This is a genomic window from Streptomyces sp. NPDC090442 (genome assembly GCF_044769405.1).
Classification (GTDB): domain Bacteria; phylum Actinomycetota; class Actinomycetes; order Streptomycetales; family Streptomycetaceae; genus Streptomyces.
On the sequence record NZ_JBIVXW010000069.1, the window covers coordinates 1 to 49,463 of the forward strand.

Below are 49,463 nucleotides of genomic sequence, written 5' to 3' on the forward strand. Positions count from 1 at the left end.
CGAGCCTGATGAGTCATCACAACCCAGACAACTCATAGAAACCACTCCATGTCCCCAACCGTGAGCAAGATCATCAATCGTGGGGCGACCCGTAAGGTCTCAGCGGGACTGTGAGGTGACCCGATCGATGTCGGATTGACGTTGATCGTTACGGTTGCCGGTTGTGATAGAACCGCTTCCTGAGTTTCCGTACCATCCCGATCCGATAGCCACCGGCTCGGTCGTGTCTTCTGACGTGGCCTGTGTCTGCTGCGGGCGCGTTCGCGGGTACATCTACACGTGTGCCGTCTACTCCGTTGCGGATCTGGACGACCGTTTGTGCCCCTGGTGCATCGCCGATGGCAGCGCCGCCGAGCGCTACGACGCTTCCTTCGTGGAAGGTGGCCTGGGGGACGACGTGCCCGTCGAGATCTTCTCGGCGGTTGACAAACACACTCCGAGCTTCGCCTCGTGGCAGGCAACGCAGTGGTTCTTCCACTGCGGGGACGGTGCCATGTTCCTGGGCCCGGCCGGAGCCGCGGAACTCGCGCCCTTCCCGGACGCGCTGGAAATGTTGAGGCGCGAGCTCAGCGAATGGGAATGGCCTACGGACCAGGTCGAGCACTATCTCAGCTCGCTGGACAAGAATGGCCAGCCGACCGCCTACCTCTTCCGTTGCCGGGTGTGTGCGACCCACCTCGCCTACTCGGACTTCACTTAGGGTGCGTTGCGAACGTGCTGGTCGCGTTGTCGGAGGCAGGACGGGAGGGTGTTAGCGTCCGGGCACATGGACGACAGCGTGTACGTGGGCAACGCCGGCCAGGATGCGGCACTGGACCGAGGCTGGCTGCTCGGGCACTTCAAGGATGCAGGCGACCCTCGCCACAGCGACGCCGTAGAGATCAAGTGGGGCATTCACCCGCGGGGTGACACGCGGGCGCAGTGGGTGCGTGGCGAGCAGCGCACGGCCCTTCTGGTCCTCATCAGTGGCCGCTTCCGCGTCGAACTTCCCGGCCGCAGCGTTGTGCTTGAGCGCCAGGGCGACTACGTCGTGTGGGGCAAGGGCGTGGACCATTCCTGGGTCGCGGAAGAGGAATCGGTGGTGCTGACCGTGCGATGGCCGTCTGTCTCCGGGTACGCAGTACCGCGAGAGAAGGAACAGACGGCCTCAGCCAAGTGAGTTCGGGAGTTTTAGTCACTCCCATTCGTCATCTCCTTGGTCAGCACTTGAGGGCGCGCTCTCAAGCTCTCATACGCCGGGTCGCCGATTCCGTTACAGAGTCTCCTGCGGCCCGGCTCTCCGTCTCTGGACAGTGGCTGAAAGGCATTCTTCGCAAGATCGGTTGTCAGTGCTCTGTGTCATCGTCGCCACCTGCGAGCCGGGGCAACTCTCCGAAGCTCGTGCCGAGATGGACGACAAGGCCGAGGGGGCGCGCATGGCTGGTGACGGCTTCGACGTAGACACTGACCAACTCAAATCCGCAGCACCGACGTTCCACCGAGAGTCCGCCGCCCTGGAACGAGCGACAACCAAACTCAGGCAAGCGCTCGACGAACTGGGGGAGCCATGGGGTGGTGACGAACAGGGCAAGAAGTTCGAGCACGTCTACGCGCCGCACCGAGCACAGATCGAGAAGGCGGCCGCGGCCCTGACGAAGGGGCTGTCGAGCATCACCAAGGCCATGAACGACATGGCGGCCAACCACGAGGAGGCCGAGCGGTCGGCCAAGTCTGGTTTCCAGGGCGGTAAGTGATGGGTGCTGGCGACAAGGCCAAGGAGATCGTTCAGGACTTAACCGGGATGTGGTGGCCGGAGGGCGACGAGGACGAACTCCGGGAAGCCGCCCGCGCCTGGCGCGCCTATGCCGACGAGGTTGAGGACTGCACGGCGGTCTGCCACAAGAAGGCCCAGGACGTCATCGACAACAACAAGGGCAAGTCGATTGAGGCGTTTGGGGAGTTCTGGCGTAAGTACCACGGGGGCGGCAAGGGCTACCTCGACGACGTCGCCTCCGCCGCGCGGGACATGGCCAAGGCGCTGGACAAGTTCGCCGACCAGATCGCCGCGGCGAAGAAGAAGATCGAGCACGAACTGGAGATCGCCGGCGCGGTCCTGGTGGCCGGCACTGCCTTGGCTGTCTTCACCGGAGGCATCAGCGAGGTTGCCGCCGCAGGGGCCACGGCGACGCTTGAGGCAGCCGCTGCCGCAGCGGGCGTTGCTGTCTCCGCCACCATTACCGAGATCGCGGGCACCGTCCTGGCGACTGCCGCTATCGGTGGCATCGAGGCCATCACCGTGGACGTCGTTGTTGCCCAGGGTGGCCGGAACCTGCTCGGCGACCAGCACGGCATCAACCTCGCGGAGGTCAAGGACTCCGCTGTCGCCGGCGTGCTTTTGGGTGGTGCTGTCGGCGGAGCCGCACGTGGCATGAAAGCCGTCGCGGAGGCCGACGGTGTCAAGAACGCCGTGGGGAACATACGGCCGGGCGGCTTCGGCAACCTGAACACCCCACTGCCCAACCTCTTTGGCCCGCGCACGGCGATGGCCGCTGAAGGACCCGCCGGTCCCACGGGCCAGCCCCTAATGCGCGGGGCTGAGCATGCTGGAGGGCGCGGCCGGGCTCCCCAAAAGCCGATTCCGCCGTACTGCAAGCCCCTTGATCATCTCGGCCGCGCAACGGGCGTGGAGACGAGGATTACCCAGGACATGCTCGACACCGGCACCAAGCCATCTCGACGGGTACGTCCACCGGGGTGGGAAGGCGAAGCGGCCGACCACACACGCGGGCACCTCCTGGCTCGTTCCCTTGGCGGAGATGGCAGATCAGATGCCAACATCGCGATCATGTACGACCGGGCCAACAACGAGGCCATGAAGGACATCGAGTTGCAGATCTACGACACCGTGAAGAACAAGGGGCCCGTGGACTACTCCGCTACCCCCATCTACGCCCATCCAGACGACCTCATCGCCGCCGGTATCCACATCAAGGCGACGGGCGCCGGGCTGCACATCGACCAGACGATCATCAACAAGTAAGGGTGAAGCGTGTCCGACCTGGAACTCTTGGCGGCCTTTCCTGCCTACGGCGAGGCAGGCCCCGTGCTCAACGACTGGGAAGCCGCGGAGAAGGCCCTTGGTGTCGCCTTCCCCGAACAGTTCAAACGCTTCCTGGACGCCTTCGGCGGCACGAAGTTCGACGACTTCCTCCGCGTCTACCGCGCCGGGGCCGAGAACCCGAACGTGGATCTGATCCAACGCACTTTGGTAGCACGCGAAACGCTGGCGAAGACGGGAGCAGAGATCGCGGAACTGCTGACCGAGCGTGGATCGAGGCCGGCCGAACTCGTGCGGTGGGGCGGTACAGACAACGCGGACATGTGCCTTCTGATCCCGCACGAGGACCCGGAGCAGTGGAGCGTGCTCACCGTCATCGGGCGCGGCCGAGAGTACGACCTGTACGACGGGCCGGTGGAGAGCTATCTGCTACAGGTCCTGCGGCGCGACTTCATCAGCGAGGTGTTCCCGGAGGACTTCCCCGACGACGAACCCAGCTACGAACGCAACCCCTGGATCTAGCCATCAGATGAAGACCCCGACGCTGACAAGGACGGAAACACCTGCCGACGGTTCTTCTAGACTAGACGCCGTTTCTTTTGGGTCGTGGGGCCTAGGACGATGGTCCTGCGCACTGCCCGATGCGCTTCGTCGCAAGGTGCTGGTCGGATAGCGGGTAACTGGAGCGGTCGCCAGCTACGCCTGAACCGTGGAACATCGTTGCTCGGAGTGGCCGTGTTCCCCGTGGCGCGATCCTGCGGCACCGTGGACGGGTTCGAGCAACGTGCACGCAGCAGGGCCCGTCCCCACTTCTCCTGGGGGCGGGCCCTGCCATCAACTCAAAGGTCAGGCCGTGTAACGGCCTTCACGGACGTCGCTGATGAACGCGGAGTACGCGGCCGGCTGGAACTTCAGCGCCGGGCCCGCGGGGTTCTTGCTGTCCCGCACCGGGACGATGCCCTGGATGTTGTGCGCGACCTCAATGCAGTCGCCATTAGCTCCACTATGTGACGACTTGAACCAGTCTGCGCCGGGTAGCTCGACCGCACTGGGGCTGGGTGGGAGATTCGTGTTCACGATCTGCGTTCCTCCATTACTTTCTTGATCAGCTCTCGTGAGCGGTCTTCGGGAAGGGCGGCAGCGATGATCCGTTCCCAGGCGTTCTCAAACGCCTGCACGTCGCTGTCCTCCTCGATGAACGAGCTTCCACGGATGTCCTCGACCTGCACAATCGACGGATAGGGCTTTTCGAAGTCGAGCAGGCTGAACAAACCGAGTAGGCCCGGATGGGATGCGGCACGTATGGGCATCACCTGGATGGTGATGGTGGGGCGCTGGCTGAGCTCAAGAAGGCGCTCCAACTGCTCGTACATCGCCTCTGGGTTCTCGCGAAACTCATGGTGCAGAACGGATTCGTTGATCACTGTCCAGAAGTCCAACGGTCGCTCTGCTTTGGTCAGAACGGCCTGCCGCGCTGTTCTGACGTCGACGCGTGCTTCGACCAGCTCCGGCACGAGGGTTCCTGTTGCCCTGATGATCTCGCGTGCGTAGTTCCTGGGCTGGAGTAGCCCGGGGATCAGGTTGGGCGCGTAGTAGCGAATGCGGGTCGCTTCCGTCTCCACGCTGATGTGGTCCATGTAGGTGGTGAGGATCGCGTCGCCGAAACCGGCCCACCAGCCCTTCTTGGCAGCGTTCTTGGCCAGGTTGGCGAGGGCCAGTATGAACGCCTCATCTGTGACGCCGCACTTTCGCAGGTATGGCTCGACGTCCTTCGCAGGAATGTGCGCCCTCGCGTTCTCGATCTTCGAGAGCTTGTGATGGGGCCAGTTCATGCTGGCGGCAGCAGCCTGCTGAGTCAGGCCGGCATCCTCACGACACCGCTCCAGCATCCTGCCGAGCTGCCTCCGTCGGAGCGTCGGCTTCGCCCTCTGATTCGGCATCATCTTGCCCTTCTACAGCGCTGGTTGAACACCCGAGGTGCGCGGCTGTACCTATCAGGTTGCATTGTGCCCCCTTCAGGTTGCACACGTCGACGTGCATCGGGTTTCGCACGTGCTCTTTTGGGTGCACATGTTGCGCACCCGATGCGCACATGGGCATGCTGGCGACGGGCAGTGACGCGAGGTCATCTTGCGATCACCGTTGGCAGAGGTGGCTGCCTAAATGCCTTCGTGTGCCTGTGTGTTGAGTGGCTTGCCAGGTTCACGGCGGCGTGGCCGTGCCATTGACGAGCGGCGTGGGTGGCACGCGACGTCTTTCCTACCGGCTTGCTGGAGGCGACCGTGAGCAACAGCATCAACTCGAAACCGCGGCCAACGCGGACCACACGACGCCGGGCCATGGGCATCAGGGCTCGCGACGAGCGCCGGGCGTTAGCCGCCGTCCGCGACAAATCCCGTCAGGGCTACGGCGATCCGGCCGACTGGTCCAACGACGAGCTGTACGTCGGCGTAGGTGATGCGTGGTGAGCAGCCTGGCGAAGCCACGGTTCAAACGCACCCACGTGCCTGGATCTACCGAGCGGGTGGAGAGCGACAACGAGCACAATTGTCGTTCGGGGCCACGTGTTTCCGTAGATGAGGCATGGCGGATGCGGAGCTTACGCGGCTCCTACAACCAGCACGTCAAAGAACTCTTCCCCCGCGGGCACGATCGACTCGTCTCCTACGTCATCCGCCCGGCCGGGTCTGACGCTTCGACCGTGCAGTCGCAGTTGCGTGAGCTGGCAGAGGCTCACGGCCGCCACGTCGCATACGACCGCACGGACCTCGCGACGGGCGACCTGGCCTACCGCGAAGGCTTCCAAGACGTCGCCGGCTTGGTCTACAAGGGCTGGGCAGACGGCCTCCTCGTGCCCGACCAGGCCACGCTGACGCTCAACTTCGAGGTCTACGAGCAGGTCGTGCGCTGGTTCGGCGAGCGCAACGCGTATCTGTTCCTCCTAAATCCCGAGGGCGCGGAGTGAACGGCCCCCACCCCCACGTCCGGCTCGACGAGTGCGCCGCCCACCGGCGGCGCACTGTCGCCCAGGTCCTCTACGTCGCCGCCCTGGCCACCCTGGTGGCTGCCTTGGCGGCCGGCATCTCCACGCACTGAAAGGCATCCCCGATGTTCTTGCGCGTCATCCCCGGCCTGGCCCCCGACGGCGAGGTCCTGGACCAGGCCGCCGAACCGCAGCCCGACCGGCCCGAGTTGCCCGAGGCCGTCGTCAGCTACCTGCGAGCGGTCGACGCCGGCCTCGAACCGGAGCCGGCGGCGTGAGCACGGCCCCGATGCTGGTCGACGAGGCGCGCAGCGCGGCGTACTGGGACCGGCACTACTGGCACGGCGGCCGTTCGTTGCACCTGGGCAGCCAGGAGCGGCAACTGCTGCGCATCTACTCCCAGGTCGAACCCGGCCAGTTCGCTGTCGACGTGGGATGCGGACGCGGCTCCCTCGCAGCCGTGATGAACGCCTGGGGCCTGAACGTCCTCGGCCTAGACATGTCGGAGGTCGCCATCGAGGCGGCGCGCGGCACGTTCCAGGAGTACCCGCACCTGCGCTTTGACCAGATGGACATCACCGCGGACTCCGTGCACCCCATGCTGCGGCCCGGCGCGGTGGACCTGATCACCTGCCGCTTGACGCTGCCCTACCTGGACCGGCCGCGCTTCTTCGGCGACGCCCGTCGCTGGCTCAAGCCTGGCACCGGAACATTGGTCGTCACCACTGGCGTCGAGGAGTTGGCGCCGCCGGTAACCGTTCACCGCAGCCTCACGCTGGCCGAAGTCAACGCGCTCGGCGACGACCACTGGCAGCACGTAACACGCTATCCGATCACCGTGGGCGGCTCCGTGCAGTGCGTCGTTCTGCGCGGCCCGATCCGCTGACCCGCCACTGGCTTCGGCAGACGCCGCTCACGCGCCGGCGGACCACCGCGGGTCCGCCAAACCTAACCACCCGTGTGAGGGGGACTGTTGACCGCGATCGGTTGCGCTGGCTCACGTAGTTCAACGCACTGTTGCTATGGCGTAGTTGCTGGAGCCTTGTATGAAGGAAATCGCTCCGCGCCTGACGGTGACGTGAGTAGCGTCCCTGACGGCGCCGCCGCCTTCGGCCCAGCCGTCGCTCGGGCTCGGCGCCGCTGACTACTTCGCGCCACCACTACACTCCGCAAGCGCATGAATACCAGCCGTTCCTCTAGTTTAGGGAGCCTCATGCCCGACACTCAGCAGCTCCGCCAGACAATGGTTGATCAGCTCCGCGAGCTCGACGCGATCCGTACCAGCCAGGTAGAACAAGCCTTCCTCGCCGTCCCCCGTGAACGATTCGCTCCCGGAGAACCACTGGAAAAGGTATATGGAGCCGAGACGGCGGTAATCACCAAGCGTGATGAGCACGGTAACGCCGTCAGCTCCGTCTCCGCCCCTCGCATCCAGGCGTTCATGTTGGAGCAGGCCCAGCCGCGGCCCGGAGACCGCTGTCTGGAGATCGGCTCGGGCGGCTACAACGCCGCTCTGCTGCGCGAGATGGTGGGTCCCACCGGGCTCGTGGCCACCCTCGATATCGACAGGGACGTCACCGATCGCGCCCGCCGTTGCCTGGAGGCAGCCGGGTACAGCGACGTCGAAGTCCTGAGCCAGGACGGCGAGTTCGGAGCCCCGGAGCTCGCTCCGTTCGACCTGATTATGGTCACCGTGGGGGCCTGGGATATCGCGCCGGCGTGGATCAGCCAGCTCTCTGAGGGCGGACGACTCGTCGTCCCGATCCGCGTGCGCGGACTGACTCGTTCCATCGTCTTCGAGCGTCAGGGGGATCACCTGCGCAGCCTCTCGTCGGAGGTCTGCGGCTTCGTGAAGATGCAGGGAGCCGGGGCGCACGAGGAGTCCTTGGTGTTGCTCCGGGGCAAGGAAGCCGCGTTGCGGTTCGATGAGCAACTGCCGGCGGGAATGGAGTCGTTGGCTGGCGTGCTTGAGCAGGCGCCCGTCGAATCCTGGTCCGACGTGACTGTCGGCCAGGCGGAGCCGTTCGACTCGCTGTACCTGTGGCTCGCCAGCGTACTCACGGGGTTTTGCCTGGTGTCCGTTGATCCGTCCCTGGACAGCGGCGTGGTTACCCCTGCGAACAAGATGGCGTGCCCGGCCTTGGTCGATGGCGGCTCCTTCGCCTACCTGACCCTGCGCAAGGTCAGTGACGCCCCGAAGGCGTTCGCTTTCGGGGCCAAGGGGCACGGTCCGGACGCTGACACGCTCGTGAAGCAGATCGTTCACGAGGTCACGGCGTGGGATCAGTCGCACCGCGGCGGCCCCGAGCCCGTGTTCACCGCGTACCCGGCCGGCACGCCGGATGACCAGATGCCCGCAGGGCTCGTCGTCGACAAGCGGCACGCCCGCATCACAGTCTCCTGGCCCTGACACGCACAAGGGCCAGGTAACCGTAAAGCACCACCGATGAAAGGGGAATGGAACATGAGTCAGACCATGGAAAGCGCCGCCCCGGTAGACGGCTCGGACTTCGAGTTGGACGTGACCATCGTGGAGAGCGGCAACGTCTTCTCGGCGCTGACCCGCAGCACCGACGACAACTGCGGCAGCTCGTGCTCCGGCAGCGCCTGCGCCAGCGGCGGCGGCAACGTCTAACAGGTAGCGATCCTGCGAAGCCCCGGAGGGCGGTCTCCGCACCGCCCTCCGGGCCACCCTCGTCGATACTGGAGCAGGAGGTCTCTCCGGCGATGTACCAGCACGTGGATGCCGCGCTGTTACGGGTTTCCCTGCATGCGGGACAGTCAGAGGCCCAGCCCTGGCCTGACTTGACGGGTACCACGGATGAGCATGTCCGTCAGTGGCTCGGTTGGTTGGAGAAGATCCTTGCCGACACTACGATTGCGGAAGCCATAGCGGCAGCAAGCCCTGTTCTCCTCTCCGAGGCCAGGTCCTTGTGTGGCGGGGACCAGAGGCAGGCACGCCGCGTGCGGCGGGTGCGTCGGGTTGTCCTGTCCGTCCTGCGGTACGTCCTGCGGGCCGAAGGTCGAGCTACCCCCTTCGGCTTGTTCGCCGGCGTCGCACCCGTGCGCTTCAGCCCGCACACCGCCGTCCGCATCGGCCATCGACATCAGGCGGCGCTCAGGGCGGACGCGGGCTGGCTCGATGGGGTCGTCCGGGGCCTGGAGGCGATACCAGAACTCCTGGACCAGTTACCGGTGATCGCCAACGATCTGTGCGTCGTCCAGGACGGCCGCCTGACCGTACCGTGGCAGCCGAACACCACACCGGCGGGTGGCAATCCGATCGTGGCGTCCATTCGCCTCACCAAGCCGATACAGGCGGCCCTGCAGGCCGCCGCTTCTCCCGTACCGCTGGGGCGGATAGCCCGTTCGCTCGGCGAGACCCTTCCTGCGGCCTCGGCCAAGTCCATTGCCACGTTGCTGTCCGGGCTCGTTGAGTGCCGTGTCCTGCTCACAGCGCTCCGCCCGCCGATGACCGTGCTCGATCCGCTGGCCCACGTCCTTGAGATCGCTTCGCAGGCGGGTGCGGATGAGCTTCCGTCAGCGTCCGCGCTGATGCACGAACTGCGGGTCATCCGCGATGACTTGCGCTGCGGGCTCCAGACTCCTGCTGACCTGAGTAGTCGGATGACGGCGGTGTCCTCCGTCAGCGGGCCGCCGTTCATGACGGACCTGAAGGTCGATGCCACGTTGAGCCTTTCGCCTCAGGTGGCACACGAGGCCGCCGCGGCTGCGGCAGCGCTCACTCGCCTGACCCCAAACCCCGTCGGGCACCCGGCGTGGTTGGACTACCACGGCCGCTACCTCGACCGCTACGGCGTCGGCGCGGTGGTACCTGTCTTGGAGATCACCAACCCAGACATCGGTCTCGGGTTCCCCGCTCGCTTTCGCGACTCGGCGCTGAAGGTTCACGCCCGGCGACTGACCGCACGGGACGCCCGCCTTCTCGCACTCGCCCAAACCGCCGCCGTGGAAGGAGAGTTGGAGGTCGCCCTGAGCAATACGGCCGTGGACGAACTCTCAGATGGGGTAGAGCTTGCTGCGGTCCAGCCGCACGGTGAGCTGATCTTTCACCTCCAGGCCCTCTCCGCAAAGGACATAGATCGCGGCGAGTTCACCCTTGCTGTCACTGGCGCGCCCCGCACGGCAGGCACCACCACGGGCCGGTTCCTCCACCTCCTTGCCCCGTCCGACCGCGACCGCATGACCGCTGCCTACGCCGGCCTTCCCACGTTGCACGGCGGAGCCATCGACGTGCAGGTGTCTGGGCCGCCCCTGTTCACCAGAGTGGGGAACGTTGCCCGTGCTCCCGCCGTGCTGCCCCGAACCCTTCACATTGCCGAACACCCCCTACCAGACGGGGACATGGTGAAGCTGAACGACCTCGCGGTGTGCGGCGACAACACCCGTCTGTGGCTGATCTCGCTGACCGATGGTCGACACGTGGAGCCGCGGGTGATGAACGCGGTGGAGTTCCGCAACAACACCCAGCCGGTGATCCGGTTCCTGTGCGAGATCACCAACGCCTTCACCCCCACGTTCACCGCCTTCGACTGGGGCGCGGCCGGACGGCTTCCGTTCCTCCCCGGTATCCGCTACAGGCGGACCCTCCTGTCCCCCGCGCGCTGGCGATTACCCGCCACGGCCCTCCCCGGTCCTACAGCCACCTTCGAGGAGTGGGAGAAGGCGGTCCGGGACTGGTTAGGGAAGTTCCGGGTCCCCAACCTCCTCCACCTCACGGAGCGTGATCTACGGATCCGCCTCGATCTCGCGGAGCCAAGTCACCTGGCCCTGCTGCGAGATCACCTCAACCAGCACGAGAACGCAGTCCTCAGCCAAGCTCCCAGCCCACAGGATCACGGATGGATCGACGGGCGTGCCCACGAGATCGCCCTCCCCTTCGCCGCCGAACACCCCGCCCCGGCAGCCACGCGGCCTCGACCTTCGGCTCCGCCACCCAGGTGCAGTCCGCCCCGGCTGCCCGGCGTTTCCCCGTGGCTGTACGCCAAGCTCTACGGGAATCCCGACCGGCAGGACACCGTCCTCACCCAAGCCCTGCCTGATCTCCTCACCGCCCTAGGCGACGCCGCAGCGTGCCAGTTCCTGCGATTCGAAGACCCTGATCACCATCTGCGTATCCGGCTGCGTCTGCCCGGCCCAGACGCCTTCGGCCCCGCGGCCCGCGCACTCGGCACGTGGGCCACCCAGCTACACGAGCGGGGCCTGGCCACCCGCCTTCAACTCGACACCTACCAGCCCGAGACCAACCGGTACGGGACCGGTGCCGCCTTGGACGCCGCCGAGGAAGTCTTCGCCACCGACTCCCAGGCCGCCATCGTCGAAATCAGGCACGCCACCGAACGGCGCCTCCACCGGCACGCGGTGACGGCCGTGAGCATGACGCGCATCGCCGCCACGTTCCTCGGCGACACCGACACCGCCATGCGGTGGCTGACTGACACCATCCCCGCCAGGTCAACCAGTCCCGTGCCCCGCGAGGTCCACCGCCAAGCGGTCTCCCTCAGCAACACACCTGACAGCCAAGGTACTTCTGACTCGTGGATGGCACGGGACGTGGCCCTAGCTGCCTATCGCGGCCACCTCGCCTCCAGCGATCTCGACTCCAGCCAGGTCCTCCTGTCCCTGCTGCACCTGCACTACCTCCGGACCTGCGGCATCGACCCCGAGGGCGAGCGAGCCTGCCATCGCCTGACCCGCGCAATCGCGCTCGCACACACCCAACGGAGCCGCACATGACCAGTACGATCAGCCAGACGTCACTGGCCAAAGGCACCGCGGGCACCGCCCTGCTGCACATCGAACGCGCCGCCGCCGGCCTCGGCCCATGGGACACCGCCCACACCTGGCTGACCCGCAGCACCGAAGGCGTCCTCAACACCTCACCGACCACCGGCTTGTTCTACGGAGCCGCAGCCACTGCCTTCGCCATCCACCTCGCCGCCACCCACACCGGCCGGTACCAACGCACCCTCGAAACCCTCCACAGCGCCATCACCGCGACCACCAGACGCAGGCTGGACACGGCTCACGCAAGGATCGACCGAGGCGAGCTCCCGGACTTCTTCGAGTACGACCTGATCTACGGCCTCACCGGGCTCGGTACGTACTTCCTGCGCGCCGATCCGCACGGCGAGACAACCACGCGCATCCTGACCTACCTCGCCCGGCTCACTGAACCTCTCCCTGACGGCACACCAGGCTGGTGGACCAGCCTGGCCCCCTCCGGCCAGCCCTCCCCGGACTACCCGGGCGGACACGCCAACTTCGGCATCGCCCACGGCATCACCGGCCCCCTCGCATTCCTCGCCCTGGCACGGCGCGCCGGAATCACCGTTCCCGATCATCTGGCCGCCATCGCACGAATCTGCACATGGCTGGACACGTGGCGACAGGACAGCGACCACGGTCCCTGGTGGCCCGAAGCCATCACCCCGCCCGAGACCGCAACCGGTGCAATCCGACAGCAACAGCCGCTGCGTCCGTCCTGGTGCTACGGCACCCCCGGCATCGCCCGCGCCCAGCAACTCGCCGCCCAAGCCACCAAAGACCTGCCCCGGCAGCGCATGGCCGAGACCGCTCTGCTCGCCTGTCTCACCGTCCCCGAACAGCGCTCCCAGCTCACCGATCACACGCTGTGCCACGGCACGGCCGGCCTGTTCCAGACCGCATGGCGAGCCGCTGCCGACGGCACTTCCCCAGCGTTCGGCAAGCAACTCGCCACGATCGGAGCCCAGTTGCCCGACGTCACCCCGCCAGATAACGCTCCAGGGCTCCTTGAAGGATCCGCGGGCATCGCCCTAGCCCGGCATACCGCCACTACCGGCCCAGTCACTGACTGGGACTCCTGCCTCCTCATCAACTAGCCCCAAAGCGAGTCGCGATGACCACCAGCTTGGATACGCCCTGGCTCCAGACCCACATCAAGTTCCCTGACTGGCAAGCCGCCGAACAACTGGCCATCAGCCATCTTCGGCCCCATCTCGCCACCGCCAAACACCTCACCGGCTGGCACTTCATCCGCAAAGGGCAATGGTGGCGGCTGCGCTACCACCAGCATCCAGACGCCACGACGGAAGCCGACACCATCCTGGCACAAGTCCCCGGCATCCAGTGGCAGCACGGCATCATCTACGAACCCGAGACCCACGCCTTCGGCGGCCCCGTCGCCATGGACATCGCACACAGTCTGTTCCACGCCGACAGCCGCCAGATCCTCGACCACCTCGCTCGCACCCGCCACCACCGCGACGACCGCCGCGAAATGGCTCTCCTGCTGATGACCGCGCTCATGCGCGGCGCGGCCCAAGACTGGTACGAGCAGGGCGACGTCTGGGCGAAGATCACAACCGACCGGCCCACCACACCGAGCCAGCTCGGCCGTCTCGACGCCGTCAAAGTCACCCTGAAACCTTTCCTGACGGTGGACACCGGACCGGACGCCACCTTGGTGACCACCGGTCGCCTCGCCAACGCTGCGCCTTGGCTCGACGCCTTCGCCACGGCCGGGCGGCAACTCCACCAGTCCGCGCAAAACGGCCACCTCAGCAGAGGACTGCGGGCGGTCCTCGCCCATCACGCCCTGTTCCACTTCAACCGCCTCGGCATACCGCACGCCGCCCAGGCCCTCCTGGCGCTCGGCGCCAAAGAGGTCGTCTTCGAGGAGAAGTAGACATGCTCGCCGTACGTTCTGCTCTCGGCCGGTTCCCGCTCGTCCGTCGATTCCGCCCACCATGCCCGCCGCTGCCCGAGCGGATCGCCGAACTGCACCACCTCTCCGAACTCGCCACCCAACAGGGCGATATCCGCAAAGGCTCAGCCGTCTACAACCTCGCCGCCCTGATCGCCGTCGACAGCGGATTGCCGCACCTAGCGCGCGAGCTGTGCTGGCAGCACGCCAACCTCTACCTCCAGCACCAACCTCTACCCGGTCAATGGGCGTGCTTCGCCCTCGAACCTCTCGTCAACCTCGCCCAGATCCACAACCGGCTGGGCCACGGCGAGCGGGCCTTCCAACTCCTGACCAACCTCCATCGCGCCACCACCTCTGCAAGCGATACGACCCTGGACGGCACGCCACTTTCCGTGGCCGCACTCGCCCGAACTCTCCAAGACCAACGACAACTCCGCGAGTGGGCAAACGGCGTCTACCGACAAGATGGCGCCCGTGCACTTGTCGCCGCCGACCAGTGGAGCGCAGCCAACGCCCACCTTCAACAGGGCAACTGCACCAGCTCACGCATGTTCGAGGCCCGGCAGATCGCCGTCATCGCACTCATCACCTCCGGCGAAACAGCACAGGCACTGACAATGCTCCGCGCCACCGAGCCTGGCGAGCCCTGGGAACAGGCAGTAACCGCCTGCCTGGAGGCCCTGTGCGACGCCTGGAGCGTTACTCCCGCACTCGACATCTACCAGCGCCTCGAACTGGCCAAGGAGCACGTGGTCTTCCACACCCGACTCGGTCTGGCATTGATCGACACGGCGACCCGCGCAGACCACGGATTCCCAGAACACCACGCCACCACGCTGATCGAGCACGTACTCAACGCTGGGGACGGTTACGCAGCTCGCGACCTCCTCAACCACCCAGCATGCTCAGAATTCCTCGACGCCCACAGGCTCCAGAAGCTCTGCGTCACGGTAGCGGCATGCGCTCTTAGCCAAGGCCAGAGCGCCGAGCAGTTGAGGGAGCGCTTGGCTACCGCCTTGGCAGCTAGCGCTGCCGTGATCCACCGGACGCTTTCCTGATCCAGTCCGAGCACGCGTAGGCGCCGAAACTCATTCGCCACAGGCGTTTCAGGCATCGGTGTTTCGGACACTTCGCACCGCTCAACATCGGCCTCGGTGCGACGCCCATCCGTTCGACCCCTTGCTGCCGTTGATGGCAAGCGCGTCCGAAATCGAGCGCGTTCGATTCTCCGCAGGCGTCGTTAGACCGTGCACTGCCGAGCCCCCCCCTCAGACGCAGCACCGCCCCAAGGAGGGATGTGGCTGATCTCGACCAACATCTCGACAGCCAACGCCGAGATGCCGCCCGCTCCATCCTTACGGGATCCACTACAGCGGCGAAGTCCGAGTCAATCCGCTCGGCAGCGTCTGGTTCACGTACATGTGCGCCCGCCGGACCTGTTCAGCCTCAGCTCCGACAGGCAGCAGGAGCGGCGATTCCAACCACCCAGGAGAGGTGGATTGCTGACCATGTGTCACCATCCAAACTGCCAGGAATGCCTCCGTGCCGACCACTCCAAAGGGCACCCGACTCCCGAGCCGCCCGCACCGGAGCCTCCCGTGCCTGCTGTCGCAATTTTCCTCATGGGCGTTGCCGTCGCGCTGCTCATCTGCGGGTGGGCTGGTCTGCTATCACTCATCCACAACGCCTTCAGCTGACGTCCCACCGCAGCCTGCCCGGTTATGTCGCCGGCCGCCAGGAAGCCGAGGCTTGCCCGCTGCCTACAGGCACTGATTGCCCAACGGATACGACTCGGTGCTCTCGCTGCCTAACATGACCTGTGCCAGTGGCACCTTGACAGCGGCCAAGATCATTTCCCCGTGTACGGCCAGCGATTCCCCGCTCGCGGTCCCCAACGGCGGCCAGTTGCACTCCCCGGGGACAGAGGGCCGGTCACACGCCGTTATGGCGACGCAGCTTCCCGCCTCTCCCTGCGGCCAACGTTAAGGTGGGTGCGGTGGAGCTCTGTGAGGTTCGTCAGGGAAATCGGGATGCGTTTGGGCGAGCTGGCGCGCAGCATTGCGGGATGCCGGATTTGCTGTGGGATGACGTCAGGAACTTCTTCGATCCTGACCTGATGGGGGCTCTGCCGGATGTGTGCGTGCCGGACGCCTCGGTCGCCGACTGGGAGGCCGTGTTCGACCTGATCCGGTCGAGCGGATGGCCGTGGGAGTACTTGGAGGGCGGCGTCGTCGGGCCGCTGCCGTCGGCCGCGGAGGTGTTGTCGCGACCCGCCGATGCGGATGCTGTCGATCTGCGGGTCTGGCCGGTCCCGGATGTGCTGGCGATCTTCCGTCCGATGTCCGCCGACGAGATCGACTTCGACGTCGACCTTCGCGAACTGCAGGGCCAAGCCGGAGTGGACACCCTGTGCGAGTTCCTGGGGGCGATCGGCCGGCGGCTGGACAAGCCGGTGGTCATGACCGGCGAGGGCGACTATGGGAATCCGGTGCTCGGGTTCGACCCCGCGGCCGACCGTGTGGTGTTGCTGGCGGACCCTCAGCTGATCGAGCTGGCCGGTGGCGCAGTAGGCAGCGCCGGCGCAGATGAATGACGCACGGCAGGAACCACCAAGCCGATCCTTAGTCACCCACAGTGATAGTTTTCGCGGCCAGTTGACTCCCCATCAGGTGGCCGCAGACGGGGAGATCCAACTGGCTGCCAACAGCACCTGTAACAGATCGGGCGCTGCTGACGTTCCTCGCTGTGAAATGGGGTTGATCTTGCGTCGCCCCCACCAGCGACACAGCGCGGAGGACACGGTGACGACGGCTACAGCTCCCCACTCACCGGCAGCAGGTCGGACCCACTGGCAAGAAGCCCTGTTCCAAACACTGCCCGCCCCGCCACTGCCCGCCGCGCCGCTGCCCACCTCGCCGCTGCCCGCGCCTGAATCAGAGGCTCCGGCAGAGGAACCAGAGACAGTGACAGCGCCGCCGGTTCTGGCGAACGAACCCGATTCGCTTGCCCAGAACTTGTCACACATATGGGTCGTGGCTGCTGAGATCGAGGTAGAGCCCCGCATCGCCAGCATCGCCGACTTCCGCGGGTCCTTCAGGACGCTCGATGGGCAGCGCGTTGAGGCGCTGGAGGTGTATTGCCGGGGCTGCCGTCGGCCGTACGACGAGGTGAAGGGCCAGGACTGCGAGGAGAAGGTCGATAACCGCCATCTCATCGGCGGGGACCAATCCACGCGGAAGAAGCGCAAGCTGCCGCCGCCCCCGAAGGGTTCCCAGATTCTCCCTGGCGAGAGGATCCAACGACGAGGCATCCACGCCTACATGGCTGGCGTCAGCCGCCCACGATGAATCACCCACTCTGGCCACCTGGGGAGGAGGCGACACTAACTGTGGCCCGTGCCCATGGTGCGGGTTGTGAGTACATCGCCTGAGACACCCACGCCGCGAAGCATCGCGCGCGAGGCCGCCGGACTACTGCTCGTTGCTGCCGGCGTCCTCTCCGTGCTCGTCACCCTGGGAGCGATCCATCCGCTGTTGTGCACCGCCGCAGCAGCGGGCGGTACCGCCGCCGCGTTCGGCTGCCTGTCACCGCCGACAAGCCGGACTTCACGCGTCGCCGCGAGCCTGGTCAGCCTGGTCGTGGCGGCGGCCACGATCGGCAGTGCCTTCTTCTATTACCCCCCGTTGGGTTGGCTGGAGGTCGGTGCAGGTATCACGGCGACGGGCGTGTGGCTGGCCAGTGAGGGGTCCTGATGCCGCGCCAGTTCCTGCCCGGTCTCCGTCGTCTCCTCACGCCCCAATCGGCCTTGCTTGAGGCGAAGTCGGCCGGGCCGATGGGGAGCAGCTACGTTTCGATGACGCACGCAGGCACCACGACAGTGTGGGGCGCCGAAAATCGCGCAGCTGGTTGGGATCTCGACCGCGTCATCCAAGAGGGCTACGAACGCAGCATCTGGACATTCAAGGCCGTCGAGACAATCTCCAAGCACCCAGGCGCCCTCAACATCGAGATCGGCCGTGGGGGCGACGAGAGACAGTTCGCAGAAACCCTCACCGATCACCCCCTCTTGCACGTCCTGAACGTCCAGGCCAACCCACTGGAACGCGCAGCAGTCTTCAAGAAGCGACTCTCAGCGCAGCTCCTACTCTCCAAGCAGGGGGCATTTGTCGAGGTCACGCGCTCACGCGCGGGCACCATCACGCGACTCGATCTACTCCCGCCCTCCCGAGTAAACCCAATTCCCGACCCGCATGGCGATTACCTCTCCCATTTCGAATTCACCACCTACGACGGCCGCATCCGCGAACTGGACCCCAACCGCATCGTCTGGCTTAGAGACCCCCACCCGACCGATCCCTACTGCGGTATCACCCCGCTTGAGGCCGCGGGCCTCAGCGTCGACCTGGACGTGAAGGCCCGTACCTACAACATCGCCTACATCGACAACGATGCGCGCCCCTCGGGAATCATCGGCATCGACGTCGACGGACTCGATCAGCGCGAGATCGACAGGATTCAGCAACGCCTCGCCCCCGGGGCACAGCACGCCGGCGAAACCGTCGTCGTCGGGTCCGGGCCTGGTGGCCTCAACTACGTGGACACCAGCACGAGACCGCGCGACATGAACTACCAGACGCTATCCCAGACCGCCAAGATCGAAGTGCTGGCAGCTTTCGGCGTTCCTGAGAGCGTCATCGGCAATGCCTCAGAACGCACATACGCCAACGCCGATCGCGAGGAGTGGAACTTCTGGCAGCACACAGAACTGCCGCATCTCGCCTTGATCGCCAGCGCCTTCGACCTGGATTTGGAAGACGACTGGTCTCTCCGGTTCAACACCTCGCCGGTGGCGGCTCTGGAATATCCGCGTCGTACACGCCGTGAGGAAGCCCGCGCGGAGTGGAATGCCGGGCTGATCACCGTGGATGAGTATCGAGAGATTGCCGGTCGACTACCTTTCAATACGCCTCAGTCGCGGGCCTTGTGGATCAGCCCGCAGAAGGCCCCCATTCCCGCAACCGACCAGGACGCCGCAGCTCTCGGCATGGCACAAGGCTCGCCAGCAGAGGCCACGCCTGGCACACAGGTCGCAGGCCAGCCGTCCCTCAACGCTCGGCACGATTCCTCAAGTGATACTGCCGTGGCTGCTGTTGAGGGGGCGCGCCGTCACAGTCCAGCATCGAGCGCCGAGGATGTCGTCACCGAAGCACGCAGCCAGATGCACGACGGCTATCAACTCGCTGGTGCGGCCGCGGCCGCCGTTGACGAAGCCCGTGCCGACCACCAGGCGCTACCCGCTGAAGGGCCTGCGGTAGATGCTGTCGATGAGGCCCGCCGTATCGAGACCAAAACGCTCCCTAGGGTCATGGAGTTCACTGTCGGGGGCACGGCCTTCGATCGGGCCCATGCCGCCATCGGGGCCGCCCTAGGTGCCCTGTTCGCCCGGCAGGAGGGTGTCATCACTGCCCGGCTGCGATCGCCGAAGACACGCAAGGGAACGCGATTCTGGACTGCTGATGGTCCGTCCGATACTCGGGGTGGCAACGATCCGATGGACATGGAGAGGGTCGTCGGGGCGGAGAAGTGGCAGGACGAGGTGATCGCCACTCTCACGCCGATCCTCACGCGCATCGCTCGCACGACAGCGAAGGATGCTGCGGACGCTCTCGGAAGCAGCGTGAACAGCGGGGCCTCGGCGGGCATCGGGGCCGCCGTGCTCACCGCGGCGACGGTCGCCGCGGATGCGATGCGCGCGTTCCACCGCGCCCTGGAAGTGGCTCTCGACGATGGTCAACGTTCAGACGCCAACCTGAGCGAACTGATCAACATTGTCGAAGAAAGACTGGGCGAGGGATCGACACGCATCATCGACATCACTGCCGAGTCCGCAGCCACCGCCACCGTCAACGGTGCCGCGGACGCTGTCGCGGCCGCCAACGAGCACAGCATTGAGCGAACCTGGCAGACGCGACTCGACGACCGGGTCCGCCCTGCCCATGCCGCCGTGGATGGGCAAACGCTACCCGTGAACGAGCCGTTCGAGATGGAGGGTTGGCCCGTGCTATTCCCAGGGGATCCGCTGGCCCCCCTCGCCCTCACCGCCAACTGCCGGTGCCGCCTGCGATATCGAGCGGCACTCAGGTAGAGAGATTGGTGTCCCCCGGGGGGAATTCGCAGTCAGGTCAAAGGTGTTGCCGGTGCAGGTTCAGGATCGAGCCGGGCAGCACCAAGTCATTCGTCGCCTGTCGGTGTCCTGTTTCATAAGCCAGTCGCTTCCGCCATATCGAGACCGGAATGCCTGCGCGGGCAACTTGAAGCACCGCTCGCGGGGACCGAATTTGTACGCCACGCCAGGACTCTGACCAGAAGCGCACAACACCTGTTAGGCCGCGACGTTAACCACCTGCGGTGTGCATGGTCCGCCGCATGCCGAACCACTCCGTCAATGCCTTCTCCGACTTTGAGACCAAGCGCGCTCGCCGCCCCTGGCGGGAGGAACTGCACCCTCGTGACTCGAAGGGCCGTTTCATTGAGACGGGTGGGGTGGCACGGCTGTGGGGCGGCGGCTTGGCCCGCATTATCCGAGCTCTGTCCCAGACACAGGTCCAGGTATCCGACTTGGACGGGGAGAACCGACGGCCCATTCAGACATCCCGGCTGACGATGGTGGCCCGGCCGGACGGCAGCGCTCCCACCAAGAGCCGGGAGAAGGTCCAGGCGGAGGAGACACACCGGGACGCCGATCCGCGGCGCGGCAACGGCGTTGATCATGACGACCACGGCGACCCGAACACCTCCGATAGCCCGCACGACAAGGACGACCAGGGCCACCCGATCGGGGCAGGCTCCGAACACGAGCCGCGCGACGAGAAGCCGGCTCGGAAGCCGCCGCGGTTCACGAGCGTCGCCGCCGCCCGCAATCACCTGGAGTCGGGGCCCAAGGACCCGCGGTGGGCACGGCCCCCTCGTACGCACAACGGCGTGCACCTTCGCGGCGCCTCCCAGCAGGAACGAGCTCAGGTCCGCCTCGATACCTACTCAGCGACGTCGGGCATGGACTTCGCCCGGACTTCCCAGCTCTCCAACGGCGGGAACTTCCTGGTCACTCGGCACGGCAATGGCAAGTGGGACGTGTACCACGTCGGGTCCGGCACGATCATGACCCACCAGGCTGGCTTCCGCTCCAAGCCCAACGCCCTGCACTTCGCTAACAAGTTGGAGAACGCCCGCGACCGCCGCGACGGCCCCATCGACTGGGAGGCCCCGTACGTCGCCGACCGGCTGGACATGGCCGAAGGCCGGGACGGAATTGACGCCGCCATCGCCCGCGGCCGCGAGCACGAGGAGCACGACAGCGGCGGCGAGCAGCATCAGGACCAGGCCGAGTCGACGCACGCCCCAGTTGTTGACCAGCCGATGCTCGGCGATGGCCAGGAACAAAGCCCTGCGGAGCAGGAGCAGTCCCGGGACGGGCAGGACGAGCTGGCCGCCGGCGAGCTGCCGGAGGGCGTCACCGCTCGGGAGGGTGACGGTACTCGCCTGTTCACCGTCGCCCAGGTGCTCGACCACTGGCGCAACAACCCCGATGTGCCCCGTGTCCGCGAGACGCACTCCGAACGGGCTCAGCGTGAGTCGGTCGCCGGCCAGCGCGCTGACCTCGTCTCCGACCCACAGGTCATCGACGGATTCCTGATCGGCAAGATGGAGGTACGCGACAGGGAACGCTGGACGGTCTTTCACGCCGGTACCTCCGTGCCGATCGCGATCCTCCCCTCTGACAAGGGCAAGCGGGATGCTGTCGCGCGAGTGCACGCCTTCCGCGACTACCGCGACGGCAACGGCAGTCCCTTCGACTGGCGCAGCGACGGCATCGGGGAACGTCTGTCCTCCCCTGCTGGAAAGCGCATGCGGGAGATCACGTCGGGCCGCGCCAGCCAGGATCCGGGCCGCCACGAGAACGACGTCCCGGGCGACACCACCGAACTCGCCAGCTTCCCCGGCTACCGCATGGCCCGCGGCGAAGACGGCATCAACGTGTACGGGCCGGACGGCAAGCGCATCGCCACTGGCGAGTCCGTCTTCGACCGCAACACTCGCCGGTCCGTGTACGTCGGGGACATGGGCGACCGGCACGTCAGCGGCCGCACAGAAGCTGACTTCGCCACCAACGCCGCCCGCCAACACGTCCTCGCTGGCCAGCCCGACGACCACAAGGACCCCATCTGGATTCAGTATTCGCCCAGCCGGGCCGTGGTGCACGGCACTGAGAAGGGCGACGCCGACATGCGCAAGCGCATGCGTCGGGCCGGGTTTGTGTGGTCCGACGGTGCCAAGGCGTACGTCACAACCCGCACCACGCGCCCAGTCACCCGGGCCTTGGCCGTCGACACACTGGTACGCGGTTTCGCGGACGAGGGCCGACAGGTCGACGTTCGCCGCGATGAGGACCGACTCCGGGCCTCCTCTGCACCAGATGTCGACGCGCCGTCGGTCCCCGCGGCACCTGATGCTTCGCACCCCGAGCAGTCGCACGGCGACCAGCCGGTCACGGGCGTTCCGGATCTGCGGTCGCTGACGGACGCTGACCTGGAGGAAGTCCTTCAGCGTGCCGAGCGTGACGCGGAGGAAGCGTTGAGAAGCTCCGGCAGGCAGCGTGACGGCGACCGGGGGCACGAGATCCGGGCCCGCAAGGACTCGGCGCTGGAGGAGATGAAGCGCCGCGACCAGGAGAAGTACGGCGCAAGCAATGCAACTCGGAGCACCGTAGGCGACTTCGACCCTGAGCGCGGCCGGTACCCCGTCACCATCGACGGCGAGGACACCACCGACGCCAGTCTGCAAGGCCGCAACGGCGCGTGGCAGTGGAATCGGCTGGGCCACGGCACCCGGTACAGCTCCAACCGACGATTCCGTACACGGGACGCGGCGCTGGCCGACCTCATCGCCGAACACGACCGTGAGCACGGTGACGGCAAGGGCGACCGGCACACTCCCAACTTCCCCCGGGTGCGGACCGATGCGCCCGTACGCAATGACCACCAGGTCCAGCGAGGGCCAGCCCTCGCCGGACCCGATCAGCACCGCACAGCCTCCCCTGCCAGCCGGCGGGAGGACGACGATCGCACGGACGCTCCTGATGCCCCGTATGGACAGGACGGCACTCAGACCTACGCGGAAGACCGGGACGAGATCGCCGCTCTGGAAGCTGAGTGGAACAAGACCGATCTGTACCGCGACCTGTCCAAAGGCCAGGACCAGACACTGGCCACCGATCTGGACACCAGTTTCCGACGCCTGGCGGCCTCAACCGGAATCCGGGAACGGGTGAAGGCCAGCCGTGAACTTCAGTGGGCTGCGGAAAGGGCCATCGCGTCGATCGACGATCAGCCCGGCCGGGACGTGTACGGCAAGGATCGGCATGTTCTTGAAGCGATCCGCGATCGTGCGGTGCGCCATGAGCAGCGCCTGAATGCCACGTTGAAGGAACGCCGCGACAACAACAACGAGCGCGCGGCCAAGCCTGCCGCCGTGCTGGCCATGAGCAGGGGGGATAATCAGTCCACCCCCGACATCACCACGGGAGACGACAGCAGTGGCAGTGAACAAGCTCGGTCGGATCGCCCAGAAGCACTGGGCGACGTACCGGCCGACGGCGTACAAGGAACTCGGGACGGACGCGGAGAAGGAGGAGTTCTTCGCCAACCTCGGGATGAGAGCGAGCGAGGAGATCCGGACCACGGCCGAGCAGATCCTGAGCAGGCAGACCAGCGAGACGTTCATGGATCGCGTGGCAGCTCGGACGCAGGCGATGGCACAGGCCCGGGAAATCGTGATGCACGAAGAGATCTTCTTGCCGGCCGAGCCTGGGATGGAGAACGCCGAACTGCCCGATCACGGCAGGCTGTAGACGCACCGGTCTTCCGCCCGACGTCGCAGCGCGACCTTGCTCCGTCGGGTGAGAAGGCCAAGGCCCGCGCGAACGTCGCGGCCGTCACGCTGCTCCGGCAGATCCAGGCCGAGGATCGGCCGGCCAACGCCAATGAGCAGAAGATCCTTGCCCGTTGGTCCGGTTGGGGCTCTCTGCCTGTTGTGCTGGCTGACAAGCCCGAGCCGACGGACGGCGCGTTCCTTGACGCTGACGGCAACCCGGACCCGGCCAAGTACGCCCGTGCACTCAAGAAATGGGAAGGCTTCGCCGCCGAGCGGGCCGCGGTGCGCGAGCTGCTCAGCGACGAAGAGTGGACAGCGGCCAAGGCCAACGTCCTCAACGCCCACTACACGGACGCCAAGCTGGTCCAGCCCCTTTGGGACCTGGTGCGCGAGCTCGGCTTCGACGGTGGCAACGTCTTGGAGCCCGGCAGCGGCTCCGGCAACTTCATCGGTACCGCTCCTGACGGGGCGCACGTCACCGGTGTTGAGTTGGACCCGACCACCGCGGCGATCTCCCAACTCCTCTACCCGGACGCGAGGATCATCAACGCGTCGTTCGGCGACCTGCGCATGCCGGGCTCCTCCTTCGACCTGGTCATCGGCAACGTGCCCTTCGGCCGGTTCCCGATGTACGACGAGCAGGTCAACCCGGATCTGAAGCACTCGATCCACGACACGTTCATCCTCAAGAGCCTCGCCAAGGTCCGGCCCGGCGGCCTGGTGGCGGTCATCACCAGCCGCTTCACCATGGACAACGAGGACGACACGGCCCGGCGCCAGATGTCCTACATGGGCGACTTGGTCGGCGCAGTGCGGCTGCCGGCCGGCGCGCATCAAGAGGCGGCCGGCACGGGGGTCGTTACAGACCTGCTCGTCTTCCGCCGCCGGTTCGGCGACGAGCACACGCACGACATCGACATGTCGTGGACGCGGTCGTCGAAGACGGACGTCAACGGGCACCAGATCGCAGTCAACGACTACTTCCAGCAGCACCCCGAGATGGTCCTCGGTCAACTCACCACCGCGCGCGGCCAGTTCTCCGACCACGACCTGTCCGTAGTCGGCGACAAGGACACCGGCGCCGCGCTGACGGCCGGGCTGGAGCGCATTCGCCGCTCTTCGTTCCACTCGCAGCGCGACGGCCGCCTGCGGTACGTGCCGGAGATCGACGCCGTCGACCGGAGCCTGGAACTGGCTGGGGAGAAGCACGAGGGCGCGGTGCACACCCTGTCGGACGGCTCATTTACGCAGGTCGAGGACGGGGCGGTCATCCCGCTCGATGTCCACCCCACACAGCAAGAGCAGCTCCGCAAACTGATCGGCCTGCGCGACCTTACCGACCGGCTGCTGCGCCTTGAGGGGGCCACCCGCGAGACCGGCGAGACCGACGGCATGCGGTCCCTGCGCCGGCAGTTGAACGAGGCGTACGACGCGTACGTCAAGCAGCACGGCCCGCTCGACAAGCCGGGTCAGACCCGGTTCTTCAGCCCGCAAGAGGCGAAGCAGCGGGCGGAGGCCGAAGGGCTCAAGGACGTCCCAGCCGCCTGGAAGGCTCCGTCCGCGCTGCAGCTCTTCGAGGACGACCCGGCGTCCGCCGCGGTGTTTGGCCTGGACAAGTGGGATGACAGCGCGAAGTCGGCGAAGAAGGCCGACATCTTTCGCCAGCGCGTCGTCGCGCCCCGCGAGATCGCCGACCGGGCCGACAATCCCGAGCAGGCCATTGCTTTGGCGATGGAGCGTGACGGCGGTGAGCTACATCTGCCGACGATCGCTCGCCTGCTGGGCCGCTCTGACCTGCAGTTGCTGCGCGAGGAGATAGGTCCCCTTGCCTTCGACGAGCCCGGCAGCAACCGGCTCGTCCCCCGTGGCGAGTACCTGTCCGGCAACGTCCGGGAAAAGCTGGCAGCCGCCGAGAAGGCCGCGGCCGCCGATCCGCGCTTCGCGGCGAACGTCGCCGCGCTGAAAAACATCATCCCCCGCGATCTCGAACCGTCCGAGATCAAGGTCAAGTTGGGCGCCCCGTGGATCGGCGAGGGCGACATCACCGCGTTCTTGCAGGAGATTCTCGGCACCAAGGCTGTGCGTGCCGAGCATGGCGGCGGGTCCGTATGGGAGGTGCGGGGCCCCAAGGAGGGCATCGCCGCGACGTCGGACTGGGGTACGTCGGCACGGCCGGCGCCGGACATCGCCAAGGCGCTGTTGGAGCAGCGCACGATCGTCGTGCACAAGACCGTCAAGGTCGGCGGCCGGGAGATGTCCGTCCGCGATGACGAGGCCACCAGCGCCGCGCAGGCCAAGGCCAAGGAGATGGCGGATCGGTTCTCCGCATGGGTGTGGGAGAACCCGGAGCGCGCACAGCGCCTGACCCGCGTGTACAACGACCGGTTCAACAACCTCGTGCTGCGGGAGTTCGACGACTCCCCGTTGACGCTGCCGGGCGCGAACGCCGAGTGGACGATGCGGCCGCACCAGAACGCGGCGATCCGACGGATCGTCAGCGAACCGTCGGTGCTGCTCGCGCACGTCGTCGGCGCCGGCAAGACGGCGACGATGGTCGCCGGCACCCAGGAGTTGCGGCGCACCGGTCTGGCGCGCAAGCCGGCCATCGTCGTCCCGAACCACATGTTGGGCCAGTTCCGGCGCGAGTACCTGGAGCTCTACCCCAACGCCAACCTGCTGACTGCCTCGTCCGCCGGCCTCACAGGCAAGAAGCGTCGCCGGTTCATAGCCAAGGCCGCGACCGGTGACTGGGACGCCGTCATCCTCACGCAGGGCGCCTTCGAGCGGATCCCGATGCGAGCGGAGGCCCAAGAGCGGTACATGCGGCAGGAGCTCGACAAGCTCGAAGACGAGATCAAGCGCGCCAAGGCACGCGAGGGCAAGTCGCTGACCCTCAAGCGCCTGGAGGAGACCCTCAAGCGCAAGGAAGCCAAGCTGAAGTCGAAGCTGGCCTCGAAGAAGGACCAGGGCACGGTCCACTTCGAGGACACCGGCATCGACTACCTGATGGTCGACGAGGCCCACGGCTACAAGAACTTGTCCACCGCCTCGCACATCGAGGGCGCCAGTATCGCCGGCTCCGCGCGGGCCTCTGACCTTCACATGAAGATCGAGTATCTGCGGCAGCGCAACGACAGCGGCCGCGTGGTGACCCTGGCGACGGGCACGCCGATCGCGAACTCGGTGACCGAGTCGTACGTCATGCAGCGCTTCTTGCGCCCCGACATCCTGGCTGAGGCCGGCGTCGACGACTTCGACTCTTGGGCAGCCACCTTCGGCGAGATCGTGCAGAACCTGGAGCTGGCTCCCGACGGCTCTGGCTTCCGCATGAAGGCCCGCTTCGCGCGCTTCCACAACGCCGCGGACCTGCTGCGCATGTACCGACTGGCCGTGGACGTGCAGACCGCCGCCGATCTCGACCTGCCGACCCCAGCGGTTCGCAAGAACGCGGAGGGCAAGCGCGGCGAGGTCGTCACCATCCCTATCTCCGCCGAGCAGAAGGCGTACGTCACCGCGCTGCCGAACGCGTCGTGGATCCACGACAAGGGCGGTGTGCTCAAGGCGATCGGCCTGGCGTCCCGGGCCGCGATCGACATGCGGCTGGTCGGCGGGCACGGTGAGGAGGGCGGCAAGGCGGATATCGCCGCCCGCAAGATCGCTGAGATCTACGAGGAGAACAAGGACCGGGTCTACCCGGTCTCCGCGGACGACCTCACCCCGCAGGAGCGGCCCGGCGCGCTCCAGATCGTGTTCATGGACGCCGGCACCCCCGGCTCCAAGGCCAAGAACGCCTGGGACGCCTACGACCACATGAAGGACCAGCTCGTCCAGGCCGGCGTGCCGCCTCTGCAGATCAGGTTCATCCACGAGGCGAAGACGGACAAGGCCAAGGCCAAGTTGTTCGAGGACGCCCGCAACGGCAAGATTTCGGTGCTCATCGGCTCGACCGAGAAGATGGGCACAGGCACGAACATTCAAGCGCGCGCCGTCGCCCTGCACCACATGGACTTCCCGTGGCGGCCGGCCGACATGGCGCAGCGCGAGGGCCGCATCGAGCGCCAGGGCAACCTGAACATGCCGGAGATCCCCGGCACCGCGGACGATGTCCGGGTCATCTCCTACGTCACCGAAGAGACCTTCGACGCGTTCAAGCTGGGGACGTTGGAGCGCAAGGCGGCCTTCATCGCGCAGATGGACCGCAAGGACTTCGACGCCCGGGAGATGGAGGACATCGGCGACATCGCCGTTTCCTTCGGCCAGATGAAGGCCATCGCCACCGGCGACATGACCGTCATGGACTACGCGCAGGCCGGCGCCGACGTCGTCGAACTACAGCGGCTCGACCGCAACTGGCACCGGGACCAGGACAGGCGAAAGGTCACGATCCGTGTGGCCGACGAGATCATTCGCGACCTCAGCGACGTCCTGCCGGCCTGGCGCGACGCGCTCGCCGCCCGTACGGACGTTTCCGGCGACAACTTCCGGATCCGCATCGGCAATGAGGAGTACGACCAGCGCGCCGACGCCTATGACCACCTTGCGCAGGCGGTCCGCGCTGCAGCTCGGAACATGCGGCTGCAGGATGGTGACCGTGTGCGGCTCGGCAGGCTGGGCGGGCACGGGTTCCATGTTGAGGTCGCCCACGACCAGTTCGGCAACCGAGTCGCCAAGCTCCGTTTTGACTGGCCTGATTGGGAGCACCCCAGTGGGCCTGACACCCGCGGCGTCTACACCCCCAGTCAGCTCGACGACGCCTCCGGCCGCGGCATCCTCGCCTCTCTGGAGCGGCGCCTGAGCAACCTCGACGAGGCGATCGAAGACGCGGAGACGAGTTTGGAGATCGCCCAGGATGAGCGCGGCCGTGCGCGGCGGGGCCTTGGTGGCGTATCGCCGTATGGCGAGCGGCTGCGTTCCAAGGAGCGTCGTGTGGCGCTGCTGTCCGACCTGATCACCGCAAATGAGGCGCTCAAGGCGTACAAGGGACGGCAGGTCGATCCGAACGACAAGGAGTACCAGAAGGCCAAGCAGCGCGTTGCGGGCCTGAAGAGCGACCTGGGCATTGAGGACCAGCGCGAAGCCGAGTTGGATTCCGAGGCCGCGTCCGCCGCGCAGCGCCTAGCCGACGATGCCGTCAACACGAACGACGCCGAGGAGGGACTCGCCAGCCTCCATCCCGACAGTGCGGCTCGCCCCCGCAGCCGGCGAGCAGTGAACGAGCGTGGTGGGTCTGGCCCCGCCGGCGGCACGGTGACCCTGGAGCGCGACCGCGTTGAGGACGACCTGCGCTCCATCCGACCCGCCGGCGGCAATGCAGGCGCTGACGGTTCGTCGGAGCCTCCGAACGATCGAGACGTCCCACAGCAGGACGACGGCGACGGTGTCCCGCAGCCGCCCGTCGGCTCAGACAGCCCGCGCACCATGACCCCAGAGGACCTGCAGAGCGAGATCATCGCGCTCATCGAGCACGAGATGGCCCATGGGCCCCTCGAAGGTGCCGCGAAGACACGCCTGGCCACGCTGGAGGCCGAGAAGGACCGCCGCGCCGGGAAGCGCCCGGAGCGCGAGCCCGCCCCTAAGCCGACACCACAGCACGGCGGCCCCGGCGGGAACTGGGCTGACCTCACACGCGCCCAGGTGGAGGGTGACGGCGGCGAGGACGACGGGCTGTTCGCCACGCCGGCCGGAACGGGCCCTAGCCAGGCCGCCGACCCGAACAACCCGCTGGACCAGCCTGACGACGCGTTCGGCACCCCGGATATGGTCGCCGACGCGGAAGGCCGAGACGCCGCCGGTCTGCGTGAGGCCGAGATTCGCAGCGCCGACGGTCTGGGCAAGGGCGACCGGTTCACTGCCCCCGACGGTCGAGCTCACACTGTGGCGGAGCCGCCGAACAAGACCGGCCGTGGTCGCGTCCGCGTCGTCACGGAAGACGGCCAAGAGCTGTTCTTCCGGCCGAAGGACAAGGTCCGACTCGGCAACGAGACAGCGAACACCACCGGCAACGGACACCAGGGCGAGAACGAGACCACCCGCAGCCAGCCCGACGAGCAGGCAAGCACGGACCTCGATGCTCCTCAGCGCTCAGCCGCTCAGACCGCAAGCGAGGACGCGGCGCCCCCGGCCGACGCTGCCCCGGAAGGCTCCTCCACCGAAGAGCCGGTCCACAAGTACACAGGACGCGACGACGTCGTCACGCCGAACGGCACCGGCTACGTCGTCGCGAACAGCGACGACGGTGTCCTCGTCAACGAGAACGGCACATACCAGCTGTACCAGGAACAGCAGCTCTCCCGGCCCGGCGAGGAACGCGTCCCCGAGCCGGTCGACACCGCGGCGCAGGAGAAGCAACGCCGCGACCTGGACGCCGCTATGACGCCCGAGGGCTTGGCCCTTCGCTACGACAACGCCCGCTTGGCCAACCTGAACCTGGAGGAGGGGCACGGTGAAGTTCTGGACGATGACGGCAACCTGATCGGCTGGATCCGGCGTCGCGGCACGACCTGGTACGGGCAGGACGCCCGAGGCGGTATCAGGAACGCCACAAGGTGGACAGAGGACAACAAGGGCGGGCCGCTTCGAGCTGCCCAACTCATGGCCGGCTTCGTCGCGATGGGCGCCCACCGGGACGAGACCATGCTCGGTGGCGAGCCGTTCCGGCACATCCGCCCCGAGGACGTCGAAGCGCCGATCTTCTACAGCGCCCTCACCGATGCGCAGACCCGCGAACTGCGCTCCCTTACAGCGGAGTTCAAAAACTCCGACGACCCCGAGCTCCGGGCCGTGGCTGACAAGTGGTCGAGGGGAGTGTCCACGGCACAGATGCGCCTTCTGGCCAAGGCGATCGACGAGGCCGCCGACAACGAGGATCTGAAGACGAAGCAGGGACGCCGCCGGCAGGGTGTACTGCGCCGGCTTGCCGAGAACATCCGCGGCCAAGCACACGGGGCCGAGGGTTCGTTCAGTACGCTTCCGCGTCCGGGCGAGCCGGACCCGTGGGCCCATCCGTACCGTCCAGACGCTGACGCCCCCGAGGCCGAGCGCACCCCCGACGACGTCGACGGCCGGCGCCGGCACGGTTCGGTCGGCGCACCGGACGAGCAGACGCCCGAGCCGGAAGAGCGTCATGTGCCCGAGCCTCCGCTTCCCGAGGACCGCCAGGGCGATGAAGAACGGCGCGACGACAGCGCGACGGAGCAACGGAACAACGAGGCACCGCGGCGGCGTCGCGACCGAGACGGCCATGACAGGGATGGTCACGCGCCGGGTGGCCTCGACGACGGCCCTCACAGCCCGCTGGACGAGCACCGGCAGGACGACGAATCCGGTGACGACGAGCGTGGCAGGGGTAGGAGGCGCCGCAACCGTCGTCGCCGGCGGGACCGCGACCAGCCCGGCGACGGTATCGCCGGCCCTGGGCGCCCCCACGTTCCGCACCTCCCCCAGACGCCGGGCGACAACGGCGGTCAGGACAACGGCAGCGGACAGGAACGTCGCAACGAGTCGCCCGATCTGACCGGACTTCGCGACAACTACCGCTCCGGTAAGTCCCTGCCCACGAACGTGGACACCCCCGAGCACCGAGACTTCTTGCGGCGTCTCGCGGACAATCCGACGCTCACCCTGTCCAACGGCGGAGGACTGGTGACGTGGACCGACGACCACGACGCACTCGCCGAGGGTCGCCCCGCCCAGTGGTATTTCGCTCACGCCCGCACGGGAGCGAGCATGGGGGGCGCCGGCAACACCTCCGTCAGCGCGCGCAGTCAGGCCGAGGCGCGTGAACTCGCCGACCGTTACGAGCGACTTTCCGGGGCCGACGGCATGCCGTTCGACTGGAACGGTGACCTGGATCCGACGTCGGTGCGCTCTTGGCGCGACGGGCGGGGCCGGAACCTTCCGCAGGCCATGCGCGCTGAGCGCGACGCCTTCGAGGCCGACGCAGTGCGTGAGGAACCGTCAGGTCTGCCCACGGACCTGGCTCACCTGTCGGACACCGAGCTGGCATCGTTGACAAGTCAGGACCTCACCGCGGAGGACTGGGAGCGCCTCGCAGGCGAGATGGATCGGCGCTACCCGCCGGCCGAGCGGCTCCAGGCAGTCCTGACGCCGCAGCCGCCCGTGACCGAGGAAGAGCGTGCCGCGGAGAACGCGGCGATCGATGAGGCCCTGGGCTTCGGCAGCACCGATGTGGCGTCCGAGATCGTCCGGCCCAAGCGCCGGTCCAAGGACCAGATGCTGCGTGAGGAGTACCAGCTCTGGCACGAGGAGCGCTTCAACCGGGCCGAGGAAGCGATGCGCGGCGGCTCGATGGTCAACCGCGAAGGCCAGCGCCGCGGCTACACCGATGAGGACGTCTTCAACGGCGGGTTCCTGTCGTCCAACGACAACTGGCGCCGCTACGCCTCCGACGAGCTCATTGACTGGCTCGATGCGAACGGCGGGCGCGTCACCTACAACCAATGGCGCGAGACCATGCGCCGGTCCGAGCGCGTCGACCGCGACGAGCACGACGAGCACGAGGCTGCTCGCGATCAGCACGAAGGAGAGCAGCACGACGCTCCAGGTGCGACGGGCCCGTCTGACCGTGGTGCGCCGGGTGAGGCCGCGTCGAGCGAAGGCGGACGGCGAGCACCGGCGGACCGTCCCGAGCGACGTGCGCCGGCGGCAAGCCCGGCGCTGGCTGCGGAGTCGCCCAACGACGTGTCCCAGCCTCGTTTCGCGGACGCCGCTGCGCTGCGCACACATCTGCGCGAGGGACTCCTGGATGAGACGAGCGCGTCCGGCATGGTGCCCTCGCGACGGCAGTTGGACGAGCTCGCGCAGAACGCGGCGCTGACGATGAGTCCCGGCGGCCGCCTGGTCATCGCGCCGGACCACCCCGACCGGCGCATCGACCGCGCGTGGCAGGTTCTGGCGCCGGCTTCGATGGAAGTGCTGTCCATCGCGGCCGGTCGCGATGAGGCGGTCCGGTACGCCGACGCGCTGGAGGGCGTGAGGGACCGCGAGGGCAACTCGTTCCCCTGGGACGCTCCGGATGTTCTGGAGCGGGCCCGCGCCTTCCGCGGGCCGCAGGGCGAGTCTCTCGGGGAGTCCGTAGCCCGTGCGCTGGTAGCCACGTTCAGGTCTGAGGACGGCGGCGGCTTCGACCAGCCCGGTGCGCAGCAGGTGCTGGCCGATGTTGAGGCGCTGCGTGAGCACTACCCAGCTTGGCGGGCTGCCCAGGAACAGGCCGGGTACAGCATCGCGGTGAACGATCCGCGTCAGGTGCGTGCCGGTGACGAGGTCGCGGCGGTGCGCGTCGGGCAGGACGGCGCCCCGCTCGTGTCCACGGAGCGGGGAACCATCGCGCAGCATGTCGCCCACGACTCCCCCGGCTCGGTCGGTGACCGTGGTCTGCCCTTGGGCCTGCTCGGCGGCTACACCGCTGACACCGCGCTGGGTGGGGACCGCGGCGTCTACGCCCTTGATGGCACAAAGATCGGGGACCTTCCCGGCAGCGGCGGGCCTCTGCACCTGGTGGACGATCCGGTGCGGCCCCGGGCCATGCGGCGGCCGCGGCCGGGCGAGTCGGCTCCCGGCGGCGCGCAGCGCCCGGAACAGGTGGGCACGCCGACGGCGCAGCCGCGCGAGGCCGAGGCTTCATCGACGCCGGCAGCGGCATCCGCCCCGGCGGCGCATCCTGTGCCAGAGCCGATCGGCGGCCGCCCGGCCGAATGGGTGGGGGTCGATCAGCTTTCGCTCGGGGACGTCGTCCGGATCGAGGGCACAACCCCCAAGGGCAAGCCGCGGACGCTGTCGGGGTACGTGATTCAGGCTCCACAGCGGCGCACGGTTACTCAACGGGGCCGCAGTACCGAGATGTTCATGACGCTCGTGTCGCAGGCCCGTGATGGCAGCAGCGGCGATAGGTCGCCGGTGTGGACGCCGGTCGATGCGTCGGCGGCCCGAGCAACGGTTGAGCCTGACCTCGACCGGCAGGACGGCGCGCTGATCACGGGGGCGGAGAGCGACGTGCTCACCGGACAGCTCTCGGACCGCGTCGTCAGTGACCCGGCCGGGCTCGGCCTGTTCCCCGGCACGCTCGTCCGGGACGGCGCGGGCCGCGAAGGCGTCGTTTCGGGGGCCAACTCGGCTACGACGTCGGTGCACTGGTCGGACGGCAAGGAGGAGCCGGGTCTCGCTCCGACGTCGTTGACGGTCACTGACGGTGGAGCCGCCCGTCCGGCCGGCTGGACGCCGGAGGGACAGCGGGTCCGTGAGGGGCATGTGGTCAGTGACCGTGCCAGCAACCTCCTTGGCACGGTGGAGGGGATCGACGGTGACACCGCGCACGTCGCCACCCGGGACGGCATAGAGCCGATATCGGCCGGCGAGCTGCGGACCGTTGGCGAAGTGCGGAACGCAGGCTCGCACGGCGTGGGCCGTGCCTCCGTGGATTCGACTACGGCGGGGGGTCTCAACGAGGGCGACGTCATCGTCCATGAGGGCGGCTCGGTGCCGAGCCTGGTGACGGTGGTCGGGCACCACGGGGACGGGGACCGCGTGCGGCTCGACGTCGCCGATCCGCGTACCGGGGAGGTTCAGCACGTCGAGACAGCGGCGGATGCCCCCATGGCCCGCCTCGTCGATCCGGACGGGAAGCCCCCCGCCACCGACAACGTGTCCGACGACGACCTTCAGGTGCTCGAACCCGCACCGGCTATCGATCCGGTCATCGGCGACACCGTCGACCCGCAGCTCTCCCCTGAGGAGCGGGACGCTATCGCCGACCACGGCGCCGCTCCGTCCGATGATGAACGCGTACAGCAGGCTGTCGCCCGTCTCGGTCGCGATCTGCCCGTCACGCCCGAACAAGCCTCCGGCCTGGCTGACTCACTGCGTGCCACGTCGTCTCCGGATACCGCCGACGGCCGGGCCGCGCGGCGAGCAGCCGACCACTTGGACGAGGCTGCCGGCAACGCCAGCTCAAGCGCAGACACCCGCCCGAGTCCGGGGACAGTCGATGACCTGGGCGTTGGTGACACGGTCGGTCTGCCCGACCCTGATGCCCCCGACAGCGTCTCCGCCTACACCGTTGTGGGCATCGACGACCTGCTGGGTGGTGTGCGACGCGTCACCGTGGAGGACACCACAGGCACCCGCCACAGCCGCACCCTTTCCGGCGATCAGCAACTGTGGCAGCTTCCAGCGCTTCCCGCAGATGGCATCGACACCCCGCATCGTGACCCGAACGTCCCGGTCCCCGTCGGGGAGATCGTGGCCGCCCACCCCGGCCAGGTGACACGAGCAGTCGTCGAGTCGGCTATCGCCGGTACCGCTGCCCCAGGCAGCATCCACCAGTTGCGGCAGCAGATCGCCGAACGCGTCACCGCCGAGGCCCTGTTGAGCCCGATGCAGCGGGCTCGTCAGGAAGCAGTCGACGCTCTCAACGCCGCCGGGATCCGGGGCAGGGACCGCGCGGACGCCTTCCGGCAACTCAAGCGAGAACGGTTGCGTGCCCGCGCCGCCGCGATGCGGGCCGTCCTGCGCACCGTCAACGACCTGGAGCCGCTTGATGGCGAGAGTGAGCAGGACACGGCCCATCGTGCAGCGGACCTGTTGCGGCTGATCCCGGAGCAGATCGCGGGCCAGGGTCGCCCCGCAGACACCGGGGAGACCGGGGAGAGCGTGGCGCGGCATGTCGATGACGCGCTGGCCACCGCCGTCCGCGCGGCCGCGGGTGCCAATCTGAGTGACGTCGATGCCGTGCGGTTGGGACGTCTGCTGTCGGGGCGGATGGACGCGACCCGGCAGGCCACGGCCCGCCGGGTCCTGCGGCACCTGGCGCCCGCCCAGCGGGAGCGGCTGTTGCCGCGGGTCCTCGCGCTCCTCGTCCGGATCGCCAGGCGGATCGCGGAGGTGTTCCGTTCCGTCTTCAAGGCGGCGGGCCGGATCTGGAACGCTGAGTCGTTCCGACGGTTCCGGGAGCGTCTGGTCGAGCGGGTGACGTCGTGGCCGGAGTCGCGCCGCCTTCACCGCCTGGCTCAGAGCGGTGACCTGCCTTCGCCGGATGCCGGCGCGGGTCTCGGTGAGCGGATCGCGCACTGGGCGCGGTTGCTGCCGGCGCCCGGCAGGTTCGGGCAGACGTCGCGGCGTGCCCGTTGGTACCAGCGCACCAGCCGGCGGGCCCTGTCTGCCGGTGAACTGCCGGCGGTTCAGGACGGGGTGCGTTGGGAGCCTGACCAGGCGGCAGACCGGGGTCCCGGGGCGACGGCGATGAGGCATCTGGCCGCACTGCGCGCGGCCGGCGCCGATCTGGACAGTGAGATCAACCGGCGGCTCGCTGATGCTCTGCCGGAGCTCGGCGACGACCCGCACGCCAACCTTCGGTACGCCGCGGAGTACGCCAGCACTGCCGAGCGTCGGGCCCGGGACCTGGCTGCGCATCCTGTGGGGCACAGCGTCGACCCGGACTATCCGCTGGAGTTGGCGGCCGCCAGGGCAGAGGCAGTGGAGGCCCGCGCGGAGATGGACCGGATGCGCTCCTCGTACGCTGCGGCAGCGCCCGGTGTCGTCGCGCAGGCTCTGGCGGCAGTGCGGGAGATGGGCCCCGGGGGCGCATCGGCCCTGGTCTTGTCGCCCGACAGTGACAGCGACGCGGCCCGCGCAGTCGACGCGGTGCAGCAGCTCATCCCCCGAGACTGGCTCGCCCCGGCCGACCGGCGGTTCGTGACCGCGCGGACCTCTGCCACCGGCGGGTACGACTCGGGAAACCAGACCGTGGCCGTAGCCGACCTGGGCGACGGCGGGCGCGGCACCGCGCTGCACGCCCTGCTGATGCACCTTCAGCAGGCACAGCCGGACCTGACCGCAGCCCAGGAGATATACCGCTTCACTCGCACTCACGCGGGCCGAATCGGTGCCCGTCACAGCGCCATCGACGAGTTGCTCGCCCAACTGTTCAGCGACGGCGAGGGGGGCCGGGCGGATCTGATCCTGCCGCGCGCTCTGAAGTCCCTGTTCGACGGCGACTGGTACAAGGACGACGACCTGCGGGCGTTTGTACTCGGATTGCTCGCCACTCGGTAAGGAGAAGACGATGTTGGTGACCGGGGTTATGGACGATGGTTGCCCCTACCAGGTGCAAATCACCGGACGGGCCGCCCGGCCGGTGATCGGCTCAGCTCGGATCCGGGCGCTGGTCGAGCAGTACGCCGGAACGCCGGTTCTGCTCGGCCCGCTCGGACCGCTGCGGGACCTGGACCCAGGCGACCCACACGCCGTGCTCTGGCTGCTGCGACGCCACAGCCGTGTGGTGGAGCAACGTGCCTAGCCATCGCCCCGACCCAGAACGGCCGAGGGGCAGCCGAGAGGTGTCAGGCCCAGCGCACGGCACAGGCGCTGCAGCTCCGTCTGCAGCCACGGACTCGGAGTCCGCAAGCACCGTGTAGACCGTCGATATATCAGCATTCTGGCCTTGCCGCAGCGCAGTTGGTGGAGAACTCGTCGGATTCACTCCGGCGGCACCGGAGCGTCTCGACCCCGCCGTCCTGGAGCCACAGGTTCAGTTCATCGAGCTGTGCGCCGACGGACATCTGCGGGATTAGGACGTGTCTCTTCGATCGGGTAGCTCGTTGTTCTGGTCATGCTCAGCAGAGGGGATCTGACTGACGCCGAGTGGACTGTTCTGGAGCCGCTGCTGCCGATGAGCAACAACCGATGCGGTCGCTGGCGGGATCACCGGCAGGTGATCAACGGGATCATTCACCGACTCGGCACCGGCATGCAATGGCGTGAACTGCCCGAACGCTTCGGCCCGTGGAAGACGGTCCACAAACGGCATTTGCTGTGGTCAGCCGACGGCACCTGGGAGATGCTCCTCCAGCACGTCCAGGCCACTGCCGACGCTCAGGGCGACCTGGACTGGAACGTCAACGTCGACTCCACTTCCGTGCGGGCTCACCAGCACGCCGCCGGCGCTCCCAAGAAGCCACCACCCAGCCCACCCAGTTCCTCAAAAGGGGCACCATCAAGATCAGTTCATCTGCAGGTGCACATCACCCTACGGTGCCTGCCGGAGGAGGCGGTGCGCAAGGCGAGGCCCTCGGCCGTTCCCGCGGCGGGCTGACCACCAAGATCCACGTTGCCGCGGAAGGCCGCTGCCGCCCGCTGTCCCTGCTCATCACGCCGGGACAGCGGGCGGACTGCACCCAGTTCGAACCGGTCATGAACAAGATCCGCGTTCCTCGCACGGGGCTCGGGCGTCCCCGCCGCACGCCGGACAGCGTGGGCGCCGACAAGGCGTACAGCAACCGCAAGATCCGCACCTACCTCCGCAAGCGCGGCATCCGGCACGTCATCCCGGAGAAGAAGGACCACAAGGCCGCCCGCCTGCGCCGGGGTTCACGCGGCGGACGGCCTCCGGGCTTCGACAAAGACCGATACAAAGAGCGCAACACGGTGGAGCGGGCCATCGGAAAGCTCAAGCAATTCAGAGCCGTCGCCACCCGATATGACAAGCGAGGATACGTATACCTCGGCACCGTCACCGCCGCCGCTCTCCTCATCTGGCTCCGCTCATAACCGGAGTCCATGAGAGAGAAGCACCACTACCGATAACCAGTTGTGCCGTGTGCAGATTCCCGGTTTCGCTGTGACATTCCCCCAACACCAAGTGCCTTCTCATCACGGCCTTCACCTGGGCATACTCCACGACTGCCGCTTCTCAAACCCTCCCGGAACTGGGGTAGTTGGGAAGGAGCATCCGTGATCTTTCAGCCCCTCAGCGAGTGCCCCGCTTCCTCGTGATCCTCGCCGCGAAGTCATGAGGCTCACCGGCTTTACCTGCGCGCCCCGATTTCGGCATGGCACGATCGACAGATATTGGAGTACAGGGTGAGTCAAGCTCCCACCACGTCAACCGACCGCAGCTCTGGGGAAATCGGTGACGCAAACCAGTCCTGGCTCGTGCAGAGAGGGCTGTTGCTGGAGTCCGGCCCCCAGCGGAAGCTGGCCCTCGCCGGCTTCGTCAACCAGCTCGGCACCGCGGCCTTCCTGGCGACCGTGCCGCTGTATGCCCTTCGGGTGCTCCACCTGTCCATCGGGCAGGTCAGTCTCGGTCTTAGCATCGCAGCGGTGGTCGGACTGGTCGCAGGTATCCCGGTAGGGCACCTCGCCGACCGCCGTGGTCCGCGCGACATCTTTCTGATCACTCTGCTGATCCAGACCCTGTCCATGACGTCGCTGCTGTTCGCCCACTCGTTATGGGCGTTCGTCCTGGCAGTGACCATGACCGACCTCGCCGGGTCGTCCGGCGGCGCGGCTCGTGGCCCGATGATCCGTCGCTTCGGCGGTGACGAGGTGCCGAAGTTCCGTTCCTACCTGCGGTCGGTGGCCATGCTCGCCAGCACGTTCGGTGCGCTGGCAGCCGGCGCGGTGGTGCAGATCGATACGGACACCGCTTACCGTGCCCTCATCCTCGGCAACGCGCTGACGTTCCTCGTCAGCGCCGCCGTCCTGGTCAAGTTGCCCAAGCTCGAACCCCTTGCGTCCCCGCGTGAGGAAGGCCGATGGATCGCGCTGAAGGACAAGCCGTACGTGGCGTTCGTCGTGCTCGACGGCATCATGTGGATCCAAAGCGAGGTGCTGTCCTACGCCTTGCCGCTGTGGGTGGTTCTGCACACCGAAGCGCCACGCGGGTTCGTCGGCCTGGCGATCGCCGTCAACACCGTGATGGTGGTGTTCCTACAGATACGGACCAGTCGCGGGATCAAGGGCGGCACGGTCGCCGGACGGGCCATCCGCCGCGCTGGTCTTGCCTTCCTGATCGGCATGTCCGTCATCGCGACGGCTTCCGGAGTGCCCGGCTGGGCTGCCGTGACGATCATGATGACCGGCGTTGCGGTGCACACGGTGGGCTCGCTGTGGCACGCGGCCGGATCATTGGAACTCCGGTTCCGGCTTGCTCCCGCGCACGCCCAGGGCCAGTACTCCGGGGTGTTCGGCATGGGCATGGGTCTGTGCTACGTCGTCGCACCGAGCCTGCTCGGCCTGCTCTGCGTGACCTGGGGGACGCCCGGCTGGCTCCTTATGGGCGCCATCTTCGTCGTCTCCGGTGTCGCCATGCCGTACGTGATCCAGTGGGCTGGCCGCAGCCGGGAGATAGCGGATCGCGCCAACTGAACTGCCGCCCAGGGCCTTGGTGCTCCTCGATTCGATTGCCCCCACACAGCGACGCCACCGCACCTCGCGGTCGAGCAGGAACAGGAATGACGCTAGATCGGGGAGACAAGCTCTAGGCGGCGCGGGCTTCAGAGCCCCCTATCCGTACCTTTCGTGCTACACCAACGTGAGGGTTGCCTGTGCGGAGGTAGCGCGACGATGGCCACCAGGTCGCCCGAGAGGTGCTGGCGTTGTCCAGTGTCGTTGGGAGTACTTGTCGTCCTGCGCCGTGGGGGATGGAAGACGATCAGACGTTGCACGTGAGGTCACCGGAGGCAAAGCAAGTTGCGACAGGTGTGGCACGTACTCGGGTCGCGACCGAGCGTTCGATGGCGCCCCGAGTTCGGATCAGTGCCTCAGTACGTGAAGATCAGCGAAGGTTAGGAGATACCCCACAGCTGATCGTTGCCCGTTCCACAGGTGTACTGAATCGCATTCGCCCCGTTGGCCTTGCTCGCGCCAACACCTATGCACTTGCCGCTGTAGCGATTCTTGATTTCGCTGGCCTTCAGATACCACTGCTGGTCCGAGGCGCCGTTACAAGTCCACTGGATGATATTGGACGAGTTCGCGGTGCTGGAGCCGACTCCGAGGCACTTGCCAGAGTATTTGTTCTTGATGGTGTGGTACCCAGCAGAGTTTTGGGTGATCGTCCACTGTTCGTCTGCGGCGCTATTGCAGGTCCATTGGAGGGCCGGGGCGCCGTTTCCGGAGGCGCTACCGACGCCGAGACAACGGAAGCTCCAGACGTTCTCCAGCCTGACGTTCTGCCAGTTTCCTGCACTTGCCGGCGCGGCCGAGATGGCGAACAAGGCGGCCGAGGTGCCGGCGAGCGTCAGCGCTCTCGTCAACTTACGCACTTCGAGTCCCTTCGGGGAATTGAAAATTAGGGCCGCGTGAACGTATCACGAGTAAAGGGTGTAAAACGGAAATATTGGTAGAGTATGTAGATATTTATAAAAACTATATGCAAATGATGCGTAAAGTATACGTAAAATCGTAATCCATTGCAGGTGCACGCGAGGTGGTGCGGCCGCGTTGGCTGCGTCCAGACCCGGCGTCATGTGACGGCGTTCTGTGCGCTTTGGGTCATTGGAACTTCATGCCAGGCCATCGCCTGCTGCTGCCTGCGGGTGGGCGGCGCCTGGGGGGTGCCCACCTCGGAGGGGTCGAGCTCACCAGCCTGAGTGCCGCATGGGAGGGTGTGACGCGACAACGCTTGCCTGTGTCCCAGGCGCAGGCCCGTGGCAGTGTCCGAATCCCGGGCCCGTGTCGCTCCAGGACGAATCGTCGGCATGGTTAACCAGAGAGGTGCGACTTGAGGATCTTTGCAATTTCCCGGAGGTCGCTAACTCTAGCTGGCTTGACCCTCTCTCTTGTGATTGTCGCGGGAGTGATTTTTCTGCGTTGGAACCAGCAGGATGTCGAAATTCCCGAAAGTGCGCCTAACGCGAGCAGCCCGCTCTGCGTAAAAATAGAAAAGAAATATCCAATCGAAATGCTGGGTGAAGAGCGAAGGCGCGTAGAGGCTCAGGGAGTCGCCGTCTGGGGCGATTCGAAGGTTGTCCTCCGCTGCGGGATGGAGCCTCCCAGGCCCACCGTCGATCCGTGTATGAACGTAAACGGCGTTGACTGGGTACTCGTGGAACAAAAGAGTAATCAGAGTCAGAAGACTTTGATTACTTATGGCCGTGCCCCTGCTGTCGAGGTCATAATCTCCGATGGTTCACCATCTGCTGGAGACGGACTGGTCGATCTTAGTGCCTCGATAAAGGGAATCCCACAGAAGTCGAAATGCCTCTAGTTAGTCGAGATTTTTTCTTCCTCCCGGCGTGACCGGAAGCGCGATGTCGGCGGGTTAGATTCCGGGTGACAGGCGCATTTTGTCGTCGTCCCTGCACCCGCGGGGAGTGGCCCTTCCCCGCGCCACCGCTGGTCCCGCTCCGACAATCGCCCCCGCACGCTAGTCGGCAGCCGGCACTCCCCGGGACACAAAGCGGCCGCGGCCTTCACCCTCCCCGCGTGACGATTCACTACGCGTATGCGATCAAAGCACTGCCCGACGAGCCTGCGACGGCAGTGGCCCAACCCGATGAGCCTCAGCTACCTGCTCAGGACGATGCGCGGCCATGGGCGGGCGATGCGTACGACGAAGGCGACGAAACCGATCCGACCGATGCATTCGCTCGCTTCGCTGGACAGGACGGCGAGGAGGCATGGTTGGACCGAGCATCTGACGGGACGTTGACGGGCTGGGTACGGGACGCGACGGGACAGGTCTGGCGCTACTCAGACGACAGAGCTTGGGCGTTGGACGTGGACGGGGCGCAGATGCATCGGGCCGGGCTCACCCGCAGGGACGACTCCCCCGACAGCACGCCAGGGATCGGAGAGCCGGCAAGCAGCAAGGCGCCCGACCCGAGCGGCGATGGCCCAGGTGCTGGCTCGTCGACCGATGCGCCCGCCCTGGAAGGTGGTTTGCCGGCGGCCGTCGATGAGGCAGGGCACGGTCCCGGTTTGGATCCGGTCGATCCGGACGTGGGAGAGTCGGCAAGCGCCCCAGAGGACGACCAGGACGACGATCCTGATGTGCCGTTCCCTGGCGCCAGGAAGCCGAAGAAAAAGGGAGCAATGTAGTGCCGCTCGATCGCACAACTGCCGTCACTGTGGCGGCTGAAGGGCACCGCGCAGCCGCGGCCGGCCAGTCCCTCAGCGACTGCCCCTACAACGCCAACGGGGGTCCGGAAGACCGCTTCCGGGCTCACGTGTGGAAGCGCGGTCACCAGGCCGCCGAACAGCAACTCAGGGGCAGAGCAGGACGCTAAGGCTCCGGCGGGGCACTGTGCGCGGGTTGTCTGCCAGCGCCATGGAGGTCCCCGCCGTGCCGAGCCCACCCCGAAAGCCGCCGATTCGCCACGGCACCGTTCGGGCTATCTTCGCCGTGACCGGCGTGACCGACGAGGTCAATGACCTCATCTTGCCGGGGGCGTTCGCCAAGACCCTTGCCACGCGTCGGGTGAAGACCGTCTTCCACCACGAGTGGACGGACCCGATCGGCATCGTCCTCGACATCGAGGAATGGAAGCCGGGCGACCGTCGCTTTGCCTCGATTCCCGGCGGTGCGGCCTGGCCCAAGGAGGCCGGGGCGCTGGTCGGCACCGTCGCGTGCAACTTGCGGACGCAGCGCGGCCGCGACGTGTACGAGCAGGTCAAGCAGTGGCACGAGTACGGCGAGGCGCAGTTCTCTATCGGCTACCGGGTCCCCGCTGGCGCCGCCTCAAAGCGCCACGACGGCGTTCGGATCATTCACACGCTGGACTTGTACGAGGTCAGCCCGGTCTTGCACGGCGCCCACCCCATGACGCGATCGTTGGAGGTCAAAGCAACGGCCGACGGATCCGTCGAGCGGAAGTCGACCTGGTCTCCCATCCAGTTGGAACACAAGGATGGCGAGCCGCACGTCGGAAGCGGCGCCATGATCGCTCTCTATCCGTCACGGGACATTGCCGAACGCCTCGCCCAACCGGACGGCACCGACCCACGGCACCTGCACGTGACGCTCGCGTACCTGGGCGACGCCGCAGAACTCGGCGCCCACCCCGACGACGTCGTCAGCCTGGTCAGGAATGCCCTGGCCGACGCCAACCCCCTCGAAGGCTCCGTTGGTGGCATCGGTCGTTTCCCCGACACCGGCGAGGGCGGCGTCACCTGGGTACCTGTCGACGTGCCCGGCCTAAGTGAACTCCGCAACCGCATCGCTGACGCCCTCCGCCTGAGCACGTACGCAGACGCCCTCCGCGAGGACCACGGCTTCACCCCCCACATCACCCTCGGCTACCGGCTACCGGATGTACCTCCGTTCCCGCCTATCCGCGTGCGGTTCGACGAAGTAGTCGTAGTGCAGGGCGACAAGCGCTCCCCTATCCCGCTGTCCGGCCCTCCGGCAGACACCGATGCCCCCACGCAGGCCCCTCTGGAGGCCAAGACCGCGGCCGCCGTGCGCTTGGAGGCCAAAGCCGACGGACTAGACCGTGACCGCGGCAACGCCGAACGGCTGCGCGACTGGTACACGCACGGAGAAGGCGCCGTCCGCATCGGATGGGGTGCCCAAGGGGACTTCGACCGATGCGTGGCTCTTGCCGGCAGGCACATGTCCCTCAAGGACGCTCGGGGCTACTGCAACCTCCGCCATCACGAAGCCCTCGGCATCTACCCCGCCACCCACGCCGCACAGCACAAAGGCGCCCGTGCCGCCGTGCTCGAAGCCAAAGCCTTCCCCCTGGAGACGGAGACCTCCATGCCCACGCCCACGCCGTACTCCTACGAGCAACTGCGCACGCGGATCGCCGAAGCCGCCCGAGCGCTGTTCGACGACGACGAGCACACCTTCACCGGGATCGAGGCAACCTTCCCCGACCAGGCCGTGGTCGTCGTGTGCAGCCGCGGCGAAACCCGCACCTACGCCATCCCCTACACGGTTGAGGGATTCGACGTGGACCTGGGCGCCCCTCAGCCTGTCGAGCTCACCACCGTCGCCATCCCCGTCGAAGGGGAGACGCGGGACGCCGACGACGTCGAGGAGATCCAGGAACGGTTCCTGAAGCCGACCGCGCAGGCCATCGATGACGCGACCGCTCTAATCAGCATCTCCGACGCCACCCCAGACGAGGCCGGCACGCTCCAGCCCAGCGTGGAACGACTCCTGGCGGCCATGTCGAAGAAGGGGGCTCCGCTGCCCGCAGCCATGGAGGACAGTGGCGAAGGCGAAGACACACCGGCGGCCGACGACGAGGCCGGAGATGACGATCTCCTTCCCGAAGAGGAGGTTCCGGCGAACGCTGATGAAGAACTGCAAAGCAGCGCCAACGCGCCCACGGATACGCCGCCTGTCGATCTGTGGGCCGACGAAGACGCCCCGGAGAGTTGGGGCCCTGCCGATGAGGACGACGAGGACGAGGAGCCTGACACCCCGATCCAGCCGGAGGACCGTGCAGTGTTGGACGTCGATGACGTCAAAGCACAGCTCACGGCGTTGCGTGCCTGAGCCCGCCGCCGAGGCCAGCACGAGACGCTAACTGCGCCGGTGTTCTCCAATGCCTGTGCGCTTTGCGGACGTCCCGGTGCTGGCCGGGCGAGCTGCGCATGTCCATCGCCACGCCCAGCATCGGGAGACAGATCACCATGGCTGACAAGAGCCTCCTCAAGAGCCTGCAATCCCAGCTCACCGAGAAGTCGGCAGAAGCTGACCGCATCGCCAGCACTTTCAAGGAGGAGGACGGCAAGTTCGTCGTCTCCACCGCACAGCGCGATGCCTATGTGAAGGTCGTCCGCGAAGCCCAGGAGATCAAGGGACTCGTGGATGCTGCGCAGGGCGCCGACTCGCTGACCTCTTACCTGAACGCGCCGGCGGAGGCGTCGGCAGCCGGCCAGTTCTACGGCGCCGGCACTCCTGAAGTGGAGGCCAAGTCTCTCGGCGACTTGTTCGTCGCATCCGATGCGTTCAGGAGCGCTGCTCAGGCAGGATTTCGCGACCGCCCCTATGTCCGTGCGGAGATTGAGGGGAAGTCCATCTTCAGTCTGAGCGCTGGCAACGTCACGCACCAGGCTCTCGGCTCCGCTCAGAACCTGGGTATCGCCGAGCGCGAATACCGTAAGTTCCATATCCGCGATCTCTTCCCCAAGAGCAGCACCAAGCAGCCGGTGCTCTACGGTGCGCGGGAGACCGGTTGGACCAACAACGCCAAGCAGGTGAAGGAGCGTTATGGCTCTGACGGCACCAGCCCCGCGACCGGAGCGGACACGGATACCTGGGGCCGAGCGCCGAGGTCCAAGCTCTCCCTTGTCCCCGTGATGTACCCGGTCAGCGAGATCGCCCATCTACTCGATGCGCATAAGAACATCCTGTCAGACGAGCCGCGTCTGAAGACCTTCATCAACTCGCGCATGATCGAGGGCGTCAAGTACCAAGAAGACTGGGACCTTTTGCACTCCGTGGGCGACGGACAGTCTTTGACGGGAATCTTCAACACCCCTGGCGTGCAGCAATACCAGGGGATCAACACCGACCAGTACAGCGTCCAGATCAGGCGCGCGATCACCAAGGCCCTCCTCGCCGAGTACGACCCGACCGGCATCGTCCTGTCGCCGACGATGTGGGAGCACGTCGAGGTCGAGGAGGACAAGACGGGGGCATTCAGGGTCGCATTGCAGATCGCGGTCGGCGCAACCAAGCGTGTCTGGCGCCTCGATGTGGTTGAGACGACAGCGATGGCGGACGACAACTTCCTCATCGGCGCCTTCGGGTTGGGTGCCCAACTCCACGATCGCGAGTCCGTCTCTGTCACCGTTTCCAGCGAGAACAGCGACAACTTCGAGAAGGGACTCATTACCTTCCGAGCCGACGAGCGGGTCGCCCTGGAGGTCCCGCGCCCCGAATCCTTCGTGATCGGCACCTGGACTCAGCCCGGCTAATCCCCGTGCGAGGAAGGCGCCGCCCGAGATGGGCGGCGCCATCTCCCCACTAACACACGAACTCACACGGAGGAACGCCGGTGAAGAGCAGGGAACTCGTAGGACTCGCCGCGGACTTGAACGCACTGACCACAGCGCCGGCCGCCCGCAAGGGTCCGCCGTGTAGCGTCGGTTCCGTCCTCGCCTCGGTCTCCGCGGAAACCGCGGCCACACTGCTCCGCATCCTCGACACTCGCACCATCTCCTCCACTGCTATCGCCGAAGTGCTGAGCCAGCACGGCAAGGCGATCACCTCCTCCACCGTGGCGCGCCACCGCCGCCGTGGTGCCGCCAACGGGTGCCGGTGCGCGCGATGACCCTGACCAACGACCTGGAAGCGCTGCTTGAGCCGGCCTCGGCCTCGCAGTCGCAAGCCAATGAGGTCCTGAGCGCCGCTGCGCCCGCGCCCCGCGGTTGGGAATCCGGGGTGCGCTACGAATCCGGCGGCACCATGGTGGTCACCACCCCGGCCACCGAGCAGCCCCCGAACGCGGAAGCCGACTGGCGTGCCCGTGTGGAGGACCTCGGCCTGGCCGTCCCCGAAGGCTGGCGCGTGCGCCTCGTCGAGGCCAGACATGACCCGGCTGCCTGGCACCGCGATGTCCAGGGTGAGGATGCGGTCACCCGCCCTGTCTGGCGCTGCCGCTATGTGGTGGAACCCGTCGCACCTGCCTGGCTTTCCGCGGGCGATGTCGACGCCTTGGTGCGCGACGCGATGCGCCGGCGCCGCAAGCCGCGTGTTGCCACAGACGCCGCTGAGCGTGCGTTGATCGTCGTGTACGCCGATGCCCAGGCAGGCAAGGTCGGCCGGGACGGTGGCACCCCGGAACTGGTTGCCCGCGTCGCAGATCGGTTCGCTCGACTCGACGACCACATACGGGACTTGAAGGCGATCGGACAGGGACCCACGGCTGCGTACTGGATGGACGCCGGAGACTGCGTCGAGAACTACGAGAATACGGCGCAACAGGCGTACACCAATGACTTGAGCATGACTGAGATGATCCGCCTCCACAGGAGGATCACCTTCGAAGGGCTGGACCGTCTGGCCAAGCGATTTGATCGCGTCGTCGCCGGAACGTGCGGTTCGAACCACGGTCGGGTCCGCCGCGGCCGTGAAGCAGTCGGCCCGCCCAACGATGACTGGGGCATCGAAGTGATGTCACAGATTGCCGACGCATACGCGCACAACCCCGACGCCTACGGCCACGTCTCTTTTGTGCTCCCCGAGAAGTGGCGGGAGACCGTGAGCCTGAACATCGCGGGCACCACAGTCGGTCTCGCCCACGGCCACCAGGCTGCTCGACCGGACAAGGTTGGGGACTGGTGGAGAGGCCAGACCTTCGGTCGTCAGGCCATCGCAGACGCCGACGTCTTGATTACAGGCCACTTCCACCACTTCCGCGCCCAGCAGCTCGGCAACGGCCGCCTTCACCTCCAGGCGCCGACCCTCGACAACGGAAGCGACTGGTACACCGCCCGCAGCGGCGAGGTCTCCGCCGCCGGACTGCTCGTGCTCAGCATCGGCCCGGACGGTTGGGACCATCTCCGCCTGCTCTAACCGATGTTCAGCGCATCACGCCATCATATCGACCGCGGCACACCCATCTATGGCATTTGCGAAGCCCGCTCTTGAAGGCACTTCCCTTTGCTAGCTTGGCGTCATCGGTGGAGGGGAGTTGAGCTGGTGGCAACGTTGGTCGTGGGCTTTCGACTGGGCAATGACGCGGCGACTCGCCAGATGACGGCCGTCTTGACGGAGACGGGTGTTATCCACCGTGCCCAGGGCCTCTACGGGAAGCTGGCAAGAGCGTCGAAGCCAGATTCGACGTTCGCATTGACCGCCAGCAACGCGGTCCTCAAAGACGAGATCCCCCTAGCGCGCCCCGTCTCTCATCTGCGTCAACTCCACACCTCTTACACAAAGAAGGGTTACACGCGCGCTCTCATTCCACCCGTCGTCGTACGTCTGGACGTGGAGGAGCGGCAGCACGGTGCCCAACATCGTGAACTGATCCAGGCGTTCATCGGTGCGGCCCCGAACACGCTGCAGTCGCTGGATGCTGCCATCCGAGAATTCCGCACGGCCCTTGGCCTGCCCAGCCGCCCTTTGAATGTTGCATGGGTACCGCGTACCGCACCGATCCCACCGCAAGTTGAAGCGATGCTTCGCACTCTCGCCCACGGTTCCCCCCTCACCTCTTCGTCTCAGCGGTCAGTGAGGTGAAAACAACCGATGAAATGCGGACTTTGTTCGACAAGTGGGCCAAGGGTCAGAAACGCGTAGCCGGAAGCGGGGAAAAGATCCCCGATCGCTTCATCACCGACGACAAGACGATGATCCAGTGGCGTACCGAGTCCGATTCGGGTGGCGCCACGATCGACATCTTCCCCTCGAACCCCAAGTCCAGGGCAGAGAGGCACCTAAAGGTGCATCTACCCATTAAGAAGAAATGAATATAGGCCGCTAAGGGGCTGGCGCTTCACGGAAAGGATTCCAGTGAAGCGCCAGCCTTCTTTGCGTGGCATACGGAGTTACGGATTTCCGGAGGTATCGGAGCGACTGTACCCGAGCTTGTCATGGATCCAGCGGTCAAAATACCGGCGTTCCTGATCGCTGTCGCCCTCCGACTCTAGCCACTCACGGCCGGCGGCGATCATGTCCGCTTCGGCGTCAGCGGTCTCGCTTGGCCGAAGTTCCACTCGATCGGTCAAGGCGCTCCAGATCAACAAGAACTCGTTGAAACACATATCCGGCGACTCACTGACGCACTCTCTGCCGGCTCTGGCGGAGATCTCCAAAGCCGCGTCGTAAGGCCGAACAGATCCGCTAATTATTTCCTGGATATATGCACGCACCTCTGCGCGCAACGTTGTCGATTGTTCCATGACCTAAAGGGTACACTCTGTCCATTCCGATGCGGGAAGAACATGGCCTGTGAAATCATTCCGCGTTGGCGGCTCGGTCGCCGCCGCGGTTGAGCCGGTGACGGTTACTGAAGGTTTCTCATCCTGAGCGCCAGGCAATCTCGATGGTGTGAACGGCGGTGACGGTTCGACTGATGCGGTTGGGGCTGCACCGTGCTTTGCGG

Annotated in this window: 36 protein-coding genes and 1 pseudogene; 32 read left to right on the plus strand and 5 right to left on the minus strand. The window is 66.6% G+C overall.

The genetic code is table 11. From position 1 onward, the window contains the following. Positions 1–163 precede the first annotated feature (163 nt). The 5 genes from ACIQU6_RS34810 (at position 164) to ACIQU6_RS34830 (ending at position 3,559) form a co-directional block, all read left to right on the plus strand. The gene (locus ACIQU6_RS34810) at positions 164–700 is read left to right on the plus strand and encodes a CbrC family protein (RefSeq protein ID WP_403485715.1); all 537 of its coding nucleotides are present in this window, start codon (positions 164–166) and stop codon (positions 698–700) included. A 66-nt stretch (positions 701–766) separates the two neighbouring features. Then, the gene (locus tag ACIQU6_RS34815; RefSeq protein WP_403485716.1) at positions 767–1,159 is read left to right on the plus strand and encodes a signal peptidase I; all 393 of its coding nucleotides are present in this window, start codon (positions 767–769) and stop codon (positions 1,157–1,159) included. Positions 1,160–1,328: 169 nt separating this feature from the next. After that, on the plus strand, positions 1,329–1,733 hold the full coding sequence (locus ACIQU6_RS34820; RefSeq protein ID WP_403485717.1) for a WXG100 family type VII secretion target: 405 nt from the start codon (positions 1,329–1,331) through the stop codon (positions 1,731–1,733). After that, positions 1,733–3,019: a DNA/RNA non-specific endonuclease gene (locus tag ACIQU6_RS34825; RefSeq protein ID WP_403485718.1), complete on the plus strand. Its 1,287-nt coding sequence runs from the start codon at positions 1,733–1,735 to the stop codon at positions 3,017–3,019. Before ACIQU6_RS34820 ends, ACIQU6_RS34825 begins: the two co-directional genes overlap by 1 nt. Positions 3,020–3,028: 9 nt before the next feature. Beyond that, positions 3,029–3,559: a hypothetical protein gene (locus tag ACIQU6_RS34830; RefSeq protein ID WP_403485719.1), complete on the plus strand. Its 531-nt coding sequence runs from the start codon at positions 3,029–3,031 to the stop codon at positions 3,557–3,559. A 324-nt stretch (positions 3,560–3,883) separates the two neighbouring features. Here ACIQU6_RS34830 and ACIQU6_RS34835 read toward each other — a convergent pair whose 3' ends face one another. Beyond that, positions 3,884–4,114: a DUF397 domain-containing protein gene (locus ACIQU6_RS34835; protein ID WP_403485720.1), complete on the minus strand. Its 231-nt coding sequence runs from the start codon at positions 4,112–4,114 to the stop codon at positions 3,884–3,886. Next, positions 4,111–4,980 carry a helix-turn-helix domain-containing protein gene (locus tag ACIQU6_RS34840; protein ID WP_403485721.1) on the minus strand — a complete coding sequence of 290 codons (870 nt, stop codon included), beginning with the start codon at positions 4,978–4,980 and terminating at the stop codon, positions 4,111–4,113. Before ACIQU6_RS34840 ends, ACIQU6_RS34835 begins: the two co-directional genes overlap by 4 nt. Before the next feature lie 339 nt (positions 4,981–5,319). On the opposite strand from ACIQU6_RS34840, the gene ACIQU6_RS34845 reads away from it, so the two are divergent. The 15 genes from ACIQU6_RS34845 (at position 5,320) to ACIQU6_RS34915 (ending at position 19,876) form a co-directional block, all read left to right on the plus strand. Beyond that, positions 5,320–5,505: a hypothetical protein gene (locus ACIQU6_RS34845; protein WP_403485722.1), complete on the plus strand. Its 186-nt coding sequence runs from the start codon at positions 5,320–5,322 to the stop codon at positions 5,503–5,505. Between the two features lie 122 nt (positions 5,506–5,627). Further along, on the plus strand, positions 5,628–6,002 hold the full coding sequence (locus ACIQU6_RS34850) for a hypothetical protein (protein ID WP_403485723.1): 375 nt from the start codon (positions 5,628–5,630) through the stop codon (positions 6,000–6,002). After that, positions 5,999–6,133 (plus strand): hypothetical protein, encoded by a 135-nt coding sequence (locus tag ACIQU6_RS34855; protein WP_403485724.1) that lies wholly within the window; start codon positions 5,999–6,001, stop codon positions 6,131–6,133. Before ACIQU6_RS34850 ends, ACIQU6_RS34855 begins: the two co-directional genes overlap by 4 nt. A gap of 12 nt (positions 6,134–6,145) precedes the next feature. Next, on the plus strand, positions 6,146–6,298 hold the full coding sequence (locus ACIQU6_RS34860; protein ID WP_403485725.1) for a hypothetical protein: 153 nt from the start codon (positions 6,146–6,148) through the stop codon (positions 6,296–6,298). Continuing rightward, on the plus strand, positions 6,295–6,906 hold the full coding sequence (locus ACIQU6_RS34865; RefSeq protein WP_403485726.1) for a class I SAM-dependent methyltransferase: 612 nt from the start codon (positions 6,295–6,297) through the stop codon (positions 6,904–6,906). Before ACIQU6_RS34860 ends, ACIQU6_RS34865 begins: the two co-directional genes overlap by 4 nt. Before the next feature lie 327 nt (positions 6,907–7,233). Then, the gene (gene fxlM, locus ACIQU6_RS34870) at positions 7,234–8,430 is read left to right on the plus strand and encodes a methyltransferase, FxLD system (RefSeq protein ID WP_403485727.1); all 1,197 of its coding nucleotides are present in this window, start codon (positions 7,234–7,236) and stop codon (positions 8,428–8,430) included. A 54-nt stretch (positions 8,431–8,484) separates the two neighbouring features. Then, complete coding sequence (fxlA, locus tag ACIQU6_RS34875) at positions 8,485–8,655, plus strand: FxLD family lanthipeptide (protein WP_403485728.1); 171 nt, start codon at positions 8,485–8,487, stop codon at positions 8,653–8,655. 104 nt (positions 8,656–8,759) lie between these two features. Next, on the plus strand, positions 8,760–11,777 hold the full coding sequence (locus ACIQU6_RS34880; protein WP_403485729.1) for a lantibiotic dehydratase: 3,018 nt from the start codon (positions 8,760–8,762) through the stop codon (positions 11,775–11,777). Further along, the gene (locus ACIQU6_RS34885) at positions 11,774–12,904 is read left to right on the plus strand and encodes a lanthionine synthetase C family protein (RefSeq protein WP_403485730.1); all 1,131 of its coding nucleotides are present in this window, start codon (positions 11,774–11,776) and stop codon (positions 12,902–12,904) included. The genes ACIQU6_RS34880 and ACIQU6_RS34885 overlap by 4 nt, the downstream gene beginning before the upstream one ends. Before the next feature lie 17 nt (positions 12,905–12,921). Next, positions 12,922–13,710 carry a thiopeptide-type bacteriocin biosynthesis protein gene (locus ACIQU6_RS34890; RefSeq protein ID WP_403485731.1) on the plus strand — a complete coding sequence of 263 codons (789 nt, stop codon included), beginning with the start codon at positions 12,922–12,924 and terminating at the stop codon, positions 13,708–13,710. Between the two features lie 2 nt (positions 13,711–13,712). Further along, positions 13,713–14,789 carry a hypothetical protein gene (locus ACIQU6_RS34895; protein ID WP_403485732.1) on the plus strand — a complete coding sequence of 359 codons (1,077 nt, stop codon included), beginning with the start codon at positions 13,713–13,715 and terminating at the stop codon, positions 14,787–14,789. Positions 14,790–15,796: 1,007 nt separating this feature from the next. Then, complete coding sequence (locus ACIQU6_RS34900) at positions 15,797–16,324, plus strand: hypothetical protein (RefSeq protein ID WP_403485733.1); 528 nt, start codon at positions 15,797–15,799, stop codon at positions 16,322–16,324. A gap of 439 nt (positions 16,325–16,763) precedes the next feature. After that, positions 16,764–17,078: a hypothetical protein gene (locus ACIQU6_RS34905; protein ID WP_403485734.1), complete on the plus strand. Its 315-nt coding sequence runs from the start codon at positions 16,764–16,766 to the stop codon at positions 17,076–17,078. A 66-nt stretch (positions 17,079–17,144) separates the two neighbouring features. Continuing rightward, complete coding sequence (locus tag ACIQU6_RS34910; RefSeq protein ID WP_403485735.1) at positions 17,145–17,483, plus strand: hypothetical protein; 339 nt, start codon at positions 17,145–17,147, stop codon at positions 17,481–17,483. After that, positions 17,483–19,876, plus strand: coding sequence for a phage portal protein (locus ACIQU6_RS34915; protein ID WP_403485736.1), 2,394 nt, complete (start codon positions 17,483–17,485; stop codon positions 19,874–19,876). Before ACIQU6_RS34910 ends, ACIQU6_RS34915 begins: the two co-directional genes overlap by 1 nt. 893 nt (positions 19,877–20,769) lie before the next feature. Here ACIQU6_RS34915 and ACIQU6_RS34920 read toward each other — a convergent pair. Further along, entirely contained in the window at positions 20,770–21,300 is a 531-nt protein-coding gene (locus ACIQU6_RS34920) for a hypothetical protein (protein WP_403485737.1), read from the minus strand. Between ACIQU6_RS34920 and ACIQU6_RS34925 the strand changes: the two genes are divergently transcribed. From ACIQU6_RS34925 to ACIQU6_RS34940, 4 genes and pseudogenes are all read left to right on the plus strand, one after another. After that, the gene (locus ACIQU6_RS34925) at positions 21,289–36,729 is read left to right on the plus strand and encodes a helicase-related protein (RefSeq protein WP_403485738.1); all 15,441 of its coding nucleotides are present in this window, start codon (positions 21,289–21,291) and stop codon (positions 36,727–36,729) included. The two genes, ACIQU6_RS34920 and ACIQU6_RS34925, sit on opposite strands and share 12 nt — an antisense overlap. 10 nt (positions 36,730–36,739) lie before the next feature. Continuing rightward, the gene (locus ACIQU6_RS34930) at positions 36,740–36,973 is read left to right on the plus strand and encodes a hypothetical protein (protein ID WP_403485739.1); all 234 of its coding nucleotides are present in this window, start codon (positions 36,740–36,742) and stop codon (positions 36,971–36,973) included. Between the two features lie 312 nt (positions 36,974–37,285). After that, a pseudogene (locus tag ACIQU6_RS34935) lies at positions 37,286–38,223 on the plus strand (IS5 family transposase). A gap of 399 nt (positions 38,224–38,622) precedes the next feature. Next, positions 38,623–39,822, plus strand: coding sequence for an MFS transporter (locus tag ACIQU6_RS34940; RefSeq protein ID WP_403485740.1), 1,200 nt, complete (start codon positions 38,623–38,625; stop codon positions 39,820–39,822). 419 nt (positions 39,823–40,241) lie between these two features. Here the strand turns inward: ACIQU6_RS34940 and ACIQU6_RS34945 are convergent, their stop codons facing one another. Further along, on the minus strand, positions 40,242–40,721 hold the full coding sequence (locus tag ACIQU6_RS34945; RefSeq protein WP_403485741.1) for an RICIN domain-containing protein: 480 nt from the start codon (positions 40,719–40,721) through the stop codon (positions 40,242–40,244). Between the two features lie 503 nt (positions 40,722–41,224). Between ACIQU6_RS34945 and ACIQU6_RS34950 the strand changes: the two genes are divergently transcribed. The 8 genes from ACIQU6_RS34950 (at position 41,225) to ACIQU6_RS34985 (ending at position 48,828) form a co-directional block, all read left to right on the plus strand. After that, entirely contained in the window at positions 41,225–41,665 is a 441-nt protein-coding gene (locus ACIQU6_RS34950; protein WP_403485742.1) for a DUF3515 domain-containing protein, read from the plus strand. Positions 41,666–41,883: 218 nt separating this feature from the next. Further along, positions 41,884–42,498 carry a hypothetical protein gene (locus tag ACIQU6_RS34955; protein ID WP_403485743.1) on the plus strand — a complete coding sequence of 205 codons (615 nt, stop codon included), beginning with the start codon at positions 41,884–41,886 and terminating at the stop codon, positions 42,496–42,498. Between the two features lie 313 nt (positions 42,499–42,811). Continuing rightward, positions 42,812–44,905: a 2'-5' RNA ligase family protein gene (locus ACIQU6_RS34960; RefSeq protein ID WP_403485744.1), complete on the plus strand. Its 2,094-nt coding sequence runs from the start codon at positions 42,812–42,814 to the stop codon at positions 44,903–44,905. A gap of 98 nt (positions 44,906–45,003) precedes the next feature. Beyond that, entirely contained in the window at positions 45,004–46,332 is a 1,329-nt protein-coding gene (locus tag ACIQU6_RS34965; RefSeq protein WP_403485745.1) for a phage major capsid protein, read from the plus strand. 80 nt (positions 46,333–46,412) lie between these two features. Then, entirely contained in the window at positions 46,413–46,688 is a 276-nt protein-coding gene (locus ACIQU6_RS34970; RefSeq protein ID WP_403485746.1) for a hypothetical protein, read from the plus strand. Next, on the plus strand, positions 46,685–47,932 hold the full coding sequence (locus tag ACIQU6_RS34975) for a hypothetical protein (RefSeq protein ID WP_403485747.1): 1,248 nt from the start codon (positions 46,685–46,687) through the stop codon (positions 47,930–47,932). Before ACIQU6_RS34970 ends, ACIQU6_RS34975 begins: the two co-directional genes overlap by 4 nt. A 126-nt stretch (positions 47,933–48,058) precedes the next feature. Continuing rightward, complete coding sequence (locus ACIQU6_RS34980; RefSeq protein WP_403485748.1) at positions 48,059–48,598, plus strand: hypothetical protein; 540 nt, start codon at positions 48,059–48,061, stop codon at positions 48,596–48,598. Then, positions 48,595–48,828 (plus strand): hypothetical protein, encoded by a 234-nt coding sequence (locus ACIQU6_RS34985; RefSeq protein ID WP_403485749.1) that lies wholly within the window; start codon positions 48,595–48,597, stop codon positions 48,826–48,828. Before ACIQU6_RS34980 ends, ACIQU6_RS34985 begins: the two co-directional genes overlap by 4 nt. Before the next feature lie 78 nt (positions 48,829–48,906). On the opposite strand, the gene ACIQU6_RS34990 is transcribed toward ACIQU6_RS34985, so the two are convergent. Beyond that, positions 48,907–49,260 (minus strand): hypothetical protein, encoded by a 354-nt coding sequence (locus ACIQU6_RS34990; RefSeq protein ID WP_403485750.1) that lies wholly within the window; start codon positions 49,258–49,260, stop codon positions 48,907–48,909. Positions 49,261–49,463 lie beyond the last annotated feature (203 nt).

Coding starts and splice junctions, on each gene's coding strand:
- ACIQU6_RS34895 (WP_403485732.1), top strand. CDS start 13,713: ATGCTCGCCGTACGTTCTGCTCTCGGCCGGTTCCCGCTCGTCCGTCGA.
- ACIQU6_RS34890 (WP_403485731.1), top strand. CDS start 12,922: ATGACCACCAGCTTGGATACGCCCTGGCTCCAGACCCACATCAAGTTC.
- ACIQU6_RS34930 (WP_403485739.1), top strand. CDS start 36,740: ATGTTGGTGACCGGGGTTATGGACGATGGTTGCCCCTACCAGGTGCAA.
- fxlA (WP_403485728.1), top strand. CDS start 8,485: ATGAGTCAGACCATGGAAAGCGCCGCCCCGGTAGACGGCTCGGACTTC.
- ACIQU6_RS34840 (WP_403485721.1), bottom strand. CDS start 4,980: ATGATGCCGAATCAGAGGGCGAAGCCGACGCTCCGACGGAGGCAGCTC.
- ACIQU6_RS34975 (WP_403485747.1), top strand. CDS start 46,685: ATGACCCTGACCAACGACCTGGAAGCGCTGCTTGAGCCGGCCTCGGCC.
- fxlM (WP_403485727.1), top strand. CDS start 7,234: ATGCCCGACACTCAGCAGCTCCGCCAGACAATGGTTGATCAGCTCCGC.
- ACIQU6_RS34850 (WP_403485723.1), top strand. CDS start 5,628: ATGCGGAGCTTACGCGGCTCCTACAACCAGCACGTCAAAGAACTCTTC.
- ACIQU6_RS34860 (WP_403485725.1), top strand. CDS start 6,146: ATGTTCTTGCGCGTCATCCCCGGCCTGGCCCCCGACGGCGAGGTCCTG.
- ACIQU6_RS34990 (WP_403485750.1), bottom strand. CDS start 49,260: ATGGAACAATCGACAACGTTGCGCGCAGAGGTGCGTGCATATATCCAG.
- ACIQU6_RS34885 (WP_403485730.1), top strand. CDS start 11,774: ATGACCAGTACGATCAGCCAGACGTCACTGGCCAAAGGCACCGCGGGC.
- ACIQU6_RS34900 (WP_403485733.1), top strand. CDS start 15,797: ATGCCGGATTTGCTGTGGGATGACGTCAGGAACTTCTTCGATCCTGAC.
- ACIQU6_RS34815 (WP_403485716.1), top strand. CDS start 767: ATGGACGACAGCGTGTACGTGGGCAACGCCGGCCAGGATGCGGCACTG.
- ACIQU6_RS34915 (WP_403485736.1), top strand. CDS start 17,483: ATGCCGCGCCAGTTCCTGCCCGGTCTCCGTCGTCTCCTCACGCCCCAA.
- ACIQU6_RS34965 (WP_403485745.1), top strand. CDS start 45,004: ATGTCCATCGCCACGCCCAGCATCGGGAGACAGATCACCATGGCTGAC.
- ACIQU6_RS34825 (WP_403485718.1), top strand. CDS start 1,733: ATGGGTGCTGGCGACAAGGCCAAGGAGATCGTTCAGGACTTAACCGGG.